Annotated in this window: 53 protein-coding genes (1 of these 53 running past the window's edge); 25 read left to right on the top strand and 28 right to left on the bottom strand. The window is 63.2% G+C overall.

Features of this window, described 5'->3' with window-relative positions; all coding sequences use genetic code 11:
- The 16 genes from QMX96_RS06250 to QMX96_RS06175 all read left to right on the top strand — a co-directional run.
- Nucleotides 1–85: the end of a hypothetical protein gene (locus QMX96_RS06250; RefSeq protein WP_282361420.1), read on the top strand. It extends 179 nt beyond the left edge of the window; the window shows 85 of its 264 coding nt (coding positions 180–264); its start codon lies beyond the left edge, outside the window; its stop codon occupies nt 83–85.
- Nucleotides 86–87: 2 nt separating this feature from the next.
- On the top strand, nt 88–1,782 hold the full coding sequence (locus QMX96_RS06245; RefSeq protein WP_282361419.1) for a portal protein: 1,695 nt from the start codon (nt 88–90) through the stop codon (nt 1,780–1,782).
- Nucleotides 1,783–2,082, top strand: a complete 300-nt coding sequence (locus QMX96_RS06240; RefSeq protein WP_282361418.1) for a hypothetical protein — start codon at nt 1,783–1,785, stop codon at nt 2,080–2,082.
- Nucleotides 2,083–2,084: 2 nt separating this feature from the next.
- Nucleotides 2,085–2,696, top strand: coding sequence for a Gp49 family protein (locus tag QMX96_RS26950; protein ID WP_349016780.1), 612 nt, complete (start codon nt 2,085–2,087; stop codon nt 2,694–2,696).
- Nucleotides 2,693–3,406: a hypothetical protein gene (locus QMX96_RS06230; RefSeq protein ID WP_282361417.1), complete on the top strand. Its 714-nt coding sequence runs from the start codon at nt 2,693–2,695 to the stop codon at nt 3,404–3,406. Before QMX96_RS26950 ends, QMX96_RS06230 begins: the two co-directional genes overlap by 4 nt.
- Before the next feature lie 23 nt (nt 3,407–3,429).
- Complete coding sequence (locus tag QMX96_RS06225) at nt 3,430–4,422, top strand: major capsid protein (RefSeq protein WP_282361416.1); 993 nt, start codon at nt 3,430–3,432, stop codon at nt 4,420–4,422.
- Nucleotides 4,423–4,462: 40 nt separating this feature from the next.
- The gene (locus QMX96_RS06220) at nt 4,463–4,909 is read left to right on the top strand and encodes a Bbp16 family capsid cement protein (protein WP_282361415.1); all 447 of its coding nucleotides are present in this window, start codon (nt 4,463–4,465) and stop codon (nt 4,907–4,909) included.
- Between the two features lie 9 nt (nt 4,910–4,918).
- On the top strand, nt 4,919–5,338 hold the full coding sequence (locus QMX96_RS06215; RefSeq protein ID WP_282361414.1) for a hypothetical protein: 420 nt from the start codon (nt 4,919–4,921) through the stop codon (nt 5,336–5,338).
- Nucleotides 5,339–5,392: 54 nt separating this feature from the next.
- Nucleotides 5,393–6,028 (top strand): hypothetical protein, encoded by a 636-nt coding sequence (locus QMX96_RS06210; protein WP_282361413.1) that lies wholly within the window; start codon nt 5,393–5,395, stop codon nt 6,026–6,028.
- Complete coding sequence (locus QMX96_RS06205; RefSeq protein WP_282361412.1) at nt 6,025–8,349, top strand: hypothetical protein; 2,325 nt, start codon at nt 6,025–6,027, stop codon at nt 8,347–8,349. The genes QMX96_RS06210 and QMX96_RS06205 overlap by 4 nt, the downstream gene beginning before the upstream one ends.
- The gene (locus QMX96_RS06200) at nt 8,330–8,794 is read left to right on the top strand and encodes a hypothetical protein (RefSeq protein ID WP_282361411.1); all 465 of its coding nucleotides are present in this window, start codon (nt 8,330–8,332) and stop codon (nt 8,792–8,794) included. Before QMX96_RS06205 ends, QMX96_RS06200 begins: the two co-directional genes overlap by 20 nt.
- Complete coding sequence (locus QMX96_RS06195; protein ID WP_253086350.1) at nt 8,794–9,255, top strand: hypothetical protein; 462 nt, start codon at nt 8,794–8,796, stop codon at nt 9,253–9,255. The genes QMX96_RS06200 and QMX96_RS06195 overlap by 1 nt, the downstream gene beginning before the upstream one ends.
- Nucleotides 9,256–9,257: 2 nt before the next feature.
- Nucleotides 9,258–11,681: a hypothetical protein gene (locus QMX96_RS06190; RefSeq protein WP_282361410.1), complete on the top strand. Its 2,424-nt coding sequence runs from the start codon at nt 9,258–9,260 to the stop codon at nt 11,679–11,681.
- Nucleotides 11,678–13,432, top strand: a complete 1,755-nt coding sequence (locus tag QMX96_RS06185) for a hypothetical protein (RefSeq protein ID WP_282361409.1) — start codon at nt 11,678–11,680, stop codon at nt 13,430–13,432. Before QMX96_RS06190 ends, QMX96_RS06185 begins: the two co-directional genes overlap by 4 nt.
- Entirely contained in the window at nt 13,432–15,999 is a 2,568-nt protein-coding gene (locus QMX96_RS06180) for a hypothetical protein (protein WP_282361408.1), read from the top strand. The genes QMX96_RS06185 and QMX96_RS06180 overlap by 1 nt, the downstream gene beginning before the upstream one ends.
- Before the next feature lie 65 nt (nt 16,000–16,064).
- On the top strand, nt 16,065–18,509 hold the full coding sequence (locus QMX96_RS06175; protein ID WP_282361407.1) for a hypothetical protein: 2,445 nt from the start codon (nt 16,065–16,067) through the stop codon (nt 18,507–18,509).
- A gap of 28 nt (nt 18,510–18,537) precedes the next feature.
- Here QMX96_RS06175 and QMX96_RS06170 read toward each other — a convergent pair whose 3' ends face one another.
- The gene (locus QMX96_RS06170; protein WP_282361406.1) at nt 18,538–19,614 is read right to left on the bottom strand and encodes a kelch repeat-containing protein; all 1,077 of its coding nucleotides are present in this window, start codon (nt 19,612–19,614) and stop codon (nt 18,538–18,540) included.
- Between the two features lie 1,144 nt (nt 19,615–20,758).
- On the opposite strand from QMX96_RS06170, the gene QMX96_RS06165 reads away from it, so the two are divergent.
- The gene (locus QMX96_RS06165) at nt 20,759–20,998 is read left to right on the top strand and encodes a divalent metal cation transporter (protein WP_254998434.1); all 240 of its coding nucleotides are present in this window, start codon (nt 20,759–20,761) and stop codon (nt 20,996–20,998) included.
- Here the strand turns inward: QMX96_RS06165 and QMX96_RS06160 are convergent.
- Nucleotides 20,995–21,636: an HD domain-containing protein gene (locus tag QMX96_RS06160; RefSeq protein WP_043864536.1), complete on the bottom strand. Its 642-nt coding sequence runs from the start codon at nt 21,634–21,636 to the stop codon at nt 20,995–20,997. The genes QMX96_RS06165 and QMX96_RS06160 overlap by 4 nt on opposite strands.
- A gap of 127 nt (nt 21,637–21,763) precedes the next feature.
- Here QMX96_RS06160 and QMX96_RS06155 point away from each other — a divergent pair, with 127 nt between their 5' ends.
- Nucleotides 21,764–22,729, top strand: a complete 966-nt coding sequence (locus tag QMX96_RS06155) for a GlxA family transcriptional regulator (RefSeq protein ID WP_100633170.1) — start codon at nt 21,764–21,766, stop codon at nt 22,727–22,729.
- Between the two features lie 6 nt (nt 22,730–22,735).
- On the opposite strand, the gene QMX96_RS06150 is transcribed toward QMX96_RS06155, so the two are convergent.
- Nucleotides 22,736–23,083 (bottom strand): hypothetical protein, encoded by a 348-nt coding sequence (locus QMX96_RS06150; RefSeq protein ID WP_058541323.1) that lies wholly within the window; start codon nt 23,081–23,083, stop codon nt 22,736–22,738.
- A 203-nt stretch (nt 23,084–23,286) separates the two neighbouring features.
- Between QMX96_RS06150 and QMX96_RS06145 the strand changes: the two genes are divergently transcribed.
- Nucleotides 23,287–24,957: a BCCT family transporter gene (locus QMX96_RS06145; protein ID WP_054915306.1), complete on the top strand. Its 1,671-nt coding sequence runs from the start codon at nt 23,287–23,289 to the stop codon at nt 24,955–24,957.
- Between the two features lie 139 nt (nt 24,958–25,096).
- On the opposite strand, the gene QMX96_RS06140 is transcribed toward QMX96_RS06145, so the two are convergent.
- The 11 genes from QMX96_RS06140 to QMX96_RS06090 all read right to left on the bottom strand — a co-directional run bounded on the left by QMX96_RS06140 (nt 25,097) and on the right by QMX96_RS06090 (nt 36,962).
- Entirely contained in the window at nt 25,097–25,807 is a 711-nt protein-coding gene (locus QMX96_RS06140) for a 3'-5' exonuclease (protein ID WP_282361403.1), read from the bottom strand.
- Complete coding sequence (locus tag QMX96_RS06135) at nt 25,804–27,681, bottom strand: DUF294 nucleotidyltransferase-like domain-containing protein (RefSeq protein WP_282361402.1); 1,878 nt, start codon at nt 27,679–27,681, stop codon at nt 25,804–25,806. Before QMX96_RS06135 ends, QMX96_RS06140 begins: the two co-directional genes overlap by 4 nt.
- Nucleotides 27,682–27,719: 38 nt before the next feature.
- Nucleotides 27,720–28,424 carry a hypothetical protein gene (locus QMX96_RS06130; protein ID WP_282361400.1) on the bottom strand — a complete coding sequence of 235 codons (705 nt, stop codon included), beginning with the start codon at nt 28,422–28,424 and terminating at the stop codon, nt 27,720–27,722.
- 37 nt (nt 28,425–28,461) lie between these two features.
- Entirely contained in the window at nt 28,462–28,851 is a 390-nt protein-coding gene (locus tag QMX96_RS06125; RefSeq protein ID WP_116055022.1) for a transcriptional regulator, read from the bottom strand.
- Nucleotides 28,852–28,855: 4 nt separating this feature from the next.
- A complete protein-coding gene (locus QMX96_RS06120) occupies nt 28,856–29,158 on the bottom strand; it encodes a type II toxin-antitoxin system HigB family toxin (protein ID WP_123752350.1) in 303 nt (100 codons plus the stop codon).
- Nucleotides 29,159–29,292: 134 nt separating this feature from the next.
- The gene (locus tag QMX96_RS06115; RefSeq protein WP_054915302.1) at nt 29,293–30,561 is read right to left on the bottom strand and encodes an OprD family porin; all 1,269 of its coding nucleotides are present in this window, start codon (nt 30,559–30,561) and stop codon (nt 29,293–29,295) included.
- Nucleotides 30,562–30,645: 84 nt separating this feature from the next.
- Nucleotides 30,646–32,304: a cation acetate symporter gene (locus QMX96_RS06110; RefSeq protein WP_054915301.1), complete on the bottom strand. Its 1,659-nt coding sequence runs from the start codon at nt 32,302–32,304 to the stop codon at nt 30,646–30,648.
- Nucleotides 32,301–32,627, bottom strand: coding sequence for a DUF485 domain-containing protein (locus QMX96_RS06105; protein WP_043864525.1), 327 nt, complete (start codon nt 32,625–32,627; stop codon nt 32,301–32,303). Before QMX96_RS06105 ends, QMX96_RS06110 begins: the two co-directional genes overlap by 4 nt.
- 478 nt (nt 32,628–33,105) lie before the next feature.
- Entirely contained in the window at nt 33,106–33,891 is a 786-nt protein-coding gene (locus tag QMX96_RS06100) for a sulfite exporter TauE/SafE family protein (RefSeq protein WP_043864524.1), read from the bottom strand.
- 155 nt (nt 33,892–34,046) lie between these two features.
- Nucleotides 34,047–35,927, bottom strand: coding sequence for a methyl-accepting chemotaxis protein (locus tag QMX96_RS06095; protein WP_116055018.1), 1,881 nt, complete (start codon nt 35,925–35,927; stop codon nt 34,047–34,049).
- Nucleotides 35,928–36,071: 144 nt separating this feature from the next.
- Entirely contained in the window at nt 36,072–36,962 is an 891-nt protein-coding gene (locus QMX96_RS06090; protein ID WP_043864522.1) for a LysR family transcriptional regulator, read from the bottom strand.
- Between the two features lie 99 nt (nt 36,963–37,061).
- On the opposite strand from QMX96_RS06090, the gene QMX96_RS06085 reads away from it, so the two are divergent.
- The 4 genes from QMX96_RS06085 to QMX96_RS06070 all read left to right on the top strand — a co-directional run bounded on the left by QMX96_RS06085 (nt 37,062) and on the right by QMX96_RS06070 (nt 41,620).
- Nucleotides 37,062–37,502 carry a PACE efflux transporter gene (locus QMX96_RS06085; RefSeq protein ID WP_282361391.1) on the top strand — a complete coding sequence of 147 codons (441 nt, stop codon included), beginning with the start codon at nt 37,062–37,064 and terminating at the stop codon, nt 37,500–37,502.
- Between the two features lie 83 nt (nt 37,503–37,585).
- Nucleotides 37,586–38,116, top strand: coding sequence for a sigma-70 family RNA polymerase sigma factor (locus QMX96_RS06080; protein ID WP_043864521.1), 531 nt, complete (start codon nt 37,586–37,588; stop codon nt 38,114–38,116).
- Nucleotides 38,117–38,120: 4 nt separating this feature from the next.
- Nucleotides 38,121–39,095 (top strand): FecR domain-containing protein, encoded by a 975-nt coding sequence (locus tag QMX96_RS06075; RefSeq protein WP_282361390.1) that lies wholly within the window; start codon nt 38,121–38,123, stop codon nt 39,093–39,095.
- A 173-nt stretch (nt 39,096–39,268) separates the two neighbouring features.
- Nucleotides 39,269–41,620, top strand: coding sequence for a TonB-dependent siderophore receptor (locus QMX96_RS06070; protein WP_100633413.1), 2,352 nt, complete (start codon nt 39,269–39,271; stop codon nt 41,618–41,620).
- An 18-nt stretch (nt 41,621–41,638) separates the two neighbouring features.
- Here QMX96_RS06070 and QMX96_RS06065 read toward each other — a convergent pair whose 3' ends face one another.
- The 5 genes from QMX96_RS06065 to QMX96_RS06045 all read right to left on the bottom strand — a co-directional run bounded on the left by QMX96_RS06065 (nt 41,639) and on the right by QMX96_RS06045 (nt 45,472).
- A complete protein-coding gene (locus QMX96_RS06065) occupies nt 41,639–42,004 on the bottom strand; it encodes a hypothetical protein (RefSeq protein WP_063612014.1) in 366 nt (121 codons plus the stop codon).
- A gap of 146 nt (nt 42,005–42,150) precedes the next feature.
- Nucleotides 42,151–42,837, bottom strand: coding sequence for a GntR family transcriptional regulator (locus tag QMX96_RS06060; RefSeq protein ID WP_043864518.1), 687 nt, complete (start codon nt 42,835–42,837; stop codon nt 42,151–42,153).
- Nucleotides 42,838–42,851: 14 nt separating this feature from the next.
- On the bottom strand, nt 42,852–43,556 hold the full coding sequence (locus QMX96_RS06055; protein WP_054915296.1) for a FadR/GntR family transcriptional regulator: 705 nt from the start codon (nt 43,554–43,556) through the stop codon (nt 42,852–42,854).
- Between the two features lie 36 nt (nt 43,557–43,592).
- Nucleotides 43,593–44,906 (bottom strand): C4-dicarboxylate transporter DctA, encoded by a 1,314-nt coding sequence (locus QMX96_RS06050; RefSeq protein ID WP_043864516.1) that lies wholly within the window; start codon nt 44,904–44,906, stop codon nt 43,593–43,595.
- Between the two features lie 251 nt (nt 44,907–45,157).
- Nucleotides 45,158–45,472 carry a helix-turn-helix transcriptional regulator gene (locus QMX96_RS06045; RefSeq protein ID WP_043864657.1) on the bottom strand — a complete coding sequence of 105 codons (315 nt, stop codon included), beginning with the start codon at nt 45,470–45,472 and terminating at the stop codon, nt 45,158–45,160.
- A gap of 186 nt (nt 45,473–45,658) precedes the next feature.
- On the opposite strand from QMX96_RS06045, the gene QMX96_RS06040 reads away from it, so the two are divergent.
- Entirely contained in the window at nt 45,659–47,224 is a 1,566-nt protein-coding gene (locus tag QMX96_RS06040) for a PAS domain-containing methyl-accepting chemotaxis protein (RefSeq protein ID WP_043864515.1), read from the top strand.
- Nucleotides 47,225–47,245: 21 nt separating this feature from the next.
- Nucleotides 47,246–48,943, top strand: a complete 1,698-nt coding sequence (locus QMX96_RS06035) for a GGDEF domain-containing phosphodiesterase (RefSeq protein ID WP_043864514.1) — start codon at nt 47,246–47,248, stop codon at nt 48,941–48,943.
- A gap of 49 nt (nt 48,944–48,992) precedes the next feature.
- On the opposite strand, the gene QMX96_RS06030 is transcribed toward QMX96_RS06035, so the two are convergent.
- The 9 genes from QMX96_RS06030 to QMX96_RS05990 form a co-directional block, all read right to left on the bottom strand.
- Nucleotides 48,993–49,487 carry an Lrp/AsnC family transcriptional regulator gene (locus tag QMX96_RS06030; protein WP_100633178.1) on the bottom strand — a complete coding sequence of 165 codons (495 nt, stop codon included), beginning with the start codon at nt 49,485–49,487 and terminating at the stop codon, nt 48,993–48,995.
- A gap of 12 nt (nt 49,488–49,499) precedes the next feature.
- Complete coding sequence (locus QMX96_RS06025; RefSeq protein WP_240619887.1) at nt 49,500–50,342, bottom strand: ATP-binding cassette domain-containing protein; 843 nt, start codon at nt 50,340–50,342, stop codon at nt 49,500–49,502.
- A 3-nt stretch (nt 50,343–50,345) separates the two neighbouring features.
- A complete protein-coding gene (locus tag QMX96_RS06020) occupies nt 50,346–51,059 on the bottom strand; it encodes an ABC transporter permease (protein ID WP_043864512.1) in 714 nt (237 codons plus the stop codon).
- A complete protein-coding gene (locus QMX96_RS06015; protein ID WP_282361382.1) occupies nt 51,056–51,781 on the bottom strand; it encodes an ABC transporter permease in 726 nt (241 codons plus the stop codon). Before QMX96_RS06015 ends, QMX96_RS06020 begins: the two co-directional genes overlap by 4 nt.
- 74 nt (nt 51,782–51,855) lie before the next feature.
- The gene (locus QMX96_RS06010) at nt 51,856–52,635 is read right to left on the bottom strand and encodes an ABC transporter substrate-binding protein (protein ID WP_088515235.1); all 780 of its coding nucleotides are present in this window, start codon (nt 52,633–52,635) and stop codon (nt 51,856–51,858) included.
- A 275-nt stretch (nt 52,636–52,910) separates the two neighbouring features.
- Complete coding sequence (locus tag QMX96_RS06005; protein ID WP_043864509.1) at nt 52,911–53,957, bottom strand: ornithine cyclodeaminase; 1,047 nt, start codon at nt 53,955–53,957, stop codon at nt 52,911–52,913.
- 23 nt (nt 53,958–53,980) lie between these two features.
- Entirely contained in the window at nt 53,981–54,898 is a 918-nt protein-coding gene (locus QMX96_RS06000) for an arginine deiminase-related protein (RefSeq protein WP_043864655.1), read from the bottom strand.
- 133 nt (nt 54,899–55,031) lie between these two features.
- Nucleotides 55,032–55,958, bottom strand: coding sequence for an ABC transporter substrate-binding protein (locus QMX96_RS05995; protein WP_054915294.1), 927 nt, complete (start codon nt 55,956–55,958; stop codon nt 55,032–55,034).
- Nucleotides 55,955–56,296: a (2Fe-2S) ferredoxin domain-containing protein gene (locus QMX96_RS05990; RefSeq protein ID WP_043864507.1), complete on the bottom strand. Its 342-nt coding sequence runs from the start codon at nt 56,294–56,296 to the stop codon at nt 55,955–55,957. The genes QMX96_RS05995 and QMX96_RS05990 overlap by 4 nt, the downstream gene beginning before the upstream one ends.
- Between the last annotated feature and the right edge of the window lie 88 nt (nt 56,297–56,384).

Below are 56,384 nucleotides of genomic sequence, written 5' to 3'. Positions count from 1 at the left end.
GGCTGCTGGCATCTCGTCCACCATCTTGGGCGGTGCAAGCGCGGCAGCAGCGCCGAGCACCACCAAGACCTTGCTGGGGCAATAACCATGGCCACCGACAGCCCACGCAAGCTGGCCGAGAAGCGGCTGTTGGCGCTGAAGAATGAGCGGTCGTCCTGGGATGTGAACGCCAAGGAAATCTCCGACTTCATCCTGCCCATGCGCTCCCGGGTGATGTCCGACGACACCAACCGCGGCGACCGGCGCAACAACAAGATCATCAACAACCGGGCGACCATGGCCAGCCGCACCACGGCGTCGGGGATGATGAGCGGTATCACGTCTCCGGCCCGCCCCTGGTTCAACCTTGCGCCCGTGGCGCGAACCATCATGGAGTTTGGCCCAGTCAAGTCGTGGTTCTACGAGTGCACCCAGCGCATGCGCGACGTGTTTCTGCGCTCGAACCTGTACCAGGTGCTTCCGACCTGCTACCAGGAAGGCGCCACATTCGGCACCGGCTGCATCTGGGTTGATGAAAGTCCGGACACCGTGATTCGTTGCGAGGCGTTCACCTGGGGCGAGTACTACCTGGCGAACGGCGCAGACGGCCGCTGCAACGCGATCTACCGCGAATTCAAGTGGACCGTGAACCAGCTTGCCGAGAAGTTCGGCAGTGCGTCGCTGAGCCCCACAGCACAGTCAATGCTGGATGCAGGCAGCGGCGACCAGTTCATCAGCTGCGCCCAGCGGGTTGAGCTCAACATGAACGCGAACCCAGACCGCGCAGACGGCCGCAGCTTGCCGTTCAGCGCGCTCACCTGGGAAGTTGGTGCGCCCGGTGACCAGGTGCTCGAGCACCGCGGCTATCACGAATTCCCGGCCATGGCGTTTCGCTGGGACTTGCTGCCTGGTGATGCCTACGGTACCGGCCCTGGCCGCATTTGCTTGGGCGACGTGAAGGCCCTGCAGCTGTACGAGCGCCAGGCCGCACGCATGACCGAGACTGGGGCGAACCCACCCCTACAGGCTCCCGCAGAGCTCAAGGGCCAGCCCAGCAGCACCATCCCAGGCGGCGTGACGTACGTGCCAATGGTTGGCGGCCACAACCAGATGGCACCGATCTACCAGCCGAATGCGGCCTGGCTGGCACCGATCCAGAGCAAGATCAAGGAGCATGAGGCGCGCATCAACGAGGCTTTCTTCGTCGATCTGTTCCTGATGGTCAGCCAGCTAGACACCGTGCGCACCGCTACCGAGATCGCGGCGCGCAAGGAAGAGAAGATGCTGATGCTCGGCCCGGTGTTGGAGCGCATCAACGATGACCTACTTGACCCGCTGATCGACCGGACCTTCAACATCATGCTGCGTCAGTCGGTCCCGATCTGGGCCGGCATCATCGATGGCGACCCATTGCTGCCGCCACCGCCCGAAGAGCTGATCAACGCGAACAGCGAGATTCAGGCGGTGTACGTATCGATTCTGGCCCAAGCCCAGAAGTCGCAGAACGTGCTGGGGCTGGAGCGCTTTGCGACCCTGGCCGGCAACCTCTCGGGTGCATTTCCCGAGGTCCTGGACAAGGTCGACTCGGACCAGCTCGTCGAGGAATACGCCGACGCCATCGGCGTGGTGCCGACCGTTGTCCGTGGCGCCGATCAGGTCGCGGCCATCCGCGAGCAGCGTGCGCGCCAGCAGCAGGCCGAGCAGGTGCAGCAGGCCATGGGCCAAGCCATCCAGGGCGCCAAGCTCCTATCCGAAACCGAAGTCACCCCGGACAACGTCCTGGGGCAGATGCTGGGGGCCTAAATGCTCGAAGACGCCGAGATCCTGCAGCAGCGGGAGGACGAGCAGCACCTGAAGGATTTCCAGAACGCGCAGGACTTCAAGTGGCTGATGGCTGATTCGCGAGGCCGCCGGATGGTTTGGCGCCAGCTTGAGACGGCGCGCCTGTTTCACCAGATCTACGACCCGCACCCCCAGAACCTGGCCTTCAACGAAGGAAAGCGCCAGCACGGCCTGTGGCTGCTGGACCGCATCAACACCCTGTGCCCGCACCTGTACCTGGTGATGGTGCAGGAGAACACCACGGTCAATAGCGAGGAATGACCATGAACGACAAAGCAATTGAGCAACAGATCCAGGCCAAGGGCCTCAATGCTCCGCGTATCAAGCCTGATGACATCAAGGCCAACATCTTGAGCGAGCTGTATTTCACGGCATTCGACGGCATCACTGGCTACTACGTAAACGATGGGCGAGAGATTCACCCGACAGCCCGTGATGAGCTGCCGAAGACGCTGGGCCTGTTGACCTTCTGCGTGCTGACGCTGCGCAACGGCTTCACCGTCACCGGTGAGAGCGCCTGTGCCAGCCCCGAGAACTTCGACCCAGAGATCGGCCGCCGAATTGCCCGCGAGAACGCGATCGCCAAAGTCTGGCCGCTGATGGGCTACGAGCTGCGCAGCAAACTGGCTGCGGCTGCGGCGCCACATCCACTGGCGGGCGATCTATCCCACTACCCACCGCATCAACAGCGTGTCCTGGTTGAGTACGTCGATCTGGGGGACAAGCTGACCAAGTTGAATGGCTTCCTTGAAACCGACCTGTTCAAGTCGCTCCCGGCTGCCGAGCAAGAGCGTATGACCGTGCAGCGCGGGGCCATGAGTGAGTACCACGGCGTGCTTGCCGACCGTATCGCGGCTTTCGGGGGTGAAGCATGAACCTCTTCATCCACGGCCGTCTCGGCCACTTCCTCATGAACGAAGCCGGCGCCGATGGTGCTGATGCTGGCGGCGCAGCTACCACCCAGGCCACTGGCGAGCCACAGAGCAACATCCTCGGCGGTGCTCCTGCTGCACAGCAGGGCCAGCAGCAACAGCAGGCCGAGCAGGGCCAGAAGGCGCCGGAAGGCCAGCAGCAGGGCCAGAAGACTGAAGGCGAGGGCGATCAGGCGCAAAAGCCTGTTGTGCCTGAGGCCTACACCTTCGCCGAGCTGCCCGAAGGCTACGAACTCAGCGCCGAGCAGTTGGCCGAGGTAACCCCGCTGCTGAAGGAACTGAACCTGACCCAGGAACAGGCCAACAAGCTGGTTGCCTTCGACGCGCAGCGCGCACTGGCTGCCGGGCAGGCCGGCCTGCAACAGCGCCAGGGTCTGGTCACCGGCTGGGAGAAGTCCCTGCGTGATGACGCGGACTTCGGCGGTGCCAACTTCGACGCAAACGTCGGTGTGGCCCAGAAGGCCCTGGCCCAGTTCGGCACGCCCGAGCTGAGCACCATGCTCAAGGAGTCCGGCCTGGGCTCCCACCCCGAAGTTGTAAGGCTCTTCCACCGGATCGGCCAGCAGTTGGCCGAGGGCCAGCTGCATAGCGGTTCCGGCAACTCGTCCCGCAAATCAAATGCCGAAGTCTTCTACGGCCCAGGCAAACCCTGATCACCCCAAGGAGTACGTAAACCATGGCCGTTATCGCCAACAATGCGCTGACGCTGGCCGACTGGGCCAAGCGCCAGGATCCGGACAGCAAGCCGGCGCGCATCATCGAGATGCTGAACCAGACCAACGAAATCCTCACCGACATGCTGTGGCTTGAGGGCAACCTGGCGACCGGCCACCGCACCACCATGCGTACAGGTCTGCCATCCGGCACCTGGCGCGCGCTGAACGCCGGTATCGCCCGTGGCAAATCCACCACCGTGCAGGTCGATGAAACCTGTGCGCTGCTGGAAAACCTCGGCGTTGTCGACGAAAAGCTGGCAGCGCTCAATGGCAACACCGCAGCCTTCCGGCTGTCAGAGAACGCCGCGTTCATCGAGGGCATGAACCAGGACATGGTAACCGCCCTGTTCTACTCCAACAGTGCACTGGAGCCGGCCAAGCCCCTGGGCCTGGCGCCGCGGTACAGTGACAGCACTGCGAAGAACGGGCAGAACATCATCAAGATGGGCGGCTCGGGCTCCGACAACACCTCGGTGTGGCTCGTGGTCTGGGGCGATCAGACCGTGCATGGGATCTTCCCGAAGGGTTCGCAGGCCGGTCTCGACCACAACGACATGGGCGTGGAGCTCGTCGACGATGGCACCGGCAAGTTCTTCCGCGCCTACCGCGATCACTACAAGTGGGAAACCGGTGCTGCCCTGCGCGACTGGCGCTACGCCGTCCGCATTTGCAACATCGACATCAGCGACTTGGTGGCAGACACCAACGGCAGCACCGTGAAGCTGATCGAGGCGATGGTGCGCGCGGTGCACCGCATCCCGAACCTGCGCATGGGTCGCGCCGCGTTCTACATGAACCGCACCATTGCCGAGTGCCTCGACATCCAGGCGATGAACAAAAACAACGTGCGGCTCAAGATCCAGGAGTACGACGGCGAGTGGATCACCAGCCTGCGTGGCGTGCCGTTCCGTACTTGCGACGCGCTGCTCAACACCGAGGCGCCGGTCATCTGACCGGCGTTTTTCTACCCAAATCCAAGATTGGAGAAACCCCATGATCACCGACAAGCTGAACATGTTCAGCGGGCTGGCTGGCCAGGCAGTCACCGCGACGGCGGCATCGACCGACGTGCTGGACCTGGGACCGCTGACCCACGGCAACACCCGCCGCGATATCGGCGCCGGCGAGCCGCTGTATCTGGTCATCGCTGTTCTGGTTGCGGCCGCCGCTGCTGGCGCTGCCACCGTGAACTTCCAGCTGCAGACCAGCGACGACAATTCCAGTTGGGTCACGCTGTTTGACTCTGGCTCTACCGCTCTGGCTGACCTTGCTGCCGGCAAGCGCCCTGTGGCTGTGGCTGTGCCGCGCGGTGTCCGCCGCTACCTCCGTGTCAACTACACCGTTGGTACTGGACCACTCACTGCTGGCACGTTCTGGGCTGGCCTGGTCAAGGATGTCCAGGACACTGCCACCTACGCCAGCGGCTTCACCATCGCGTAAGGAGCGACCATGAAAGTTATCGCAATCGAACGCGGCTACTACGGCGGAAAGATCCAAGACCCGCCAGAGGCCGGCGGCGAGCCGTTCCACCTCACCAGCGAGAAGCACCTGGGTAAGTGGATGGAACCGCAGGGCTGGAAGCCATCCAGCGTGACCAAGCCCGATTCCACCACCAGCAACGGCGGCGCACCACAGCCTGCCTTCACCACCAAGCACAACGGTGGCGGCCGCCACATCGTCATCGATGCCGACGGCAAGAAGGTGGGGGACTTCGTCGGGGCCAGCAAGGAAGAAGCCCAGGCAGAAGCTGATCGCCTGACTGCTGGTGGTGAGCCGTATGTGAAGCCCGATTCCACCACCAGCAACGGCGGGGCTGCTGTCGACGATGGCGGCAACCCAGACGATGACGACGACGGCCCGGACGCCTGATTCGACATCCCCCACCAAGGGCCCTTCGGGGCCCTTTTTCATGGAGCCAGATTCATGTCCTCGGTAATCGACATCTGCAACATGGCGATCTTCCGCATCGGCAACAGCATCCGCATCGATGACCTGGAGGAAAACAGCACGCCCGCCCGCATCTGCAAGCAGTTCTACGAGAGCAGTCGCGACTACGTGCTGCGCGCCGACTGCGACTGGGGGTTTGCCACAGCCTTTGTTCAATTGGCCGAAGTCGTCGACAACCCGAGCCCCGAATACAGCCATGCGTATGCCGTTCCTACCGACTGCATGCGCGTTCGCCGAATTGTGAACCCAGGCTGGCCGCATGGCGCATGGCCCGCCGGCCTGGACTGTAATGCACCGCAGGTCCAGCGCATCCCGTTCCGTATCATCAACGGCGCCAGTCAGCGCCTGATCAGCACCAGCGTGTCGCCGGCAACCCTCGAGTACACCCTGAAGGTTGAGTCGCCGGAAATGTTCGACCCGATCTTCGTTTCGGCCCTGGCCTGGTACCTGGCCAGCCAGATCGCAGGGCCTCTCGCAAAAGAGGCATCGATCGTCCAGGCGTGCAAAGCCGAATACCTGGACGAGGTCCGCATGGCTGCTGCCGCCGCGCTCAATGAGGGCGTGACGCAGTATCAGGGTGAATCCTCATTCATCACGGGGCGCGGAGCATGACCGAAGTCATTCAGCCCTCATTCGCCGCCGGCGAGATTTCCCCGGCCACCTATGCCCGGGTCGACCTGGGTCGGTATTACACGGCGCTCAAGACCTGCAGGAACTTCGTTGTGCTGCCAGAAGGCGGCGCGCAGAACCGCGCTGGCACCCGCTACATCACTGAAGTGAAATCCAGCAACGCCCGCACGCGGCTGATCCCCTTCCAGTTTTCGACCGAGCAGACCTATATCCTTGAGTTCGGCAACCTGTACATACGCTTCATCAGCAATGGTGGCCAGGTTGTGAACGGGGCAGTTCCATACGAAATTGCCACCCCGTACACCACCGCCCAGTTGCCGGGATTGAAGTTCACACAGTCGGCTGACGTGCTGACGATCGTTCACCCGGACCACGCGCCACGCGAGCTGGCGCGCCTGGCACCCACGTCCTGGACTTTGACCACGATCAAGTTCGAGCCAGCAATTGCTGCACCAACAGGCCTCACCGCAGCGCCCCGTGCTGGCGGAACTGAGGACACCACGTCCTACCAGTACAAGGTGACGGCAGTCAGCGGTATCGCGGCAGGCTCGGTTGAGTCCTGGGCGAGCAACACGGCCACTGTAAACAGCTGGGACAACAAACCTGGCGCCACCCTTTCGTGGGCGGCAGTAGCTGGCGCCGATCACTACAACGTCTACAAGAACAAGTCGTCTGGGGTGTTCGGGTTCGTTGGCCAATCGGCCGGCACAACCTTCAACGACATCAACATCACGCCAGCCACCGACAACACGGTGCCCATTGGCTACAACCCATTCGCCGGCGGCAATAATCCATCTGTCGTCGGCTACTACCAGCAGCGGATGACCTTTGCCGCGAGCCGGGCCAACCCGCAGACGGTCTGGATGTCCCGCACTGGTGACTTCCACAACTTCGGCTACTCCGACCCGAACAAGGATGATGACGGCATCGAGTTCGTCATTGCCAGCCGGCAGGTCAACCAGATCCGTCACCTGGTGTCGCTACGCGAGCTGCTGGCATTGACCTCTGGTGCAGAGATCACGATCACCGGTTCCAGCGATTCAGGGGTCACGCCGGCGAATGTCTCCGCCGTCGAGCAGAGCTACTTCGGCTGCAGCGAGGTTCTGCCAGCCATCTACGCAAATACCGCGCTGTACATCCAGGCCCGTGGCGGGAAGCTGTCGACCCTGGCCTACAACTACGTGTCGGATGGTTTCCAGCCCCAGGACGTGAGTGTGCTGTCGTCGCACCTGCTGCGCGGCTTCACCATCCAAGACCAAGCCTTTGCTCTGGCGCCCAACGGCGTGCTGTGGATGGCGAGGAACGACGGCATGCTGGTGGGCTTTACCTTCCTGCCTGATCAGGAGGTTTATGGCTGGAGCTGGCACGACACCGATGGCCAGGTCGAGTCTGTCGCCAGCGTCCCGGAAGGTGACGAAGATGCGCTCTACCTGGTAGTTAGGCGCACGATCAACGGCGTGACGAAGCGCTACATCGAGCGGATGGCCACCCGGCAGCTGACCAAGTGGGGGAGTGGCGACTACTGGTTTGATCGTGCTTTCTTCGTCGATTGCGGCCTGACGTACGACGGGCGTCGCACCGGCACCGCGGTGCTTACCGGTGGCACCGACTGGAAATACCCGAGCCCACTGACCCTCACTGTGGGCGGGTCGACGTTCGAGGCCGGCATGGTTGGACGTAGTGTGATCATGTACGGCGCGGGTACCGAAACGTCAATCGGCGACCTGCTGACAGTCAAGATCATCGGCTACACATCACCCACGGTCGTTACTGTCGAGCCGCAGACTGTGGTACCTCAGTCGCTGCGTGGCAAGTCCGCAACCCGCTGGGGTCTGGCCGTGACGACCGTGTCGGGGTTGGATCACCTGGAGGGCAAGAAGGTGAGCGCCCTGGGTGATGGCAACGTGATTCCGCAGGCGGTCGTAACCGGTGGTTCGATTTCGCTCGATGGTCCAACGCTGGTCGTCCACGTAGGCCTTCCGATCACCGCCGACTTCGAAACCCTGGACATCACCCTGCAGAACAACCAGGCATTCCTCGGGGCGAAGAAGAAAATCAACCAGGTTGTGGTCCTGTGCCAGGAAAGCCGGGGCATCTTTGCCGGCCCTGACGCCGACCACTTGGACGAGTTCAAGCAACGCGCAGGCGAGAACTACGGCGAGCCCATCGAACTGCTGACCGGTCGGGCCGAAATGGATGTGCAGTGTCAGTGGGACTCATACGGGCGCCTGTTGATTCGCCAATCCGACCCGCTGCCGCTGACCATCCTGGGGGTCATTCCGAATGTCCAGTCCGGCGGCTGAAATGTTGCCGGTTGATGACCGGCTGATCGCCGAAGTACTTGCGGCCGTTCGGCCGGAAGACCGGCTTGAGTTCGAAAGCCTGCGCGGGCTGAGCGTCGAGGCCGAGCTTCGCGATTCTGTGGCCAGCAGCATCACCCCCCGGGCTTATGTCGTCGACGGCAGGGTCGTGGCGATGTTCGGCGACATCAAGTACGACGAACGCATCGGTGTGCCGTGGCTCATCAGCACCAGCGCAATTGACCAGCACCGCCGGGCATTCCTCATCGAGTGCGACCGCGAGGTTGCCGCCATGCGCCAGCGCCACCAGGTGCTGATCAACTACACCGATGCTCGCTACACCAAGGCCTTGCGCTGGCTGCGCTGGCTCGGTTTCCACATGCATGAGGCCGTGCCCTATGGGGTCAACGGCGAGTTGTTCCATCCAATGACATTGAGGGGGTTCTGATGGGCGCAGCAGCAGGTGCTGGCGCAGCAGCAGGTGGTGGCCTGCTGAGCGCGTATTCCCAGATCCAGGCCGGCAAGGACTCGGTGAAGGCCGCCAAGCGCCAGCAGCGGTACCTGAACGAGCAGGCCGGCGACGTGATCAACCAAGGTGACTTCGCCGCGGACCTGACGAACGAGCAGGGCCGGCAGACAGCGGCAAGCCAGCGGGCCGGCTTCGCAGGCAATGGCGTTGTGGTGGGCGAGGGCTCTGCCGGCCGGGTAGAGCAGAGCACGCTCGACATGTCGAGACAAGATGCGGACCAGTTGCGCCGCAACGCCTTCAACCAGGCCATGGGTCTGGTAACCCAGGGGAACGAAGAGATGCGCCAGGCCAAGGCCAATCAACGCACGTCACGCCTCAACGCCTTCGGCTCGCTGCTCACCGGCGGCGGCCAGGCCTACAGCATGTACAGCAGGGGCTGACCATGGCGAGAATTCCAGATTACCAGCGCCGCGTCGGGCCGGAGGCAGTTGCCGCCCCGCGCGTTGCGCAGGCATCGACCGATGCGTCTGGCCTTGGTCGAGGGCTATCGAGTTTGGCCGGCGACCTGGATCAGGTCTACCAGCGCGAGGTCCAGGACGCGAACCAAACGGCGCTGCTCAACGCCGACAATCAGCTCGGCACCTGGCAGAACAAGGCCCTGTACGATCCTGAGAATGGAGCGTTTACCCGCAAAGGCAGTGCTGCCTTGAACATCAGCCAGTCTGTGCTGGGCGAGTTCGACAAGCAGCAGCAGGCGATCTATGACGGCCTGGCCAGCGAACAGCAGCGCCAGATGTTCCGCCAAGCTTCGCTGCAGCGTCGAACCAGCCTTGAAGGCAAGCTCGGCACCTACGAGTTTCGCGAGCAGCAGGCCTACAAGGATGATGTCGACAAGTCATCGATTCAGCTCTCGCTGGACAGTGCAGCGCTGAACTACAACGACCCGCAGGCCATCGAGCAGAACCGGGCCAAAATGGACGCGGTCATCCAGGCACGCGGAGCTCGCAACGGCTGGTCTCCAGAGGAGCTGCAGGCGCAGCGCCAGCGCATGAACAGCACCCTTTCCCAGTCGGTGATACAGCGCATGCTGGTGGACTCACCACAGAAAGCGAAGGGGCTGTACGAGCAATTCAAAGGCGGCATGACGGCCGAGGATCAGATTCGGGCCAGCAACGGCATTGACCAAGGCTTCAGGCGTCAGGAAGCAGAAGCCCGGCAGCGCCAAGTTGAGGCGCGCCAGCTTCAGGCCATCGCCCGGGTAGAGCTGCAGTCGCGTGTTCAGGATGCCCAGTCCGCATACCTTCAGGGGTTCGAATTCGACAACCCGCCGAGCCGTGCCGACTTCAACGCGGCATACGGCGATAAGGGCGGCCAGGCCTATGAGTCGTTCGCAAAGGTTCAGGCAGTTGCGCCTGCCATCCGCGAATTCGCCACCGCAACGCCGCAAGAGCGCCAGCAGATCCTTGCTCGTTTTAATCCAGCACCTGCGCAGCAGGCGGGGCCAACCTATGGGCCGAAAGCGGAAGGACTGCTGGAGCAGGGCAATATCGATCTGAACAGTAGGCCAAAGGTGAAGAACCCCGATGGCTCGATCAGTACGGTCCGCTCGATGTCGGTCAACTTTGACGGCCAAGAGGTACTGTTGCCCACCGTGAGCGAAGATGGCCGCATCATGAGCGACCAGGAGGCGATCGACACCTACCTGAAGACGGGTCGAAACCTGGGCAAGTTCGACACTCCGGAGAACGCCACGGCTTATGCAGAGGCCTTGCATGAGGACCAGGCAAAGCAATATGCCAACGACAGACCAGTGGTTGGCAGGGGATTTGCCGAAGACGACCAGCTCTACCGGCGGCTGGCGACCGTTGCCACCGGCCTCATGAAACAGCAGCAGGCGGATCCCGCTGCATACGCTGCGACCTACAGCAGTCCTGTCCGCGAAGCCTTTGCAGCAGCCCAGCAGGCCGGAACGCCAGAGGCCTACAAGGCATATGCCGACGCCACCATTGCAGAGCAGCGCCGCTTAGGCGTCCAGACTCCAAGGCTTCTCCCGGATGCAGCGGCGGACCAAATAGCTGCTGGCTTCAATAGCCAGGTGGCCGGCGGCGAGAACGCCGCCACGCTGATCGAGCAGCAGCAGGCGCAGTGGGGGGCAAACTTTCCGCTGATCGCGCAGCAGCTCGGCAAGAAACTACCGCCCGAAGCACAGGTAATCGCCACCGGCCTGCCGAAAGATGTTGCTGAGCGCATGGCGTCGGTTGCCTCGCTCAGTGAGGCTGAGCTGAAAAAGGGCCTGGATAAGGGGGTGGCGACCAACGTCGAGGCCGCAGTCCAGTCCAGCATGGCGCCCTTCGCGCAGTCGCTGCAGGGGCAGGTCGGTGGTATCGAGACGTTCAACACCATGTACCAGGCAGCCAACAAGGCGGCCCTGTCCTACGTTCGCCAAGGCATGGCGCCGGACAAGGCCGCCCAGCGGGTGGTGAACGGCATGGTGAACGACAAGTATGAATTCTTCGGCACCTACCGGGTGCCCAAATCACTTGATACCGCCGCAGTGAAGCGTGGCGCCAGCCAGGCGCTGGAAAGCATCAGCGCTGACGACCTGATGCTGCTGCCTGGGATCCGTGGCGTTCCAGACGACGTGAACCTTGAGCAACTGCGCGAAGCTGTGATCGATGGCGGCCAGTGGGTGCCGAACAACGACGAGTCGGGTCTATCGCTAACGCTCAACGGGTATCGCCTGCTCGGCAAGGATGGCAAGCCGATCACCAGAACCTGGGATGAACTGACAGAGCAGGGGCTGCAAGAGCGGGATAGCAGTGCATCGCAGATCGGTCGCGTGCGCGGCCTGGGGATCAACAATTGACTATTTATGCAGGCGATGCCCCGGCGCTTGACCAGCGCACGCTACTGGACGTGCCGGCGAACAGCGGGGATGTGTTCGGCGCGGCATTCGACGAGGCGTTCTCCACCAACCCCAGCACGTCGGCGTTTCGCCTGGAAGAGCTGAACCAGCAAGAGCAAGGTCGCGCCGTCGTCATGGGCCCGGAATCATACTTCGCGCCAAATGCCGGCCGGCTTGAGCCTGAGACGCCCTTGCTGGGCGCCGAGCAGGCGCGCGAGCAGGTTGCTGGGGCAGGGCTCGACATCAAGATCCCCGACCAGGGCATTCGCCAAGGAGCGCTGGAGGTCTTGATCGAGCGGCATCGCGAGCAGTTGGCGCGCCAGCAGATCATGGCCAGGGCGGGCGGTGGCAACATGCCAACCCAGATTACAGCCAGCCTTGCTGCATCCCTGCTCGATCCGCTCAACATTGCTTCGGCCTTTGTGCCTGTTGTTGGCGAGGCACGGTACGCCCGCTTGCTGGCAGGCGCCGCTACACCAATGGGGCGGGCAGCAGTGCGTGGTGGTGTTGGCGCTGTGGAGGGTTCGGTCGGCGCTGCCATAGTTGAGCCGCTACCGCTGCTGGCTGCCCAGGCTGATCAGACCGAGTATGGACTTTCCGACTCTCTGGCCAACATCGCACTTGGTGGGGTACTTGGTGGTGGCCTGCACTCCATTGGCGGCGCGGTGAGTGATGCACTTCGCCGCCGGCTTGCCACCGAAGCTACGCCGGTCGATACCGCCCTGAGTGCTGGTGCACCCGCTCGGTCGGGTGATTCAGGTAGGGGCATGGATCTCGCCCGCCTGTTCGATGAAGACCCTGAAGCTGCGCTGCGCTCTGGCCTCGCCAGGCAACTCGATACCGACCGAGCCGTGCTGTATCGGTCGGCCGAGCAGCAGGCGCTGGACGAAATCAGGCCTGCACTTACCGGCGAGCGCGTTGGCAATGTTGCTGACCTCAAGGCCGAGCGGGTAGGTCTTGTGGCTCAGGATATGGCCCTTGACGCAACCTATCGCGACCGGGCGAAGGCGTTGCAGGGCGAACGCCTGACCCGCAAGCAGGCAGAGCGAGCAGCCCGCGACGCCATAGCGGTAGAGCGCGAACAAATTCGCGCGCGCACCAGCGAGATCGACACCCTGCTGGAGCGTAACCGGGCCGGCGAGCTGGATCGCCGCGACGCAGGAATGATTGAGCGGGGGCAAGTTCCAGAGCGTTTACAGCCGCAGGTACAGGCCAGGGCCAGGCAGATCATGCAGGGCTACCAGCAGCGCCCGCTGGGCGCAGCCATCCGCACTGCTCGTGAAACCGCCGAGGGAGCAGATTGGACCATTCGCGAGAATGCCCTTCGCACCGCCGTGGCCCAGGCTATGAGCGGGCGGGAGATCGATGTAGCCAAGCTGTTCGAGCTGGAGGATACCGCCAAGGCAGCCAGTGCTCTGGAGTACTTGAAGCGTCCGCAGGGCCGCCGCATTGACCCAGAAGGGCAAGTCGAGAGCCGGCGCATCGATGTGCAGCCGAAGTCGGTCGATGATCTTGAAGACGCGCGGGCGGCCTTAGCCGAGGACGAAGCGCTGGCGCGAGAGATGCTTGAGCAGTTGCCAGCCGATCAACGCGCCCAGGTTGAGGCGCTGGGTCGAGACGAAATGGCAGCGGCAGATGCAGAAGTCGCGAAGGCCCAACAATACGCCAAGGCCTATCGTGCCGCGGCCATATGCGAACTGGGGAGAGGTTGATGGCACTTCCATCGGGAATCAGCCCATGCGCCGACGCGGTCAGGGCCGCAGCCGGCGACATGGAGCCGAACGAGATTCAAGAAATATTCCAGCTGCTGCGCGGGCGAACCCAGGAGATTCTGGCTCGCGAAGGCGCCCTGGGCAGCGAGCAGGCCGCGCTGCGTGCAGCCGATGAGTTGGCCAGGCAGGCTGAACACGCAGCCATAATCGAGAGGCGTAACGCGTTGATCAACGTGCGCGCCCGGGCCCGCCTTGTGGCCTTTGTCCGTGACCAGTTCGCCGATCGTCCTGACCTTGGCGTGGAGTCGTTCCTTGTAGGCACCAACCTCGCGCGCCAGGGCTCCCGGCTGTCGGTCGCTGCTGAGCAGAAGGCGCTGGGTGACGCCTACATTGGCGGAATGCTGGCCGATCTGGACCGCGCCGACCTGACTGCAGTGCTTGCCCGGGGAGACTCCGACCAAGACATCGCCGATGCGCTCTGGCGGGTTGGCCGTGACCTCGAGACCAAGGACCTGAACCCGCAGGTGGTCGAGATTGCCCGAATCATCCAACGCTATCAGGAGGGGGCCCGCATCGATGCCAACCGTGCCGGCGCCAGCATCGGAAAGATGCCTGGCTACATCGCCCGCCAGAGCCACGACAGCGAGAAGATTGGAGTAGCTGGCTTCGAGCGCTGGGCTGAAGAGATTCTGCCGCGCTTGGACCAGGCTACCTTCCGCGAAGGTGGCGACCCCATGGCATTCCTCAAGGGGGTCTACGACGGCCTGGTCTCCGGCGATCACCTCAAGTCACCAACAGGCCAGCAGCCGAACGGGTTCAAAGGGCCGGCCAATCTGGCCAAGAAGATCAGCCAGGAGCGCGTCCTGCACTTCAAGGATGGCGTAGCCTGGCATGAGTACAACCAGCTCTTCGGCACAGGCAACCTGCGCGAGGCTGTGCTACGCGGGCTGGATCTATCGGGGCAGAACACGGCGATGATGCGCCGCCTCGGCACCAATCCAGAGGCCAACTTGAACATGGCCATGGACCTGATCAAGGAGGATGTGCGGAAGACTGGCGACCCTGCGGCTCTTGCCAATTTCAACACCGCCCGGCGCGGTGTAATCGAGAACCGATTCAAGGAAGTCAGTGGCCAAACGCGCATCCCAGGTAATGCGACACAGGCCCGGGTGGCGGCCAACGTCCGGGCATGGCAGTCCCTGTCGAAGCTCGGCGGTGCGCTTCTGTCCAGCTTCACTGACCTGCCGGTGGCCGCCAGCGAGATGAAGTATCAGGGGCGGAGTTTTCTTGGCAGTCTGGCAGAGATGGGTGCCGGCCTACTGAAGGGCAGGGGCAGCGCTGAGCAGCGCCAGATACTGTCCTCCTACGGTGTTTTCGCCGACTCGATGCGCGGGGAGATCATGCGCCGGTTCTCCGCCGACGACTCGGTGGGCGGCAAGATGTCCCGCGGCATGAGTCACTTTTTCCGACTGAACGGTCTGTCCTGGTGGACTGACGCCAACAAGGCCAGCGCCGGCCTGATGATGGCGCACAACTTGGCTCAGAACAAAGGCAAGGGTTGGGGCTCCTTGAATTCTGACTTCAAACGCGCTCTGGGCCTGTACGACCTGGACGCTGGCAAGTGGGACCTGCTGCGCGAAATGGATATGCGTATGGCTGATGGCCGCGACTACATGACCCCAGACGGGGTTGCGGCGATCAGCGACGAGCGCATAGGCCAGTACCTTGCAGAGCGCAATCGCCCAGTGTCGGAAGGCGCTATTCGCGAAGCCCGCCAAGACCTTGAGCGCAGTCTGCGCGCCTACGTCAACGATCGGGTGACCTATGCAGTGCTGGAGCCGGACGCCCGCACACGCTCGATCATGAACCAGGGCACCCAGCCCGGTACCGTCCCGGGTGACCTGCTGCGCTTCATCACCCAGTTCAAGAGCTTCCCGGCCGCCTACATGCAGAAGACACTCGGTCGCGAGCTGTATGGCCGCGGGTATACCCCGACTGCCCTGGGCAATGATTTCCGTGGCGGGCGAGACCTGGTGCAGGCGCTGCGCAACGGCAACGGCGAGCGACTGGCGTTGGCACAACTGATCTTGTGGACCACGGCTTTCGGCTACCTGTCGACCGCATCGAAGGACGTCACAAAAGGGCGTGAGCCTCGTCCGGCCGATGACCCCAAGACCTGGCTGGCGGCGATGGTGCAGGGCGGCGGACTGGGCATCTTCGGCGACTACCTGTTCGGTGAGGCCAACCGCTTCGGCAACACGGCGCTCGAGTCAGCCGCAGGGCCTGCCCTGGGCACCGCCGCCGACCTGATCAACCTCTGGGCCAGGGCCAAGGAGGGTGACGACACTGCAGCGTCAGCCCTCCGCCTGGCTCAAAACAATACACCGTTCATGAACCTCTTCTACGCGAGAATCGCGATGGATCATCTGTTCATGTTCTCAGTGCAGGAAGCACTGAACCCGGGGTCGCTGCGAAGGACCGAGGATCGAATCCGTCAGGAGAACGGACAAGAGTTCCTGGTCAGGCCATCACAGAGCTATCAAGACCCGCTGGGTATCGCCAAGTAACAACCAAAAATCCCCACAGAGAGCCCCGCACCTGCGGGGCTTTCGCATTTCTGGAGCATAGAAAATTGACCGTATCGACGACCGATAGCATCGTTGACTTCAGCAGCGGCGGGCCTGACTTTCCCATCCCGTACCGGTTCTTGCAGAACTCCGACATCGAAGCCGTTCTGACCAAACAGGACGGCACCACCGAAACGCTGACGTGGGCTCAGTACACGCTGACGGGCGCGGGGGCACAGAGCGGCGGTACGCTCACCTCCACCTACGCCGCTGGCGTGCTTGCTGTACCGGGCGCCACCCTGACGATCTCCAGGGTGATGGCTGCTGTCCAGCCAACGGATTTGCGCAACCAAGGCAAGTTCCTGGCTGAGACACATGAGAACGTCTTTGACCGGCTGACAATGTTGATTCAACAAGGTTTGGCGGGCTTGTCACGTGCGCTCATGCGGCCCATTGGCAAAAACTATTACGATGCCGAGGGGCGCCAGATCAAGAACTTGGGTGATCCGAACGACAACCAGGACGCGGTCAATAAGCTGTGGACCCAGCAGTACGTCGGCGGTGTTGTCGGCGGGATCCAGGGGCCGATCAACAACTCCGCCAACGTGCTCTATATCTACCCGGACGGTACGCCACACGCTGTGCAGGACCTTTCCAAACCTGACGGAGCAAGCGGGATCGGGTGGAAGCAGCGCACGGTCGCTGACCGGCTTAACGATACTGCCAATGTCAAGGATTATGGAGCCATCGCAGATGGAACTTTGCACCCTCTGTCCGAGCGGTTCGCCACCCTTGCGACCGCTCAGGCGGTCTACCCGCACGCCGTAGCCCTGACGGACTCTATCGACTGGGCCGCTTACCAGGCGGCGATCGACTCGGGCTGCCCTCGGGTACATGCGCCTGGCGGACACTACGTAATGAACAAGGGTACGCTTGCCACTCGTGACATCGCGTATACAGGGGATGGTTATTCGACCCGGGTCGACTTCAGCTTGGCTTCTGGACCTGGCAGTTGCATGTTGACGCAAGGTGAACTGACTCGAATCGGTAACCTGGGAGCCAGCGTAGTAAAGGGGGCCAGAGCAATTACGTTTTCTGCCGCTCCCGACCTCGTGCCGGGGGATGTGATTGTGGTGTACAACCCAACCAATGGCTCTTGGTTGATTGACCGTGATCCTTACCGAGCAGGCGAGATGTGGAAGGTGCACTCGATCAACGGAAACGTTGTCACGATCTATGGCAACAGTTCGTCTGTCTATCTTTCAAGTGAGGTCCAGGTCTACCGTTTGCGCGGCGTGAGAGTTTCGGTCAACGAGATGCACTTCTCGCCATCGGACACCTACTCAATCGCGCCATTTAAGGTGTTGTTTGGTGACGGCGTGAAGGTGACCAATTATTGGGCAAGTGACGTAACGCTTTATACTGGGCTAGAAGTTGAGCGCTGCTTCGATGTGATGATCAACATGGCATCAACGCCAAATCGATCGCCAGCGGTAAACGATGAGTACGGCCTAACTATCTCCAACTGTCATAATTTTGCGGTGTATGGTGGTAATGCTGCAGCCACCCGTCATGCTGTCGCCATTGGCGGTATGGACGACATCTGCTGCGTTCCTAATCGCCATGGCCTGATCTACGGAATGATACTGGACAATATCGACCTAGCTTCTGATATTGGCGCTGGCGACATGCATGGAAACGCCGACAAGATCACTTATGACAACTGCGTATTCCGAAATGGAGTGATCATGTCTGGCCGAGATGCAACAGTTCGGAACAGCCTGGTTTATGGTGTCTCGAGCACAGACGGCGAGTGCATCTATGGAACAGAAATCTATGGTGGAACATTCACCATCGAAAATAACAAATTCATCAGCTACGGTGTTGGTGCTTCTGTTGGTTATATCCATCTTTCGCCTGGAGTTAGTTTGGCTGAAGCTATGTTGATAGTTGTAAGGGACAATACCTTAGAGCTGCCGAACGCCGGAGCTACTTCAAAGGCAGTGTTCTTGAGAGCACGAAACAGTCAACGTCCGTGCAGTGTGAATATCAACGGTATGCATATCCACATGGCAGCCGTAGCCTTACAGGGCTTCCTGGCGGCAGACGACCAAATCAAAGCCACGTTTGATAGCAACTACCTGATAATTGATAACGTTTATGGGCCATCTGGCACTCCGCTGTTGGTGGCCACGGCAAAAAATGCAAACGTTCCAACAAGGCAGATGCGCCAGGCCGGCGCGATTAATGTGACGACTACTGCTGCTGCAACTATTGCAGCTCCAGCTCAAACTATTCGTTACCCGTTCTCGAAGCTGCCGAACGTTTCAGTGGCAGTATCCAGCCAATCTGGTGGAGACCAAAGTACTGTTGGATCTATGGCTCCGATTCCGATTGCTTATAACGTAGGTACAGGAAGCATTCGTCCAGCGATGATTGCCCCGTCTGGTAGCTTCTCATCAGGCAATACGGCAAGACTTCATTGGGAGGCAAGCCTGGACGACATCTAAAAAATAGGGGCTTTATGCCCCTATTCATTTAGGGCACCAAAATCTCTGCTGACTTCGTTGCGCCGCTTTGGTTGGATCCGCCTGCTACCAGTACAGTACCGTCCTTAAACTTTGTGCAAGTAGGGAAGGCGCGCGCGGCGGCCATGGAAGGGCCTGCAGAGAACTTCCCGGTGGACGGATCAAACACCTCTGTGGTTGCCGTGAAGTCGATTCCAGTATGGCCGCCGGCAACCAGTACTCGTCCGTCATTCAAAAGCACCGAGCAATGCTCGCGACGTGGACTCACCATCTTGGCCGCCTGCTTGATTTTGCCGCTGCTGTAAATTTCTGCGCTATCAAGGGTACCGCTATCGTTCATTCCGCCAGTGAATAGAACGCGCCCATCGCGGAGAGTTGTAGCCTTGTGCTGTTTGCGCGCAGTGATCAGGTCCGGGCCGGCTTTTACCGTGTTGCTTTTCTCTTCGTAAATGACGGTCTCTTTCAAAAACACCTGCTTGAAGTCGACGATCTTCATGCCGCCGGCAAGAAGGGTCTTTCCCTTGCCGATGTCGCTGATGGTGTCCATGGCTCGGCCTGTTGGCAGTAACGGACCAGCGGTGAAGGTGTTGCCTTTCGGATCGAACAACTCGGTGGAAGCTATATAGCCAAGCTTCTCGTTGTCGCCGCCTTCAATGAAAACTTTACCGCTGCCCAGGTCGATCGTGCGCTGGTTGTCGCGATTCTCTACCAATTGCGGGCCCTTACGGAAGCTTTTGCCATCGTAGAGCTCAGAAGTTTGCAGGAACTGGCCAGCCTTGCTGAAGCCTGCGGTGATTAGCACCCGGCCATCAGACAGAACGTTCATCGCATGGACGAAGCGCGGCTCCGTCATCATGCCGGCATCGGTGAATTTTTTTGTTTTTGGATCGAAGACCTGTGCATTGGCAATGCCGCCTTCGCCGTTCTGGCCGCCGGTTATGAGTACGTTCCCGTTTTTTAGCAGCACGTCGCGGTGCTGGGATGCCGGTACGACCATGTCACCGACTGGTTGAAAATGCATCTCCGCATTCGCAGCATAAGCGACTGCTGATAGTGCTAAGGTGGTGGCCAGCCGTTTGATATCCATTGTTTATTCCTGTATATGCTTGCGGGTTACCATGCTGCTCGAGCATCAAGCCGACAATTCTACTGTTGCGATCTCATCGTTGACATAGTTTTGTTGCTTTGAATTGGTATAGGTATCTGGAGTCAGCATCGAAAAATGACTCAGGATTGGGCTGACCGTTTGGTTGGAACGGTTGCTGGTCAAGGGGAAGGAGCTTGCATCCAGCATGTGCTGGTAGATCGAAATAGTGATCTGAGGGGGGGATAATGGGTGAATTGTTGAAAAGCTATGCATTCCAGGTAGGTATGCTGTTTTGCTTGGCTGGAACTGGGTTTGCCATCAACTTCTGGCTTAGATCAAGACCGATAGAGATACCTGTGATTTTGGTTCTCGCCATCGGATTGCTGCTTATGTTTATTGGATGGCGATCCGCTCATCAAAAAAAGAAGTGAATGGCTTTCTCGGCCCGCGAACAGAGTCGCTCCTGGCGCTGAGTCACTATCCGGCCAGTCTAACCCCCCCCGTCTACATCGGCTTCCCCGCGCTGCTGCGGGCATTCCCTCCCATTGAGCCTGACCTGAGTTCGATGGAAGGAAGGCAAGCGACTGCACAAAGCGAAGTTGCTGTTCAGACTTGATGCGCGCTCACGCCTTCTATGGTTGCTCACCCACGAGCTGTCAGCCCATAAGGTCGCGCGTTGAGAGGGCACCTCTCCGGACGGCGTTAAGCCGAATGTCTTCACGCTTTGCTTGAATTTTGCTACAGCAAAATGTTCATACGCATCAACCTATTGAAAAATAAGGGGGTTTTGATTTAAGCGCCCCGATCCATCATGGGTGCAACGCTGAACCGGCGGGACGGCTCGGGCCGCGTATCTACAGGAGTTGTAACAGGTTCTGAGAGCATGTTCGTCTACGTGTGGTGCAGCCAATTCGGGGTGTTTCGGGCGATGGGCGTTCTGCGCTGACACCGCGTCACACCGGCCAGCCCCAAAAACACAAGTGCGCCAGTTTACCAAGAGTCTGCAACCTTCGCCTGCAAGCCCGTCATGCCGGCGCTCAAACGGCCGTGGGCGGGCTAGTCTGTTGCTGTCCCCTGCGCAATGTTCGGCCCACCCCCGCAGGTGAATCGAGGCGCGGCCATGAAGCCTGTCAGGAAAATCGGATTGCGCCGCAGCCTGCGACGGCTTGGGCCCGGGTTGATCACCGGCGCTGCCGACGACGATCCGAGCGGTATCGCCACCTATTCGCAAGCCGGCGCACAGTTTGGCTTCTCCATGCTGTGGACCGTGGTGCTGACCCTGCCCCTGATGATCGCGATTCAACTGGTGAGCGCACGCATCGGCTACATCACCCGTCGCGGCCTGGCCGCCACTATCAAGCACCACGGGCCAGCAGGTGCCTAGCTCGCCCACTTCGAGCCGCGAATCACCGCACAGAAATTCCCGGGCTTGAAGGCGGGGTCCTTGTCGGCCAGCACATCCGCCTTGACGTTGCCGAATGTGGTCTGTGGCTTGTGGCGGATGCCGTCGTAGAAGGCCTGGATGATGTCTTCCTTGAAATGCTCGCCCCGCGGGTGGGCGCTGACGATGGCTTCGCGCTCGGCAGCGCCGTACTGGCCGTGGGTCAGCCCCAGCACGTCCATCTCGACCCCTGCCGTCACCAGCGCCACCACCGGGTGCATGTGCTCGGGTATGCCTGGGGTGGTGTGCAGAGCGATGGCGGTCCATACCGTATCGATGTCCTGCTGGGCGATGCCGTGGCCGCACAGGAAGTCGCGTGCGGCATTGGCGCCATCCACTTCGAAACGCTCGCAGGCGCTGCTGTGCTGATGGGTCAGGCCCATGTCGTGGAACATGCAGCCGCAGTACAGCAGCTCGGCGTCGAACTTCAGGCCGCGCTTCTGGCCCGCCAGGGCGGCGAAGTAGAACACGCGGCTGGAATGGTGGAACAGCAGGGGCGAGGCCGTATCGCGTACCACCTCGGTGATTTCGCGGGCGAGCTGGCTGTCGGGGATCTTGATGCCGTGGATGTCGAGTGTCATGGGGCAGGCTCCGGGTTGCGGTTCGCCTCCATTGTCAGCCTCGACACTGCTGTCCTCAAATGGCGTGATACGCCATATACTGCCATTTCACGTGAAATCACGACGCCTTGAGGTTCGCCCCTTCGCCATGACCAGAACCATTGCCGTACTCGCGCTGCCCGGTGTTCAACTGCTCGATGTGTCGGGCCCGCTGGATGTGTTCGCCCAGGCCAATGTCGAGGCGGGTCGGCAGGTCTACACGTTGCAGGTGGTGGCGTGCGAGGCAGGGCCCATTCACAGCTCGTCCGGTGCGCGGCTGTTGCCCGACCTGGTGGCAGGTGAGCCCGGGCAGCGCTTCGACACCTTGCTGGTGGCCGGGGCGCCGGATGCGGCGCGGATGCAACTGAACAACACGCTGCTGGCCTGGATCCGCGATTGCGCGGGCCAGTCGCGCCGCTTCGGCTCGGTGTGCACCGGCGCCTTCGCGCTGGCGGCCAGCGGGTTGCTGGATGGGCGGCGGGTGACCACGCACTGGGCCGCGGCACAGGCCCTGGCACAGCGTTACCCGAGCCTGAGCGTGGAAGAGGATGCGCTGTATGTGCGCGACGGCAAGCTGCGCACAGCCGCCGGGGTCACTGCCGGGCTGGACCTGGCGCTGATGCTGGTGGAGGAAGACCTGGGCCGTGAAATCGCGCTGCGGGTAGCGGCGCAACTGGTGATGTTCTTCAAGCGCCCGGGCGGGCAGTTGCAGTTCAGCCGCAAGGGCGAGGCGCAGCCAGCCGGGCGTTCGGTGTTGCAGCAAGTGCAGCGCTGGGTGGCCGCCAACCCGCAGCTGGCGCTGACAGTCGAGGCACTGGCCGAACATGCCGGCCTCAGCCCCCGGCATTTTGCCCGGCTGTTTCATGCCGAGGTGGGCGTCACGCCCGCAGCCTGGGTGGAGTCGGCGCGGGTGGCCGCTGCACGCGCCCTGCTGGAGGCCGGTGGTGATGCGCCCAAGCAGGTCGCCGCCAAATGCGGCTTCGCCAACGCCGACACCTTGCGCCGAGCGTTCTTCAAGCACGTGGGGGTGACACCTGCCGAGTACCGCAAGCGTTACGGGCACGGCGGGGCGTAGCAACGCTCAGTCGTGCTCCTGGCCCAGGTAGAGCAGCTCGCTTTCGAACAGGTTCTCCAGCATCTCACGCGTCAGCGGCTCCACCAGCGTGCCCGCATGGTGGGTGATGCGCAGGCTGGCGCCGGCCTGCTCCAGCGCATCGATGATTGCCAGCAGCGTTTGCTGCTGCGTCACCGTGCCTTGCTCGCTGGGCACCTCCAGGGCGAAGTCCGTGGTATCGAACAGCACGACCGGCGTTTGCGTGCCCACCTTGCGCATCAGCTCGCCGATGCTGTCGGCAGACCACTGGCGCAGCAGCTTGACGATCCCTGGCTTGTGGTCGGCGGCGGTGACGGCGATGGCGTATCGGGACATGGGGGCTCGCTTGAGTCGTGCAATAAAGGGCCGGCAAGGTGAATGCAAATAATGGCAAAAAGCCTTGAACCGATGACGGGTGCGGCGGTCCGACCTCAGGCCTGCTACCCTGTGGCCTTCACATTTCTCGTTTTGCCATAGGAACAGCGGGGCTATCAGATCACTGCACGTCGAAGCGTGCCAGCAATTCAAGGAGCTATTTCGTGGGAAGAACCCCCTCCAACGACACACCCGGGCATTCTCAGCCGCCGACCGTCGACGGCATTCCAGCTCCCAGCGGTGAAGTAAACCTGATCGATACCGACTACGTCGTCGGCCAGGACAATTTCAAGGGCGAGTTTTCCTTCTCGCTGGACATCCACGGCAAGGTGTTCCTCATCTCTGCCGCCACCATCTTCCTGTTCGTCATCCTCACCCTGGCCTTGCAGAACGAAGTCGAGCCGGTGTTCAGCGCCATGCGCAGCTGGTTGACCGCCAACCTGGCGTGGTTCTTCATGAGCACCGCGAACATCTTCGTACTGCTGTGCCTGGGCCTGATCGTCTCGCCGTTGGGCAAGGTGCGCCTGGGCGGGCGCGAAGCGGTGCCGGACCATTCCTATGTGGGCTGGTTCTCGATGCTGTTCGCCGCCGGCATGGGTATCGGCCTGATGTTCTATGGCGTGGCCGAACCGATGTCGCACTTCTCGGCCGCCATGGGCGGGGTCACCCTCGACGCCAACGGCGTGCGTACCGACTGGGCGCCGCTGGGCGGTGCAGGCGGTGATGCCAAGGTGGCGGCCGACATGGCGATGGCGGCCACCATCTACCACTGGGGCCTGCACCCGTGGGCGATCTACGCGATCGTCGCGTTGTCGCTGGCGCTGTTCACCTACAACAAGGGCTTGCCGCTGTCGATCCGCTCGGTGTTCTACCCGTTGCTGGGTGAGCGCGTGTGGGGCTGGCCGGGGCATGTGATCGATATCCTGGCGGTGTTCGCCACGCTGTTCGGCCTGGCCACTTCCCTCGGGATCGGTGCCGAGCAGGCGGCAGCCGGGCTCGAATACCTGTTCGCGATCCCCTCGACCAATGTCAGCAAGGTGCTGCTGATCATCGGCATCAGCATCATCGCACTGGGCTCGGTGCTGGCCGGCATGGACAAGGGCGTGAAGATGCTGTCCCAGGTGAACATGGGCCTGGCGTTGCTGCTGCTGGTGTTCATCATCGTGGTCGGGCCGACCCTGGCGATCTTCACCGGCTTCTTCAGAAACCTCACGGCCTACATCGAGTACCTGCCGGCGTTGTCCAACCCGGTGGGGCGCGAGGATGCCGAGTTCACCCAGGGCTGGACTGCCTTCTACTGGGCCTGGTGGATCAGCTGGTCGCCGTTCGTGGGCATGTTCATCGCCCGTGTCAGCCGTGGCCGCACGGTGCGCGAGTTTCTCATCGCCGTGTTGCTGGTGCCCTCGCTGGTGTCGGTACTGTGGATGACCACTTTCGGCGGCACCGCCATCGATCAGACCGTGAACCAGCACTTTGCCGGCGTGACCGATGCGGTGCTGGAGCTCAAGCTGTTCGCGATGCTCAGCGGCCTGCCGCTCAAGGAGATCACCTCGTTCATCGGCATCGTGCTGGTGGCGGTGTTCTTCATCACCTCGTCCGACTCCGGCTCGCTGGTGATCGATACCATCACCGCCGGTGGCAAGGTGGATGCACCGGTGCCGCAGCGGGTGTTCTGGGCGGTGATGCAGGGCGTGATCGCGATTGCGCTTTTGCTCGGTGGCGGCTTGATTGCGCTGCAGGCGATGGCGGTGTCGACCGGCCTGCCGTTCGCCATCGTGTTGCTGCTCGGCTGTGTGTCGCTGGTCAAGGGACTGATGTCGGAGCCGCGCGGTTAAAGCCCGCCCGGCGCAGCAACTTTATTGTGGGGGCGTAGCAGCCGGCCTTGCCGGCGATGGCGTGCATGGCGCCCCTGGCCCGGCGTAGCCGGGCATCGCCAGCAAGGCTGGCTTCTGCACAAAGCCAGTTTGCTGGCGTTCAATCCCACAGCCGCCCGATTTCCATTCCCGCTTCGAACCGATGTGCCACCTGGGCCTGCAACAGCTCGGCCGTGGCCAACGCATCGGTCAGGGCATGGTGCGCGTGATACGGCGGCAGGTGATAGCGCGCGCGGCTGTCGGCCAGGCGTATCGAGGCTGGCGGCCGGCGCAGCAGGCGGTCCCGCCAACTGCGTTTGCCACGGTGCAGCAGTGCTTCCAGCTGCATGGTGTCGATCACCGGAAACTCCAACCCCTCACCCAGGTGCCGTCGCACCGCATTGTCGAGAAACCCGCGTTCCAGGTTGCGGTAATGCACCACCATCACATGCCCGGCCATGGCTCCCAGCAACGCGTTGAGCACATGGGGCAGGGTGGGCGCATGGCGGATGTCGCTGTGGGTGATGTGGTGGAAGGTCACCGACTCGTCGCTCAGTTCGGTGCGCGGTTTCACCACCCAGTAGCGCGCCTCGGCGCAGCGGATGCGCTGCAGGGTGAAGGGCATCAGGCCAATGCTGACAATGGCATCCTTCTGCGCATCCAGCCCGGTGGTTTCCACATCCAGCGCCAGCAACGGCACCTGCTCCAGGGGAGTGCCAGCCGGCACCACGCCGGCGGCATAGAAGTTCTTCAGCAGCGGGTTGCGCGCCTGGGCTGCCAATGCCTGAAAGCACGTTGCCCAGTCGATACGGTCGATACCACGCGGCTTCATCGCGAGTGCCGCACGATGCCAGGGTAGCGAAAGCGCAGGAACTTCTGCGCATGGCTCAGCACCTGGAACGCTTCCTTGAGGTTGTGTCGCTCGCTGCTGGAGAAGCGCTCGGGCTCGATGTAGTTGTCCGGCTGCTGGCCGTTTTCGAGGGCGTCCACTTGGTGCCGAATGCGCACCATCGACAGGAACTCCAGCGCATAACGCAGGTGCTCGATGGCCGCCGGCTGCATCAGCTTGGTGGCGCTGATGGCTTCCAGGCGCTCGACCGAGTTCTGCGCGGTGCTGGCGCAGGCCAGGGCATGCACGCGAATCAGGTCGGTGAGCGGTGCGGTGCCGCGGCCCTTGAGGTTGATGATCTGTTTCTGGCGGCCGTCGGTTTCCATCACGAAGGTGCGGAAGAACCCCAGCGGCGGCGTACGGTTCAGTGCATTGCGCGCCATGGCGGTAAGAAAGGCGGGGCTGGCGCTGGACTTCTGCGCGCACAGGGTCTTGAGGGTTTCCACCAGTTCCAGCTGGCCATACACCCCGTCGAGGTCGAAGAAGATGCTGCTGTTGAGCAGGGTGGCCGCGTTGGGTTTGTCGATCCACTGGGTGAAGTAGCCCTTCCATACCCGCAGCGGCTGGCGCCACTGGTCGTTGGTGGCCATGATCCCGCCCTTGCAGTAGCTGTAGCCGCACGCGGCCAGGCCGTCGCTGACGAAGGTGGCGAGTTTGAGGAAGTAGGCGTCGTGCTGCACCGGGTCGAAGCTGTCGTCCAGCACCAGGGCGTTGTCCTGGTCGGTGACCAGCAACTGTTCGTCCCGCGCCATCGAACCCAGCGCCATGAAGCAGTACGGCACCGGCGGCGGGCCCAGGTCGCGTTCGGCCAGTTCCAGCAGGCGCTGGGTGAAGGCGCGCCCGATGCCGGAAATCGCGCTGCCGATCATGTGCGCGGTGGCGCCATCGCGCACCATGCGCACATAGGTGCCGCGCAGGTCGCGCAGCAGCGAGCGCAGGCCGGCCACGCTGTTCTGGTTGGAGATGCTGTTGACCAGGTGCAGGCTGCTCTGGGACTCGTGGCGGATGATGTCCGACAGGTTGATCAGCCCCAGCGTGCGGCCCTTGTGCACCACCGGCAGGTGGTGGATGTTGCGCCGCAGCATGCACAGTATGGCTTCGAACACCGAGTCGTTGGCCTGGATCACCACCGGATCGCTCGACATCACCGTGCTGATGGGCAGGCTGCTGCTGAGGTCGGCGGCCAGCACGCGGGTGCGCAGGTCCCGGTCGGTGACCAGCCCCAGCAGTCTGTCGGGGGCATCCGGTACCGGTTCGACCACTGCCACGCACGACACGCTTTCGGCGGCCATCAGGCGCGCCGCGTCCAGAATCGAAGTGTCCTGGCTCACCCACACCAGGCTGCGCGAGAGCAGGGTGCGTGCCTTGAGCTGGATCAGCTCGCTGGCGCGGCCCTGGCCTTCGACAGCGGACTTGAGACGCGAATGCCCTTCGGCCTCGACGAACTCGGCAAAGCTGTCGTGCTGCTCGCACAGTTCGGCAAACAGGTCTGCCGGAATGAAGTAGATCAGGCTGTCTTCCAGCGCCTTGGCCGGAAAGCGCACCTTGTTGCTGCGCAGCAACCCGGCCTGGCCGAAGATGTCGCCTTCGCCCAGGCGGTTGTAGAGCTCGCCGTTGCGCCGGTAGATCTCCACCGCACCGCTGCGCACGTAGTGCAGGTCCTGGATGCTGGCGCCTGCTTCCAGGATGGTGCTACCGGCCTTGAAATAGCTCACCTGGATTCGTGGCGCAATGCCGTTGAGGGTTTCTTCGGGCAGGGCGTCGAAAGGGGCGAAACGGTGGAGGTGATCGCGAACCTCCAGAAGCTCGATCTGCATGCAACCTCGCTGAATGTGGGCGTGAAGTGGACCGGGGCTCAGGGCCGCATCAACGGCTCGACGCCGATCCAGGATTTTTTCGGGTGGTGGCACAGTTGCAGTGGCGCCACAGTAACCGACTGCCCGTCGATTTCCAACGTGCCCAGGTTGATCGTCCACTTGGCGTCGGCGTTGAAGTCCGGGGTGTTGAACGCGACGTAGACCGAGCCATAGCGGCTGTTGTTGGTGAGCTTGGGAATGCGCCGGTGCACCTCGTCACTGTTGATGTCGAACGGCGAGGGGCGCACGTAGTCCTTGCCCGAAAGCGGGAAGTCGTTGTTCAGCGCGCCCAGGTAAATGTCCGGGCGGGCCGCCAGGCGCTGGCCATTCTCGAAGGTCAGGTAGGCCTTGCGGCTGTCGTACAGCATGGGGATGGGCGCTTCGCCCGACCCTGGCTTGAGAGGCTGCTGGCGATTCTTGTTGAAGCCGATCACCTGCACGTAGAACTCGCGCTGTGGCGAGCCATGGGGCACGCTGAAGTAACCCTGCGTGTAGGGTCGATCTCTCCACATCAGCGCATGGTCGTAGAGGTAGGTGTACAGGTAGAAGGTCTTGACCCCGTGCGCGGTCGGCACCTCGAACACCTGGCGCGACTCGCACAGGTCGGCATAGGCCGGGCGCTCTCGCGGGTAGGGCACGCAGGCGACGAGCAGGGCGCTCAGGGCAAGGGCAAGAGGAAAGCGGTGGAACAGAACGTGAAACATGCCGGGCCTCCCTGGCTCGATAGCGCTGCGCAAGCAGTCAACGTGTAGTGTCGACGCCCTGTACTTGTCGAGGTTTTATCAGGCTTTGCGCCGGAATTCCGAACATTTCGTGCAACCGCCATATCATCGGCAGTGTCAGCGCTCTCGTTCCATTGAGTACTTCGTAGACCCGGTTCTTCCGGCCGATTGCCGGTACCAGGTCGGCGGCGCTCAGGCCGGACTGCTCCATTCTGAAGCGAATAGCCTCGATGGGGTCGGGCAGGTCGAGCGGAAACTGCTTGGTCTCATACGCCTCTATCAGCGTGACCATGACATCGAAGTAATCACCTTCGGGCGTGCCGGGTTCCGGCTCGTTGTCGAACAGCTCGGACACTGCGTTCAACGCGGCCTGGTAGTCCTGCTCGGTATGAATTGGGTGAATGTTCACAGGATCACTCCATCTCAACGGTGTCGGCGTCAATGCCATCGTATTGTTCGTGAGTACCGACAAACTTGATGTAGATGGCTTCGAAGCGATAGGCCACGGCAGCCACGATCCGATAGTCATTGCCTTTGATATTGAACACCACTCTGCGACTTTTGAGGATGCTGGCATTGCAGAACTGCGCGTTGATATCCGCAGGCGTGGACCATCTTGCCTGCCTGGCTTCGTCAATCCATGAGAGCAAGGGTTGCTTGGATGCAGGATGCTTCTCGGAAAATGCTTTCAGGTGACTGATTGCAATGATTCTCATAAGGCCCCATTCTGGTCCCAAGGTGGGACTTTTTCAAGCGCGACTTCCAGTTGTTCGTCGCTTGATGACGTCAGACGTTGCCCTCTGGACCACGAGCAACGCCTGAGTGTTATCGGCGAATGGCCAATGTTCAATTACCAGAGTGCAACGGTGTACGACAGGATCAGCCGGTTCTCGTCCAGGTCGTTGCCGAAATGCGTGGAGCGTACCGTGGCGTTGCGCCACTTCACGCCGACGTTTTTCAGCGGGCCGCTTTGCACCACGTAGCCGATATCGGTGTCGCGCTCCCACTCCTTGCCATCGGGCCGCCCCGCACCCAGGTCGATGCCGTCGCCGCGCAGGTAGCGGGTCATGAAGGTCAGCCCCGGCAGGCCCACGCTGGCGAAGTTGAAGTCGTAGCGGGCCTGCCACGAGGTTTCGTCCTTGTTGGCGAAGTCGCCGATCTGCACGAAGTTCACCAGGTAGGCATCGGCGCCGTTGAGGTAGGCAAAGCCGGTGTCGCCGCGCATGCGCTGGTAGCCCACACCGAAGGCGTGGCCCTGTATGCCATAGGTGAACATCGCCCCCAGCGCCTTGTTGTCGACGTTGCTGGCGCCGTCGTCGCTGGAGCGGGCGAACCGGATATCGCTTTTGAGCGACTGCCCCTCGCCGAGCGCCCAGGTGTGGTTCAGGCCCACGAAGTGCTGGCGGTAGAGGTTGTCGAGCGCACCGTAGCTGTAGCTGGTAGTCAGGCTGTCGGTCCACTTGTAGCTAAGGCTGGCGAAGTCGAAGCGATCGCTGTCGCTGCGCCGGGCCACGATGTTTTTTGCCGCGCCCGTGGTCACGCCCATGTCCTCGTAGTCGGTGGAGTCGCGCTGGTTGACCTGGCGCAGCCGGCCGATGTCGAGGTTCAGGTTCTCCAGCTCCTGCACGTTCAACTGCCCGCCGGAAAAGGTCTGCGGCAACAGGCGCGAGTCGTTGGGCATCAGCACCGGCAGCCTGGGTATCAGGGTGCCGACCTTCAACACGCTGTGACTGGCGCGCACCTTGGCGGTCAGGCCCAGCTCGCTGTACTCGCCCTGGGCACGGCGCGGTGCCTCGCGGTCACGCTGCAGCAGGCCGCTACCACTGCGTTCGGGGCTGGAATCGAGCTTGAGCCCGAGCAGGCCGATGGCGTCCACCCCAACGCCCAGGGTGCCCTCGGTAAAGCCGGACTCGTAGCGCAGCACAAAGCCCTGGGCCCATTCCTCGGCCTTGGACTGCGGGGCCTCGTGCTGGCGAAAGTCGCGGTTGAAGTAGAAGTTGCGCAGTTCCACGCTGGCCTTGCTGTCATCGACAAAGGCCGCGTTGGCCGTGCTGCAAACGCCGGCGAGTGTTGCCGTGGCCAGCAGGCCAAGGCTGAACGGTGGGAAAGTGCGGTGCATGGTAAATCCTCTTTTTTGTTTTTATGAGGTGCAGCGATGCCCGCACGGGCCGCCGTAGCGGCCCGTGACAGGGGTTGCAGTGGTTCAGTGGCTGACGGCGGTGGCGGCGCCCAGGCCAGTCTGTGCGCGCACGAACTGGTCGTCGAAGGCCGCACGTTCGCGGGCTGCGCGGGCGCTGCGGTCGAGCCTGGACACAATCACCGTGACCAGGAACGCCAGCGGCATGGAAAACAGTGCCGGATGGTCATAGGGGTAGATCGCCTGGGCGTTGCCCAGCACCGACACCCACACCGCCGGCGACAGGATCACCAGCCCCAGCGCGGTGATCAGCCCGGCAAAGCCGCCGGCCAGCGCGCCGCGGGTGGTCAGGCCTTTCCAGTACATGGCCATGATCAGCACCGGGAAGTTGGTGGAGGCGGCGATACCGAAGGTCAGGCCCACCAGGAAGGCCACGTTCTGCTTCTCGAACAGGATGCCCAGCAGGATCGCGATGATGCCCAGGCCGACGGTGGCGATACGGGTCACGCGCATCTCGTCCTTTTCGCTGGCGGTGCCCTTTTTCCACACGGTGGCGTAGAGGTCATGGGAGATGGCCGACGCACCGGCCAGTGCCAGGCCCGACACCACCGCGAGAATGGTGGCGAAGGCCACCGCCGACAGGAAGCCCAGGAACAGGTTGCCGCCCACTGCCTTTGCAAGGTGCATGGCGACCATGTTGCCGCCACCGATCAGCGCGCCCTTGAGGTCGCCGTCCACGTAGAACTGCGGGTCGGTGCCGACGATGACGATGGCCGCGTAGCCCAGCACCATCACCACCAGAAAGAAGAAACCGATGAAGCCGGTGGCGTAGAACACCGACTTGCGTGCTTCCTTGGCGTTGGGCACGGTGAAAAAGCGCATCAGGATATGCGGCAGCCCGGCGATGCCGAACACCAGCCCCAGCGACAGCGACGCGGCGTTGATCGGGTCGGCCAGCATCGAGCCGGGGCCCATGATGCTCCAGCCTGTGCTGTGCACGTTCACTGCGCGGCTGGCCAGGGTTTCCAGGCTGAAGCCGAACTCGGCCATGGCCAGCAGCGCCAGGGTGGTGCCACCGGCCAGCAACAGCACGGCCTTGATGATCTGCACCCAGGTGGTGGCGATCATGCCGCCGAAGATCACGTACACCAGCATCAGGGCGCCCACCACCATCACGGCGGTGCTGTAGTCCAGGCCGAACAGCAGCTTGATCAGTTGCCCGGCACCCACCATCTGCACCACCAGGTAGCAGCACACCACGGTCAGCGAGCCGAAGGCGGCGAAGGTGCGGATGCGGGTCTGGTCCAGGCGGTACGACACGATGTCGGCAAAGGTGTAGCGCCCCAGGTTGCGCAGGCGCTCGGCCATCAGGAAGGTGATGATCGGCCAGCCGACGAAGAACGCCACGGTGTAGATGAAGCCGTCGTAGCCCTTGGCGAACACCAGGCTCGACAGGCCCAGCAGGGTGGCCGCCGACATGTAGTCGCCGGCAATCGCCAGGCCGTTCTGAAAACCGCTGATGCCGCCGCCGGCGGTGTAGAAGTCGGAGGTGGAGCGGGTCTGGCGCGCGGCCCACCAGGTGATCGCCAGGGTGCCCAGCACGAACACGAAGAACATCGCGATGGCGTGCAGGTTGACCGGTTGTCTGTCGGCCACCAGCGGCGCCGCGAAAGCCGCCGGGGTCAGCAGCAGGCTGCTCAGCACTAGCAGTGCGGTGCGGTTCATTTCGACTCCTCCAGTACCTGTGCGCTGAGGCTGTCGAAGCGGGTATTGGCGCTGCGCACGTACCAGCCGGTCAGCAGCCACGACAGCACGATCAGTGCCGAGGCCACGGGAATGCCGAGGGTCAGTTGGCGACCGTCCCCCAGCGGTGTGTGCAGCACCTGCGGGTAGAACGCCACCACCAGCATGAACAGGTAGTAGGCACCCAGCACTGCGGCGCTGAGTGACCAGGCCAGGCGCGATCGGGTGCGCACCAGTTGCTGGAATTTGGGGTTGGCGCGGATGCGGTCGCAACTCTGCGCGTGATCGGTTGGGGCGTGCGTCATGGGTGGGGCTCCTTTGTTGTTTTTATTGCCTGGGGCGGGCCATCGACTTTGTTGCGGGTGTGGGGCGTCAGGGCGGCGGGCAGGGCTCGCAGCCAGACGGTAAATGCTGTGGGGCAGGCGCCGGCGCGCCGCGATCAGGTCGCGGGGCGAGGTAACGTGCGCGGGGGTGAGCCGAGGTTGAGCAGGCTCGTACAGGCAGGGGCGAGGCCCTGGTGAGAATTCGACATGTGTGGCACCCGTTGGCTGATTGTTAGCTCTTGATGTCAGCTGCCCCCTTGTCGGTGGCGGCAGCGCAGATGGCTCCGGGCATCTTATATAACAATGTCGTGTTGTTATGGAAGTACTACCTGCGACGTATGGTAATACTACTATACGTTGCGTCATAAAAAGCTTCGCCGGCAAGGCCGGCTCCTACATGATCACGGTAGGAGCCGGCCTTGCCGGCGAATGGCGTCGACGCGTTGTCGGAAAGATGCGCTCAGAACGCGAGCTTGTACCCGATCAGCAACAGCATCCCCGCCAGGCAAGGGCGCAGTACGTTGTCGGAAATGCGCCCGGTCAGGTGGCTGCCCAGGTAGATCCCCGGCAACGAGCCCAGCAGCAGGTAGCCCAGCAACGACCAGTCCATGTTGCCCATGCTCGCATGGCCCAGGCCGGCGACCAGGGTCAGAGGTACCGCGTGGGCGATCTCGGTGCCCACCAGGCGCCGGGTGACCAGGTACGGGTACAGCAGAAACAGCGCGACAGTGCCCAGGGCGCCCGCGCCAATCGAGGTCAGTGACACCATCACGCCCAGCACCACGCCAGTGACCACGGTCAGGGCGTTGAGGCTGCGTTCGCTGAGGTGGTAGCGGTCACCGGCGTGCTTGCTGGCAAACGCCTGCAACCGCGACTTGAACAGGATGGCCAGCGCCGTGAGGATCAGCACCACCGCCAGGCCCTGCTTGATCACGCCGTTGAGCGTCTGGGTGTCGGTATGCAGGGTGCTCAGAAACCACAGGGTCAAGGCCGCCGCTGGCACGCTGCCCATGGCCAGCAGCCCGGTGATCTTCCAGTCGATGTTCTTTTGCTTGCTGTGCACCCAGACGCCACTGGCCTTGGTGATGGCCGCATACAACAGGTCGGTGCCCACTGCAGTGGCCGGGTTGATGCCGAACCAGAGCAGGATCGGGGTCATCAACGAACCACCGCCAACGCCGGTCATGCCGACAATGAACCCAACAACCAGGCCTGCGATGGTGAAACCAAAAGAACCTACATCCATAAATACCTAAACACCCAGCGAGCCCGTGATCGGATGGCGCCAGCATAAAGGTTTTTTTATAGCCAAATAGACTTGTTCGTTATTAGTTTATAACCGTAACGCAGCAGGCGAGGGTGCCATCGACCGCCTGGGCGGCCGATGGGCGAGGGCGGGGGTCAGATCTTGAAGCTGTCTACCAGTTGCTTGAGGCGCCCGGCCTGACGCGCCAGGTCATCGCAGTGCTTGAGGGTGTCGTTGAGGTTGGCCACACCCTGCTGGTTGAGCACGTTGATCTGGGTGATGTCCAGGTTCAGGCTCTCGACCACGGCGGTCTGTTCCTCGGTGGCGGCTGCTACCGACTGGTTCATGCCGTCGATCTCGCCAATGCGCAGGGTCACGCTGGTCAGGCGTTCGCCGGCCTGGTTGGCGACCTGCACGCTCTGCTCGCTGGACACCTGGCTGGCGTTCATGTTGTGCACTGCCTCGCGCGACCCCACCTGCAGGGTGGTGATCATCTTGTGGATCTCTTCGGCCGATTCCTGGGTACGGTGCGCCAGGTTGCGCACTTCGTCGGCCACCACGGCAAAGCCGCGACCGGCTTCACCGGCCCGTGCTGCCTCGATGGCAGCGTTGAGTGCCAGCAGGTTGGTCTGCTGCGAGATGCCCTTGATCACGTCGAGGATCTGGCCGATGTCATCGGTGCTGGCGTTGAGGGTTTCGATCTGCTCGCACGACTCGCTGATCTTCTGCGACAGCGCCGTCATCGCGCTGATGGTCTCCTGCATCACCTGGCGACCATCGTTGGCCTGGTCGCTGGCACCGCTGGCATGTTGCGAGGCATCGGCGGCGTTGCGCGCGATTTCCTGGGTGGCGGCGCCCAGTTCGTTGATTGCAGCGGCCACGCTGTTAGTGCGCAGGCTCTGTTCCTCGGAGCCGATGATCGAGGCGTTGGAGGCGCTCATCACGCGTTCCGACAGGTCGTGCACCTGGCGGGTGGCCGAGGCCACTTCGGAAATGGATGCATGGATGCGCTCCACGAACTGGTTGAAGGCACCGGCCAGTTCGCCGAATTCATCCTTGTTTTCCACGGTCAGGCGCCGGGTCAGGTCGCCTTCGCCCTGGGCGATGTCCTGCATGGCGCGGCCCATGGTGGTGAGGGGGCGCATCAGCACCGGAATCAGCAGGCTCAGCAGGCCGGCGATGGCGGCCACGGCGATCAGCATGGCGATGATGGCCGAGGTGCGGAACTGGCTCAGCGGGGCATAGGCCTTTGCCTTGTCGATGGACAGGCCGATGTACCAGTCGGCCGACGGCAGGCCGCTGACCGGGGCGAACGAGATGATCCGCTGTTCGCCGTTGAGGGTCACGTCGTGCAGGCCGGCGGCGACCTGCAGGTTGCTGCCGGGGTAGATGTCCTTGAGGTTCTTCATGGCCTGGTCGCTGTCCGGGCTGACGATCATCTGCCCGTCGCGGTCGACCAGGAAGGCGTGGCCGATACCGCCGAAGTCCACGGCATTGATGATGTCCACCAGGGTGGCCAGGCTCAGGTCGCCGCCCACCACGCCGACCAGTTCGCCGTTGCTCTTGACCGGCATCGCAATGGTCACCACCAGCCCGCCGACAGCCGCCAGGTAGGGTGGGGTGAGCATGGGTTTGCCGGCGGCGACAGCGGCGGTGTACCAGGGACGTTGGCGCGGGTCGTAGCCGTCGGGCATTTTCGCGTCCGGGCGCTGGGTGAACACGCCGTTGGTCTGGCCCACATAGGTGAACTGGAAGTTCGATGTGAAGGCGGGCTGGTCGACCAGCCCGGGGAAGTCGGCATTGGCGCCCTGGTGGGCGATGTTCTGGGCCAGGTTTTCCAGCACCAGGATGCGCCCGCTCATCCAGTTCTGCACACTGCTGGCTGTCAGCGCGCCGGCCTGGTTGACCGACGATTCGATGTTCTGGCGGATGGTGTTGCGTTGCAGGTAATCGTTGTAGAGGGTGAACAGTGCAAAGGCCAGCACGACGACTGCGCTGGCGCTGAGCAGGATCTTGTGGCGAAATTTCAGGTTCATGTTTCGAGACCTTTAGCCAGATAGGGGAAGTGACGGCGTCACGGGTCGGAGCCTTGTGAGCACCGCCATCGTGAATTGCACGCGACTGACCTTTCAGGTATCGGCTGAAACCACGAAATATTTACGTACCATTTTGACGCGGGGTCAGTCGGCCAGGGCTGCGGTCTGTCTCAGCAACCTCACCAGCTCCTGGGCAGCGCGTTGCAGCGGCTGCTGCTTGAGCCAGAAGGCATGCACCGGCAGGCGCAGTTCATTGCGGGTGTTGCGAAAATCCAGTTGCACCAGTCGCCCGGCCTTGAGCAGCGGGGCAATGCGCGACAGCGGGAAGTCGCCCCAGCCAAGCCCGGCCTCGACCATCTCGATGGCCATGCTCAGGCTGTCGGTGCGCCAGTGCGAGGCACCGATCAGCACGCGGGGGTCGAGCATCGGCAAATCGCGGCTGGCCACCACGATCTGGCGCACGTTGACCAGGTCTTCGAGGTAGCGCACCTGCTCGCCCAGCGCGGGGTGATGGGGCGAGAGGGTGGCGGTCAGCGACTCCATGCCGACCTGTTCGAAGCGCTGGCGCGGGTCGACCGTCAGCCCGGCAAACGCCAGGCACAGTTGCACGCGACCCTCGTGCAGCAGGTGCAGCGCATCTTCCTGCGGGGCGCTGAGCACCTCCACCTGCAGCAGCGGGTGGCGCTGGCTGATCTGGCCGATGGCCTGGAGCAGCGGCTGGTGATCGATGTCGGGCACCACGCCGATGGCCAGGGTGCTTTCCAGGCCCTGGGAAAGCTCGATGGCGTGTACCTGAAGCTGCGTCAGCTGGTCGGCGATCAGCCGGGCATGGGGCTCCAGCGCCAGGGCCAGCGGGGTGGGGCGGGTTTCACGGTGGGTACGCTCGAACAGGGCAAAGCCTAGCTCCGCCTCCAGGTTGGCGATGGCCATGCTGACTGCCGAGGGTACCCGCCCCAATGCCCGGGCGGCAGCCGAGAACGAGCCGCGGTCGAGCACCGCAAGAAACAGTTCGATAGTGTCGCTGGAAAAATTCATCAGCCTCTCCTTTCAGTAGATCTGATAGCTGCTGACTTTTTCTGTCAAGAAGATTGACGCATCCTGCCGGCCGAATTTGATTTGCCGAGGGGTGAAAAGGTGCAAGGTCTGAAACGCAAGCTGGTGTATGTAACGGCCTATGAAGGTATCGGGCTGTGCCTGTCGACACTCGGGCTGGCGCTGCTGTCCGGCACCGCGCCCAGCAACACCGGGCCGCTGGCCGTGATGATCACCACCATCGCGATGGTGTGGAATTTCATCTACAACACCCTGTTCGAGTACTGGGAGAGCCGCCAGGCCACACGGGGGCGCAGCGTGGCCCGGCGCGTGGCGCACGCGATCGGGTTCCAGCTTACCCTGGTGGTGTACCTGATCCCGCTGATTGCCTGGTGGCTGGGGATTTCGCTGTGGGAGGCCTTCTTGGTGGACCTGGCGTTCATCATCCTGATCCCGTGCTACACGTACCTCTACAACTGGCTGTTCGATCGGGTGTTCGGGCTGCCGAGTTCGGCAGCGGCACAGGTATCGCCCGCCGTGTAGGGCGTGCAGGCCCGCGATGCTTTGCTTCTGAGCGTCGGCTAGGCATAGAATGATAGGAATTCTCATTCGTACCCCGGTCGCCCATGTCCACTCCCGATCCCGCGTTGCGCGAACAGGTCAGCCGTATCTATCAGGACCACCACCGCTGGTTACAGGGCTGGCTGCGTCCGCGGGTGGCCTGTCGGCACCTGGCGGCCGACCTGATGCAGGACGTGTTCGTGCGGGTGCTCAGCGCCCCGGACGCCAGCGACCGGCTAGGCGCGGTACGCGAACCACGCGGCTACCTGGCCACCATCGCGCGGCGTTTGATGATCGACTACTTTCGCCGTGCCCGCCTCGAGCGGGCCTGGTTGCAGGCACTGGCCGAGCAGCCCGAAGCGGTGGAGATATCCGAGCAGGAGCGGCTGATCCTGCTGCAGACCCTGTGCGAGCTGGATGCCATGCTGGCGGGGCTCGGCCCGCGCATACGCCGGGCCTTTCTGCTGTCGCAGCTCGATGGCATGACCTACAGGCTGATTGGCGAGGAGCTGGGGGTTTCCGAGGTGACGGTCACCCGCTATATCGCCAAGGCCTTTCACCACTGTACGCTGTACAGCCTGCAAGCCGACTCGTGACCCCATGGCTACTCTCGACCCTCTCCAGCGCGCCGCGCTGGAACAGGCTGCGCTTTGGCGCGCCCGCCTCAATGCTGATGCCGTGGATGATACCGACCGGCAAGCGTGGCAGACCTGGCTGGACGCCCACGACCAGCATCGCTGGGCCTGGCAACAGGTCGTCCAGGTTCAGCAGCGGCTTGGCCAGCTATCTGGCGGGCTGGCCGGGCGTACCCTGGACATCGCCGGGCAGCCTGCCGCGATCCCGCGGCGCGGCGTGCTCAAGGGCATACTGGTGCTGGCCGGCACCAGCGGCCTGGGCTGGGCCGGCTACCGAGAGCTGAGCAGCGGGCCGTGGACGGCGGACTACCATACCCGCGTCGGCAAGCGTCAGGCATTGACCCTGGCCGATGGCACCCGGCTCGAACTCAACACCGACACTGCCCTGGATGTGCGCTACGACAACCAGCAGCGCCTGCTGGTACTGCGCCAGGGCGAGGTGATGATCACCAGCGCCGCCGACAAGGCCGGGCGCCCGTTGCGGGTGCAGACCGTCAACGGCACCGTCGAGGCGCTGGGCACGCGTTTTCTGGTGCGCCGCGACAGCGACGCCAGCAGCACGCAACTGGCGGTGTACCAGGGCCAGGTGGGCGTGATGCCGCGCGATGGCATGGGGGGGGCCGTGGTCGATGCCGGGGATCAGGTGCGGTTTTCACACCCCAAGTTCGTGCTTGGCTCGCCGCTGGAGCCCGACCGCGATGCCTGGCGCAGGGGGCTGCTGATTGCCAACGACCAGATGCTGGGGGTATTCATCGCCGAGCTGCGGCGTTATCGCCCCGGTTGGCTCAAATGTGCCAACGAGGTTTCCAGCCTGCGTATCAGCGGTACCTTCAAGCTCGACGACACCGAGCAGATTCTGCGCGCCATCGGCAAGACCCTGCCGGTGCGGGTCGAGCGGCGCACAAAATACTGGGTAAGCATCGCACCCCTCACGACATGAAAAATATTTTTCGTAAATGATAGGTATTCGCTCCTTCGTTCGACTTCTAGGCATGCAGGCGTGATGGCCTGACTGCCAACCAGAAGAGAAAAGAACCGATGAATACCCGATCACCGGTCGCGGCAAGGCTGCGTACCACGCTGTTGTGCTCCACCCTGCTGTGGCCGCTGGCGATGCCGGGCATGGCGCACGCCGACAGCACCACACCGACCGAATACAACCTCGACCAGGGCGACCTGGGTCAGGTTCTGAACCGCTTCGCCGCCCAGGCCGGCGTGGTGCTGTCGTTCGCACCGAGCCTGACCGCGGGCAAGACCAGCGCCGGCCTGCACGGGCGTTACAGTGTCGATCAGGGCCTGCAGGCGTTGCTCGAGGGCAATGGCCTGATGGCCGTGCGTGAAGACGACGGGCGCTACAGCCTGGCCCCGCTGCCGCAAACTGCCGGGGCGCTGAACCTGGGCGTGACCGAAGTCACCAGCAACCAGTTGGGTACCATCACCGAAGACAGCGGCTCCTACACGCCAGGCACCATCGCCACCGCCACACGGCTGGTGCTGACACCGCGCGAAACGCCCCAGACCATCACCGTGGTCACCCGTCAGCACATGGACGATTTCGGGCTCAACAACATCGACGATGTGATGCGCCATACCCCGGGCATCACCGTGTCGGCCTTCGACAGCGACCGCACCAGCTACTATGCCCGCGGCTTCTCGATCAACAACTTCCAGTACGACGGCATCCCCTCGACGGCGCGCAACGTCGGCTATTCGGCCGGCAACACCTTGAGCGACATGGCCATCTATGACCGCGTGGAAGTGCTCAAGGGCGCTACCGGCCTGCTCACCGGCGCGGGGTCGCTGGGGGCCACGATCAACCTGGTGCGCAAGAAGCCGACTGCCGATTTCAAGGGGCATTTCACTCTGGGCGCCGGCAGCTGGGACAACTACCGCAGCGAACTCGACGTGGGCGGCCCGCTGACCGACAGCGGCAACGTGCGCGGCCGTGCGGTGGCGGCCTACCAGGACAAGCACTCGTTCATGGACCACTACCAGCGCAAGACCAACGTCTACTACGGCATCCTCGAATTCGACCTGAGCCCGGACACCCTGCTCACCGTGGGCGGTGACTACCAGGACAACAAGCCGGAAGGCTCGAGCTGGTCGGGCAGCATTCCGCTGTTCGATGCCCAGGGCAACCGCAACGACCTGCCACGCCACTTCAACAACGGCGCCAAGTGGAGCCACTGGAACCAGTACACCCGCACCGTGTTTGCCAGCCTGGAGCATCACCTGGCCAACGGCTGGGTTGCCAAGGCGCAGCTGGACCACAAGATCAACGGCTATGACGCGCCGCTGGGCTCGATCCAGGGTTACTACCCGCGCGCCGACGGCACCGCCAGCCTCTATTCGGCCAAATACACGGGCGAGACGGTGAGCAATTCGGCCGACCTCTACGCCAGCGGGCCGTTCGAGCTGCTGGGGCGTGAGCACGAACTGGTGATCGGTACCTCGTTTGCCCAGTCTCACTGGGAAGGCAAGGGCTGGTGGAGCGCCAGATACCCCAATGGCAACTCCGTCGACTACGGCAGCTGGAACGGCAACACCCCCGAACCGGACTGGGGGGAGCAGACCCAGACCGTGGATGACCGCGTGCGTCAGACCGGCACCTACGTGACCACCCGCCTGCACCCCACCGACGATCTGACGCTGCTGCTCGGTGCACGCCTGGCCAACTACCGCATCAACGGCGTGACCGCCAACGGCCGCGAGGACGATCGCCTGCTGCCCTACCTGGGGGCGGTGTACGACCTCAATGACTACCTGTCGCTGTATGCCAGCTACACCGATATCTTCATGCCGCAGGATGCCTGGTACCGCGACCGCAACAACCGCCTGCTCGACCCGGATGAAGGGCAGAACTACGAGGTGGGCCTGAAGGGTGAGTTCCTGGACGGGCGCCTGAATGCGAGCCTGGCGTACTTCGAGATTCACCAGAGCAGCCGGGGCGAAGAGGACCGGGCCTACAACGGCAACCCGACCAACCCGGCGGTCGAGTATGCCTACGAAGGCATCAAGGCCAAGACCAAGGGTTACGAGGCAGAGATCTCCGGCGAACTGGCCGAGGGCTGGCAACTGCAGGGTGGTTACACCCACAAGGTGATCCGCGATGACCAGGGCAAGAAGGTGTCGACCTGGGAGCCCGAGGATCAGGTCAGTTTCTACACCAGCTACAAGCTCAAGGGGGCGCTCGACCGCTTGACCATCGGCGGTGGTGCGCGTTGGCAGGGCAAGGGCTGGCAGGTGTTGTCGAACAACGTCAAGAAGCGCGACGAAGAGTTTGCCCAGGACCCTTACTGGCTGGTGGACCTGATGGCGCGTTACCAGATCAGCGAGCAGCTGTCGGCCACGCTGAACGTCAACAACGTGTTCGACAAGGCCTACTTCACCAATATCGGCTTCTACAACTCGGCCTCTTATGGCGACCCGCGAAACGTGATGGTGACCACTCGCTGGGACTTCTGAGGCCAGCGTGCCGAGGTATCAGGCCTGCCGTTGGGCGAGGCAGGCCTGGTGGATCGCGTCCCAGCATTCCTGGCTCCACAGGCGGATCCAGGTGGCGGCCCACAGGCGGTCCCAATGCCGGCGCAACGGGTTGCGTCGGCGCGCCTCCAGCAGCTCTTCGATTTCTTCGTTGAGCGATACCGGCTCGAAACCGGTCCATACCGGTGGTACCGGCGCCACGATGTTGTAGTAGCAGACCGGCGCGACTTCCTCGTAGAAGATGCGCTTGAGCTCGGCCAGGTCGAAGGGTTCGAGTTCGCGGGCGATCCAGGCGTAGTCCACCCAGCTGTCGACGAACGACTCGGAGAGCAGGGCGCGGACGTTGTGGCGTTGTTCTGGGGTCACGGGGCGGGCTCTTGTGGGAATGCCCGATGCTGCGCGGTTTGTCGCTGGCAGGTCAAGCGCAGCAAGACCCTTCGCCGGCAAGGTCGGCTCCTGCACAACACCTCCTGCAGGAGCCGGCCTTGCCGGCGAAAGGCGCACCGCCATTCTCAATCCAGGCTCAGCTTGGCCTCGATGCGGTCCAGGTGCTGGTGCATCAACTGCAGCGCCGCCTCGCTGTCGCCGTCCTCCAGTGCGTCCACCAGGGCTGCATGTTCCTGCCAGGCGCAGTGTTCGCAAGGCTGGGTCTCGTACTGGGCAATGATCAGCGACGTCATGGGCACCAGCCCGTTGAGAAACCGTGTCAACGGGGCATTGTCGGCCATCTCCGCCAGCTTCAGGTGAAACTCGCCCCCCAGACGAATCGCCGTGCACCGATGGCCCTGCTCGTGGTGCTTGCGCTCGCGGGCAATCAGCTCGCGCAACTGGCGGATGCGTGGGGCACTGGTGCGCCGCGCCGCCAGCCCGATCAGCGTGGTTTCAGCCAGGCGCCGGGCACTGAGCACCTGGCGCGCCTGCTGCGGGTCGGGTGCGGCCAGCCGGGCGGTGTGCGCCGGGCGTTGCACCACCACCTGCTGGTCGGACAGGCGCCCCAGCACGCGGCGGATCACCGTGCGGCTCACGCCGAAGGCCTGGCCCAGCGCCTGCTCGGTCAGCGCGGTCCCTGGCGCCAGGCGCTGTTCGAGGATCGCATCGAACAGGCGCGGGTAGATCTCGTCAGCGCTCAGGCGCTGCTCGCCGGCCGCCAGCAGCGCGGGCAGGGCGATCGCGGACGGGGTAGCAGGGCAGGCGTTCATGGTCGCTCTCCTGGTCAGTTGCCCGGGTGTTCATCCGGAATGGTCAATTCGATGCCCATGCGCAGGCCTTCCTGCAGAATATGCCGGCGCATCTGCGCACTGGCCTGGGCGCTGTCCTTGTTGCGGATGGCGCGCACCACCGCCTCGTTCTCTTCCAGGCGCGCGGCCAGGTGCTCGGGCGAGTTGTGCAGCACCTGGGCGCTCTGCTTGAGGGCATTGCTGGTCTGCTGCACCACACTCTGGAAAATCGGGTTGGCGGTCAGTGCGAACAGCTCTTCGTGAAATGCCAGGTAGGCGCGCACCCCGGCTTCGCTGTCGCTGGCCTCCAGGGCCTCGCGCATGTCCATCAGGGTCAGGCGCAACTGGCCGATTTCCTTGCTGCTGACCGACTGCGCCACCAGCCCGACAATGAACGGCTCCAGCGTGTAACGCAGCTGCAGCACGTCCTCCAGGCTGGCTCCGGCCACGGCCGCGGGGGCCTGTACCAGCTCCTGGGTGCCGGGGTCGAGCACCAGCACTCCCTTGCCTGGCATGGAACGCACCAGGCCGAGGGTCTCCAGCACCGTGACCGCCTCGCGCAGGCTTGGTCGGCTGATGCCCAGTTGCTCGGCCAGTTCTCGCTGACCCGGGAGCATCTCGCCCGAGCGCCACTGGCCACGGGCCAGTGCCTGGCGCAGTTTCTCCACTACCGCATTCACTACCGTCGATGAGGTAATCACTGTTTGCTCCCTGAAAACACATGCATACGTCGTTGCCTAGAATTCCTGTTGATGGGCAGGGGTGGGCAGCTTGCGCGTCTGGAAGCTGAAGCCCTGCTTGCCGTTGAGTACGTTGTTGGCGCGTTCCAGATCAATGTCCTTTTCCCAGCGGGCGATGGCCACAGTGGCCACGCAGTTGCCGATCAGGTTGGTCAGCGCGCGGCCGATGCCCATGAACCAGTCCACCGCCAGCACCAGCACCAGGCCCACTACCGGGATGGCCGGTACTGCCGTGAGGGTGGCTGCCAGAATCACCAGCGCCGACCCCGGAATGCCGTGGGCGCCCTTGGAGGTGATCAGCGACACCAGCAGGATGGTCAGCAGGTCGGTCATGGCCAGCGGCGTGCCGGTGGCGTTGGCGATGAACACGATGGCCAGGGTGAGGTAGATGGAGAAACCGTCCAGGTTGAAGGAGTAGCCCGTGGGGATCACCAGGCCGACGGTGGAGCTGCCGATGCCCAGGTGTTCGAGCTTGCGCATGATCTGCGGCAGGACCGCATCGGACGAAGCAGTACCCAGCACGATGCCCAGTTCTTCGCGCATGTACTTGAGGAACGGGAACAGCTTCAGGCCCGAGACGCGCATCACTGTCCCCAGGATCACCAGCACGAAGCCTGCACAGGTCACGTAGAACAGCGCCACCAGGCCGCCCAGGTGTTGCAGCGAGTCCAGGCCGTACTGGCTGGTGGTGAAGGCGATGGCGCCGAACACGCCGATCGGCGCCAGGCGCACGATCATGCCCATGATGCGGAAGATCACATGGCTCAGTTCGTTTATCAGCCGGGTGATGCCCGACGCGGCCTCGCCCACCAGGTTCAGGGCGCTGCCGAACAGCACCGAGAACAGCAGCACCTGGAGGATGTTGTTGTCGGCGAAGGCGCCGAGCACCGAATTGGGTATCAGGCCCATGAGGAACGCTGCCGTGCCCTGGATATGCTGGCCACGCTCGGCCAGCGCACCGGCATCGGCGGTCGACAACTGGTCGAGGTGGATGTTGGCACCGGTACCGATGCCTGAGGTGAATGCCAGTACCAGCCCCAGCACCAGCGCAATGGTGGTCAGCACTTCGAAGTAGATCACCGACTTGAGGCCGATGCGGCCAACCTTCTTGAGGTCGCCGGCACCGGAAATGCCGCTGACCACCACGCAGAACACAATCAGCCCGATGAGCATCTTGATCAGCTTGATGAAGCCGTCACCGAGGGGTTTGAGTTGCAGGGAAACTTCAGGAAAGCTCAGGCCGCAGGCGATGCCGAGCATCAGGCCGAGCACCACTTGGAGGAAGATCGAACGCGAGCACCATTTGAGCATGGGGAGGGATCTCTGGTCGGTGTCCGTGCTTCTGGCAACAAGCGCCGAGCGACAGACTTAATTATTGTGGTCTTACCGGTATGTCCAGTGCAGGCGCAGTGTAGGCGGGGTTTTTGCGGGTTTGCAAGTATTTCGCGAATCCAGGGCATCAGATCGGTTTTACCGGTCTGACCAGTTACAGTACTTATCGACGACAAAAGCGCTTCAAGCAACAGTGGCAGGCGCCTGTCACGCTTTTGCGAGGGCAGTGATCAAGGCTTGGAAAGGGCCAGGTCTACCGCTGCAATCAGCTTTCCCAGGTCCTTGGGTGGAGCTTTGTGAATAACACCGAACAAGTAGGCACGTTGCTCGTCCGCATCTTCCAGGTCGGCGAAAAAGGCATTGAGCTTGACGCCCAGCACGTCGGCAAAGGTGAACAGCGCTTCGACACTGGGGGTGTAGGTGCCGGTTTCAAAGCGGCTTATGGTTTTGGGGTCAAAACCGGTTTTTTCGCCAAGTTCAGCCTGAGTAAGCCCGGCTACCTTGCGATAGCGTCTGATGGCTGGACCCAAACTAGATAATTCCATCGCTCGATTCCCATTTAGAATCAAGAACTTAACGATAAATATTGGCATTGCACAACGCCACGTTTCATCACCTTTCCTTGCAAAATGTGATGTATTTCGTAGAATCGTTCACTTGGACCGACATTTACGCTGCAGGTTTCAGCGCCGCTGGACAAGGCTTTAGCGTGCGCTTCAGGGAGTTTTAACGTGCGTCTCAATCTGCCGGTCACGGCTGTCGAACAGACCTTTCCGGACCATCAGCGGCTGATTTCCGCCACCGATACCGACAGTAACATCACCTATTGCAATGCCGAATTCGCCGCCATGAGTGGCTTCAGCCAGGCGGAACTGATCGGCAGCACGCACAACCTGGTGCGCCACCCGGACATGCCGCCTGCCGTATTTGCCCTGATGTGGCAGTACCTCAAGGCCGGCCAGAGCTGGATGGGCATCGTCAAGAACCGCTGCAAGAACGGCAACTTCTACTGGGTCAGCGCCTACGTCACACCGGTGCTCGAGGACGGCCGCCTGGTCGGCTACGAATCGGTACGGGTCAAGCCCACTCGCGATCAGGTGCAGCGCGCCGAAGCGCTGTATGCCCGTCTGCGTGAAGGCAAGCCCCCCGTGCCCTTCGGGCGTCGCCTGGCCCTGCAGGGCCGCGTGCTTGCGCTGCCGTTGCTGGCAGCCGCTTTGGCCATGGGCGCCAACCGGCTGTTGCCGGGCTGGGGCGGGCAGGGCATCACGCTGGCGCTGTTCGTGGCGGTGGGCCTGTGGGGGCACAATCGCCTGCGCCATGAAGTGCGCCAGATCGTGCGCAGCACCCCCAACACGTTCTCCGACCCGATCAGCGCGCTGGCCTACAGCGAAGCGCTGGGCCCGACCGCGCAACTGCAGATGGTGTTGATCAGTGAAGAGGCGCGCCTGAAAACCGCGCTGACGCGCCTGAGCGACCTGGCCAACCAGATGGCCGTGGCCGCCAGCGATTCCAGCCGGCTGTCCAATGCCACCGAGCTGGCGCTGCTCGACCAGCGCGCCGAAACCGACATGACCGCGGCGGCGATGACCGAGATGGCGGCATCCATCGCCGAAGTGGCGGTGCATGTACAGCAGACCGCCAGCGAGGCCGGCACCGCCAACCAGCTGGCCGAACAGGGCAGCCAGGTGGCCGGTACCTCGCGCGAGGCGATCCAGCTGCTGGCCAGCACCGTCACCCAGATCAACCAGGCGGTCGGCCACCTGGCCGGGCAGACCCAGGACATCATGCTGGCTGCCAGCGTGATCCAGGCGATTGCCGACCAGACCAACCTGCTGGCGCTCAACGCTGCCATCGAAGCGGCGCGTGCTGGCGAGCAGGGCCGCGGATTTGCCGTGGTGGCCGATGAGGTGCGCGCCCTGGCGGGCAAGACCCGCCAGTCGACCCAGCAGATCCAGGGCATCATCGAGACCCTGCGCAGCGGCGCCGATGACGCGGTGAGCATCGCCAACCTGGGCATCCAGGAGGCCGAGCAGGGCGTGGCGCAGGTGGTCGAGGCGCAGCGCGCACTGCAAGGCATTCGCGAGGCGGTGGCACGCATCACCGATATGACCCAGCAGATGGCGGCCGCCTCGCAGGAGCAGTCCTACGTGGCGGAGGACGTGTCGCAGCAGATCAATCGGGTAGCCGGCACGGTGCAGAAGACTGCCGACAACGCCAATGCCGCCGCCACCCGTGGTGGCGAGCTTGAGCATATTTCCAGCGGCCTGCGTGCCTTGGTTGAACGCTTCAACCGATAGCCGCCAGGCGAGTGAACGAGCATGGATGACAACTACCGCGCGGCCGTCGACGCGGCCGCGATCTTTTCCGAAACCGACCTCGCCGGACGCATCACCTACGTCAACCAGCAGTTCTGCAGTATCTCCGGCTACAGCCGTGAAGAGCTGCTGGGGGCCAACCACCGCATCCTCAATTCCGGCCTGCACGGCAGTGACTTCTTCGAGAGCATGTGGGCATCGCTGGTAGCCGGCAAGGTCTGGAAGGGCGAGATCTGCAACCGCGCCAAGAACGGCTCGCTATACTGGGTCGACAGCACCATGGTGCCACTGCTGGACCCGGCCACCGGCAAGGTCCGCAAGTATGTGTCGATCCGCTTCGACGTCAGCGAGAAACGCCAGCTGGTGCACACCCTGCAATGGCGCGTGGGGCATGACGTGCTCACCGGGCTGCCCAACCGCGCATTCCTTTCGGACCTGCTGAACCAGGCCCTGGAATTCTCGCGCACCGAGCAGTTCCCGCTGGCGGTGTGCATGCTCGATCTGGACGGCTTCAAGGCGGTCAACGACGGCTATGGGCATGCCTGCGGCGACCTGCTGCTGGTCGAGGTGGCGGCGCGGCTCAAGGGCATACTGCGTGGCGGCGATGCGGTTGCGCGGTTGTCTGGTGACGAGTTCGTGCTGATTCTGCGCCATGTCGAGGGCCAGGCGCAGTTGCGCACGGTGCTGGGGCGGGTGCTGTCGGCGGTGGCGGCGCCGTATTCGATTCGTGGCCAGCAGATCAGTGTCAGCGCCAGTATCGGCGTGACCCTGTACCCGGCCGACAACGATGATGCCGACACCCTGCTGCGCCATGCCGACCAGGCGATGTACGTGGCCAAGCAGAGCGGACGCAACCGCTTCCACCTGTTCGACGTATCGCTGGACCAGGAAGTGAAGGCCACGCACCAGACGGTTGAGCGGGTCCGCCGCGCCATGAAGAATGGCGAGCTGCGCCTGTTCTACCAGCCCAAGGTGAACATGCGCAGTGGCGAGGTGCTGGGCTTCGAGGCCTTGCTGCGCTGGCAGCACCCGGTCAAGGGGCTGGTGCCGCCAGCGGAGTTCCTGCCGTTGATCGAGCAGACCGACCTGATCGTGGACATCGGCGAGTGGGTGATCGACCGCGCGATGGCGCAGATGCAGCATTGGCAGGACGCCGGGTATCGCTGGTCGGTGAGCGTGAACATCGCGGCGCGCCACTTTCAACGGTCTGACTTCGTCGAGCGCCTGCGCCTGTTGCTTGCGCGTCATGACGGGGTTGCGCCGCGCATGCTCGACCTTGAGATCGTCGAGTCGGTGGCAATCGAGAACATCAAGCGGGTCAGCGAATGCCTGGAGGCGTGTCAGCAGTTGGGGGTGCAGTTTTCACTGGATGACTTTGGCACCGGCTATTCGTCGCTGAGCTATCTCAAGCGCCTGCCCACCCAGGCGATCAAGATCGACAAGTCGTTCGTGCGCGACATCCTGCATGACCAGGATGACCTGGCCCTGACCCGCGCGGTGATCGGCCTGGCACGGGCCTTCGGGCGCCAGGTGATCGCCGAGGGGGTAGAGACGGTGGAGCATGGCGAGGTGCTGATGGGGCTTGGCTGCGATGTGGCGCAGGGCTACGGCATCGCCCGGCCGATGCCGGCGGCGGAGGTGGTGGGATGGGTGCGCGAGTATGTGCAGCCGCATGAGTGGGTGGTGTTGCGCCAGGCGTAATGCCGCATCGGGCCCTTGGCCGGCAAGGCCGGCTGCTGCAGGGCCGGCGCTACAACTGCGGCGCCGTGTTCTTCACCACCGCCAGTTCCGGGTGCGCCACCAGCTTGTCGATGTGCAGCTCGTCGTTGTTCATCCAGGTTTCGCTCAGCACCCGGTAATGCTCCATGTCCCGGCAGCGCATGCGCAGGCTGTAGTCGAAATGCCCGCTGATGAGCTGGCACTCGAATACCTGCGGGCAGGCCTTCATGCAGGCCTCGAAGGCCCGCTGGGCCGAGCGCCCGCTCTGGTTGGACAACGCCACCAGCACCAGCAGCGACAACCCTGGCGACACCCGCTGCACATCGATGATCGCGCCATAACCACGTATCACCCCGCGTCGCTCCAGCTTGCGCACCCGCTCCAGGCAAGGCCTGGGCGTCAGGTGCACCAGCGAAGACAGCTTCTCGTAGGTGATGCGCCCGTTGTGGCGCAGTACGTCGATGATCGCCTCGTCGATCCGATCCAGAGGCGGCGTGTCATGCATGCGGTTGGCCTTGGTGTCCATGGTGGCGTCGGTTCACTTCAAACGGTTGGAAAGAAATTGCTGCAGGCGTTCGCTCTGCGGCTGGTCGAGCATCTGCGGGCCGCCCTGTTCCTCGACCCGGCCCTGGTGCAGGAACAGTACCTGGCTCGACACCTGGCGGGCAAAGCCCATCTCGTGGGTAACCATCAGCATGGTACGGCCTTCCTCGGCCAGCGTCTGTATCACCTTGAGCACTTCGCCAACCAGTTCCGGGTCCAGTGCCGAGGTTGGTTCGTCGAACAGGATGATCTCCGGTTCCATCGCCAGCGCCCGCGCAATGGCCACGCGCTGCTGTTGCCCGCCAGACAGGAATGCCGGGTACTGATCGGCCGCGCGCCCTGGCAAGCCGACCTTGTCCAGGTAGGCGCGGGCGCGGGCCTCGGCCTCGCGCGGGCTCACCCCAAGCACGCGGCGCGGCGCCAGGCAGATGTTCTCCAGCACGGTCATGTGGCTCCACAGGTTGAAGTGCTGGAACACCATGGCCAGGCGCGTGCGCAGGTTCTGCAACTGGGCCGGGTTCGGCGCCCGGGTGCCGGCGCGGCCCTGGTGCATCTCGATGCTCTGGTCGTCGAGGGTGATCACGCCCGAGTCCGGCTGTTCGAGAAAGTTGATGCACCGCAGCATGGTGCTCTTGCCCGAGCCGCTGGCACCGATCAGGCTGATCACGTCGCCCTTGCGCGCCTGCAGCGAGACGCCCTTGAGTACCTGGTGATCGCCATAGCTCTTGTGCAGGGCATCCACGCTCAGTTTGATGGCGGCGCTGCCGACGCGCGGGGCGGTGGGGGTTTCGTACAGGGCCTGGCCATGGGCCGGCAGGGGGTGTGCGCAAAGGGTCATGGGTCAGCCTCGGGCAGGAACAAGGAAACGCATCCAGCGGCGTTCGGCCAGGCGAAACAGCCCGACCAGCGCGAAGGACAGCAGCATGTACAGAATGGCCGCGATGCCGAAGGCCTGGAACGTCAGAAAGGTCGCGGCGTTGGCGTCGCGGGCCACTTTGAGGACGTCGGCGACGGTGGCGGTGAACGCCAGCGAGGTGGCATGCAGCATCAGGATCAGCTCGTTGCTGTACACCGGCAGCGCACGGCGCAGGGCTGCCGGCAGCACCACGAACAGGTTCAGGCGCCAGCCATGCAGGCCGTAGGCCTGGGCGGCCTCGATCTCGCCATGGGGAATGTTGCGAATGGCCCCGGCGAAGATCTCCACGGTGTAGGCGCAGGTGTTGAGCACAAAGGCCAGCAGCGTGCAGTTGAGCGCATTGCGCAAGAACTGGTCGAGCAGCGCGTTGTCACGCACCACCTCCAGCCCGTACAGCCCGGTGTAGCAGATCAACAACTGGATATACAGCGGGGTGCCGCGAAACACGAAGGTGTACAGCTCTACCGGCCAGCGCAGCCAGCGCTTGCGCGACACCCGCGCCAGCGCCAGTGGCAACGACAGCACCAGACCCAGCACCATGGTCACGATGAACAGCCACAGCGTCATCGCCAGCCCCGACATGCCCGCGCCATCGCTGTACAGGTAGGCCCGGCCGTATTCCTGAAGCAGTTCGATCATGATGCCAACCCCTTGATGCCGGTGTTGTAGCGCCGTTCCAGCACCTTGAACAGGCGATTGGAAAGGGTGGTGATAAGCAGGTAGACCAGCCCCGCGAACAGCAGAAAGTACAACGGCTCATTGGTGGTCTTGCCGGCGTTCTGCGCAGCCTTTACCAGGTCGGAGAGGCCGATGATCGACACCAACGCGGTGGACTTGAGCAGCACCAGCCAGTTGTTGCCCAGCCCCGGCAGCGCGAAGCGCATCAGTTGCGGGAACAGCACCAGCTGGAAGCGCTGCACGCGGCTCAGCCCGTAGGCGGTAGCCGCTTCCAGCTGGCCATGGGGCACGCTTAGGATCGCTGCGCGAAAGTTCTCGGTGAAGTAGGCGCCATAGATGAAGCCCAGGGTGATCACGCCGGCCATGAATGGGTTGATCTCGACGTAATCCCAGCCAAGCAGCTCGGTCAGGTCGTTGAGCCACAGCTGCAGGGTGTAGAAGATCAGCAGGATCAGCACCAGGTCGGGCACGCTGCGAATCAGCGTGGTGTAGAGGGTGGCGGGAATGCGCAGCAGGCGCAGCGAGGACAGCTTGGCGCTGGCGCCGATCAGGCCCAGCAGCAGGCTCAGGCCCAGTGACAGAAAGGCCAGTTGCAGGGTCATCCAGGTTCCTTGCAGCAACAGCGGGCCGAAGCCCTGCAGGCTCAGGGCCTGCAAGCCGGTGGAGATGAGGAAGTCGTTCACGGGAAAACTCTCGGTAGGACCAAAGGCGGGTGCGACAGCGCACCGGGCCGTGCAGGCCCGGGCTCTGCAGGCGATTACTCGTTGTAGATATCGAGGTCGCCGACGTACTTCTGCTGGATCCTGGCGAAGGTGCCATCGGCCAGCACCGCGGCGATGCCCTTGTCGATCAGCGCCTTGAGCTCGGCGTCGTTCTTGCGCAGGCCCATGGCGATGTCCAGGGGCAGGGTGGGGTCCTTGATTGCCGGGCCGCTCTTGAAGTCGGCGCCTTCGGGGGTGTTGAGGAAGTTCAGCTGCGCTTCGAGCTTGTCGGTGAGGGTGGCGTCCAGGCGCCCGTTCATGAGGTCGGCATAGTTCTGGTTCTGGGCCTGGTAGGCTTTGACCCGGGCGCCCAGCGGCGCCAGCTTGGCGCGGGCGTAGGCCTCTTGCAGCGAGCCTTGCAACACGCCAACGGTCTTGCCCTCGAGCGATTCGGGGGTGTCGCCGAAGTCGGCGCCCTTGCGCACGATCACCGAGGTGGGGCTGAGGAACAGGCGATCGGAAAACTCGATCTGCTTCTGACGGGCCGGCGTCACCGCCATGGACGACATGATTGCGTCGAACTTGCGTGCACGCAGGGCCGGGATCATGCCGTCGAATTCGTTGTGCACCCAGGTGCACTTGACCTGCAGCTTTTCACAGATGGCATTGCCCAGCTCGATGTCAAGACCTTGCAGGCTGCCATCGGCGGCGACGGATTCGAAGGGCGGGTATTCGGGGAACACGCCGAAACGGATTTCTTTCCATTCCTGGGCCTGGACTGTGCTCGCGCACATGGGCAGGAGCAGCACGCTGAGCAGCTTTCGCAGCGAGGTCATAAAGGTATCCCTGTGTCTTGTAGTTGATGTAGGGCAGTGAACGCTTCGTTGGCCTGAGCCTTGGTCTGTGTGTGACTCTTCGGTCTGGGCGTCAGAATGCGTGAAGGCAGCATTTTTTTTGTGTCGTTTGGGCCGGCGCTGGCTGCCGGATTCTGCTGTTGGCGATTCGGTGTCAGCCGAATCGGCTGCATGACCTCCTGTTTTGGCTTCGGGGCAGCTTGCTGTGTACGGCCGTGCAAGGTGCACGGCCGCCTGGATTGACGTGCAGGCCCGGTCTAGGCGCGTTTCTTGTGCACCGCCTGAACCTTGGGCAGCAGCCGTGCAAACAGGTCCTTGGGGTTTTCCAGAGCCGGCACCAGGTCGATTTCATGGCCGATATCCAGGGCCTTGGCCACATCCAGCACATAGCGCAGGGCCGAGTAGTCTTCGATGGCAAAGCCCACCGAGTCGAACAGGGTGACCTGGGTGTCGTTCTCGCGGCCGAGCACCTGGCCGTTGACCACTTGCCAGAACTCGGTGATCGGCGAGTCGGCTGGCATCTGCTGGATCTCGCCCTCGATGCGGCTCTGCGGTTCGTACTCGACGATCACCCGTGCGGCGTCGACGATGTCGCGGTGCAGCTCGGTCTTGCCCGGGCAGTCGCCACCCACCGCGTTCAGGTGCATGCCCGGCTCGATCATGTCGGCGGTCAGGATGGTGGCGTAGGCCTTGTCGGCGGTGACCGTGGTGACGATGTCGGCGCCGCGTACCGCATCGGCCACGGAGCTGGCCAGTACCACCTTGATCGCCGGGAAGGCGCGAAGGTTCGCGGCCAGTTTGGCCGTGGCTTGTGGGTCCAGGTCGTACAGGCGGATTTCCTCGATGCCCACCAGCGCGTGGAAGGCGATGGCCTGGAATTCGCTCTGCGAGCCGTTGCCGATCAGCGCCATGCTGCGGCTGTCGGGACGCGCCAGGTAGCGTGCGGCCAGGGCCGAGGTGGCGGCGGTGCGGATCGCGGTGGTCAGGGTCATTTCGCTGAGCAGCAATGGCGCGCCGGTGTCGACATCGCCCAGCGCACCGAACGCCATCACGGTGAGCATGCCGCGCTGGGTGTTCTTCGGGTGGCCGTTGACGTACTTGAAGGCGTAGAGGTTGGCGTCGGAGGCCGGCATCAGCTCGATCACCCCGTCTGGCGAGTGGTTGGCCAGGCGCGCGCACTTTTCGAAGTCGTGCCAGCGCAGGTAGTCCTGGCGGATGTACTCGGCCATTTCTTCCAGGCAGGTGGTGAGGCCCTTGCGGGCGACCAGTTGGCTGAGGTCGTTGACGTCGATGTAACGGGTCATGGGGAGCTCCTTCTTGTGGTCGGTCAATTGCGCACCGGCAGGTGCACTTCGGCGAGCATGCAGCGCGCGCTGCCGCCGCCGATGCGTTCGATGTTGTCGATGTTCACCACCACCGGGTGGGTGTGCCGCTCGACCTGGCGGCGCTGCTCGGGGTGCAGCGAGCGCCAGGCACTGCGCGACATCACCAGCAGCGGCTGGCCTTGCTTGTCGTGCACTTCGAGCATGTTGCCGGCGAAGCCTTCGAGCTGGTCGAAGTCCAGGGCCAGGATGTCCTTGCCGGTGGCGCGCAGGCTGTGTTCCAGGGTACGGCGCTCGTCGGCATCGGGCAGTGCCTTGAGGCACACCACCGACAGCCCGCGGCCCACGCTCATCATCACGTTGCAGTGGTAGATGGGCGCCCGGTGCCGGTCGACGGCGTGAAACAGGCACAGGCGGTAGTCGAGCCTGTCGGCGAACTGGCGCAGTGCTTCGGTGTGGGTGCGCCCGGAGTGGCAGGCGTAGCTGATGCGGTGTTCGCGGTCGAGCACCATGCTGCCGGTGCCTTCCAGGAACATGCTCTGTTGCTCCAGCGGGCTCAGGTCGATGGTGTTGTGAATGCTGAAACGGTCGGCGAGCACCTGCAGCACGCCCTTGTCGCGTTCCAGGCGGCGGTTGTGGCCCTCCATCGGGTAGAGCACCAGGCTGCCGTCGGCGTGGCTGCTCCACCAGTTGTTGGGGAAGATCGAGTCAGGCGTGTGCGGGGCCGGCGTGTCCTGCACCACCAGCACCTCGACGCCATGCTGGCGCAGGGTGTCCACATAGCCGTCGAACTCTTCCAGCGCTTTATGCTGTGCCTGGTCGGGGTCCAGTGCAGGCTGCTGGAAGCGGTTGTTGAGTGCGGTGTCCGGGTTGAAGGCGAACCGCGCGGGGCGGATCATCAAGACTGTATTGGTGGTTTGCATCGAGGCACGCATCCGGGGTTGGCAGTGCGTCTATTGTCGATGCAGTGGCGCTGCAATCCCGGCTGAAGCGCGCGGGGCGCTCAGCGGGGAAAGCTGAAAAGCGGGGTATTGCAGCGTAATCGGCTGTGCCGGTTCAGGGCAGGTGCTCGGCCATGTCACGCAACTGGTTGGCCAGCGCGACGGCAGCACGGGCGCTGTGTTCGCCTGCCACCAGGTGCGTGAAGGGCAGGTCGATCAGCCGGCCCTCGCGCACCGCACGCAACTTCGAGAGGGCCGGGTGGTTGTGCAGGTACTCGCGCTTGCGCCGGGCCGGCGACCAGACGGCGTCGGCCAGGATGATCACGTCCGGGTCGCGTTGCAGCAGGGTTTCGGGGTCGACGGTCACGCGGTGCAGGTCGACGTCGGCGAACAGGTTGCGCCCACCGGCAACCTGGATCAGTTGGGTGATGAAGCCGCGGCTGCCCTCGCTGTCGAGGCCCTGGTGCTCGCTGTCCAGGTAGAACACCGAAAGCGGGGAATGCTGCGCGGCGAGCTGGCGGGCGCGGTCCAGGTCTGCTCGTTGCTGCGCGATCAGCCGAGCGGCCTGGGGTTCGCGCTGCAGCAGCTTGCCCAGGCTGCGCAGGTCGTCTTCGATGGCCGCGAAGCCGGAGGCCGGGCGCGGGTCGCAGGCGTTCTCCAGCAGGTAGCTGCCGATGCCATTGCGGGTCAGGTGGGTACGGGCGCCCACGCCATCGCGAAAGGCGCTGGCGAAACCGCCGACCACCAGGTCGTAGCGCTGGGCATAGAACACCTCCGGCGAGGGATACAGCCGCGACAGCAGGGGCACGCCGCGGTAGCGCCGGGAGGCCAGCGCCTCGGGGTCGTCATCGATGTAGCTCACCGCAACCAGCGACGGGCCGACCTGCAGGGCCAGCAGCAGGTCGGCGGCATGCTGGTTGAGCGCCAGGATGCGCTGCGGCGGGGCGTGCGGCAGGGTCCAGTCCTGGCCGCAGTTACGGTAGGTCTGGGCGTGGGCCGTGGTGCCGAGCAGGCACAACAGCAGGCAGAGCAGGCGCGTCATGGGGTATCACCATTGAGCAGCAGTGCGCTGACCGGGGTACCTGCGACCAGGTGCTCGCGCACCAGGCGGCGGGCATCGTCGGCGCTGGCGATGCGGTACCAGCAGCGCTCTGGGTAGACGGTGGCGACCGGGCCCAGGTTGCACGGGAACTGGCAGTGGGTACGGGTCAGCAGCACGCCGTCGGCGGTTTCCATGCGCTGGGCGGCGAGCAGTTCGTTGCGCACCACTTTCCACACCTGCTGCGCGCCGCGCTGGGTGCAGCGCGGGCCGGTGCACAGCATCACGTGGCGGGCGTGGGCGGGAATGTGCGACCACTCGGGTTTGCTGGGGATGGGCATGGGCTTGTCCTTGAGTCCGTGGTGCGGCTTTCGCGGGTCAATCCCGCTCCCACAGGCTCATCTGTCACCTGTGGGAGCGGGATTGACC

The sequence above is a fragment of the Pseudomonas sp. PS01300 genome, from assembly GCF_029960155.1.
GTDB lineage: Bacteria > Pseudomonadota > Gammaproteobacteria > Pseudomonadales > Pseudomonadaceae > Aquipseudomonas > Aquipseudomonas palmensis.
The sequence above is the reverse complement of the archived record's forward strand: the minus strand, read 5'-3'. Positions and strand labels throughout refer to the sequence as shown.

What these genes read in the sequence shown, in the direction of transcription:
- QMX96_RS06230 (WP_282361417.1), top strand. Translation starts at nt 2,693, where the DNA reads ATGAACCTCTTCATCCACGGCCGTCTCGGCCACTTCCTCATGAACGAA.
- QMX96_RS06225 (WP_282361416.1), top strand. Translation starts at nt 3,430, where the DNA reads ATGGCCGTTATCGCCAACAATGCGCTGACGCTGGCCGACTGGGCCAAG.
- QMX96_RS06050 (WP_043864516.1), bottom strand. Translation starts at nt 44,906, where the DNA reads ATGCTCAAATGGTGCTCGCGTTCGATCTTCCTCCAAGTGGTGCTCGGC.
- QMX96_RS06070 (WP_100633413.1), top strand. Translation starts at nt 39,269, where the DNA reads ATGCCGGGCATGGCGCACGCCGACAGCACCACACCGACCGAATACAAC.
- QMX96_RS06090 (WP_043864522.1), bottom strand. Translation starts at nt 36,962, where the DNA reads ATGAATTTTTCCAGCGACACTATCGAACTGTTTCTTGCGGTGCTCGAC.
- QMX96_RS06075 (WP_282361390.1), top strand. Translation starts at nt 38,121, where the DNA reads ATGGCTACTCTCGACCCTCTCCAGCGCGCCGCGCTGGAACAGGCTGCG.
- QMX96_RS06110 (WP_054915301.1), bottom strand. Translation starts at nt 32,304, where the DNA reads ATGAACCGCACCGCACTGCTAGTGCTGAGCAGCCTGCTGCTGACCCCG.
- QMX96_RS06190 (WP_282361410.1), top strand. Translation starts at nt 9,258, where the DNA reads ATGGCGAGAATTCCAGATTACCAGCGCCGCGTCGGGCCGGAGGCAGTT.
- QMX96_RS06080 (WP_043864521.1), top strand. Translation starts at nt 37,586, where the DNA reads ATGTCCACTCCCGATCCCGCGTTGCGCGAACAGGTCAGCCGTATCTAT.
- QMX96_RS06140 (WP_282361403.1), bottom strand. Translation starts at nt 25,807, where the DNA reads ATGAAGCCGCGTGGTATCGACCGTATCGACTGGGCAACGTGCTTTCAG.
- QMX96_RS06000 (WP_043864655.1), bottom strand. Translation starts at nt 54,898, where the DNA reads ATGCAAACCACCAATACAGTCTTGATGATCCGCCCCGCGCGGTTCGCC.
- QMX96_RS06170 (WP_282361406.1), bottom strand. Translation starts at nt 19,614, where the DNA reads ATGGATATCAAACGGCTGGCCACCACCTTAGCACTATCAGCAGTCGCT.
- QMX96_RS06180 (WP_282361408.1), top strand. Translation starts at nt 13,432, where the DNA reads ATGGCACTTCCATCGGGAATCAGCCCATGCGCCGACGCGGTCAGGGCC.
- QMX96_RS06115 (WP_054915302.1), bottom strand. Translation starts at nt 30,561, where the DNA reads ATGCACCGCACTTTCCCACCGTTCAGCCTTGGCCTGCTGGCCACGGCA.
- QMX96_RS05995 (WP_054915294.1), bottom strand. Translation starts at nt 55,958, where the DNA reads ATGACGCGCCTGCTCTGCCTGCTGTTGTGCCTGCTCGGCACCACGGCC.
- QMX96_RS06200 (WP_282361411.1), top strand. Translation starts at nt 8,330, where the DNA reads ATGTCCAGTCCGGCGGCTGAAATGTTGCCGGTTGATGACCGGCTGATC.
- QMX96_RS06025 (WP_240619887.1), bottom strand. Translation starts at nt 50,342, where the DNA reads ATGACCCTTTGCGCACACCCCCTGCCGGCCCATGGCCAGGCCCTGTAC.
- QMX96_RS05990 (WP_043864507.1), bottom strand. Translation starts at nt 56,296, where the DNA reads ATGCCCATCCCCAGCAAACCCGAGTGGTCGCACATTCCCGCCCACGCC.
- QMX96_RS06130 (WP_282361400.1), bottom strand. Translation starts at nt 28,424, where the DNA reads ATGTTTCACGTTCTGTTCCACCGCTTTCCTCTTGCCCTTGCCCTGAGC.
- QMX96_RS06060 (WP_043864518.1), bottom strand. Translation starts at nt 42,837, where the DNA reads ATGAACGCCTGCCCTGCTACCCCGTCCGCGATCGCCCTGCCCGCGCTG.
- QMX96_RS06120 (WP_123752350.1), bottom strand. Translation starts at nt 29,158, where the DNA reads ATGAGAATCATTGCAATCAGTCACCTGAAAGCATTTTCCGAGAAGCAT.
- QMX96_RS06045 (WP_043864657.1), bottom strand. Translation starts at nt 45,472, where the DNA reads ATGGAATTATCTAGTTTGGGTCCAGCCATCAGACGCTATCGCAAGGTA.
- QMX96_RS06035 (WP_043864514.1), top strand. Translation starts at nt 47,246, where the DNA reads ATGGATGACAACTACCGCGCGGCCGTCGACGCGGCCGCGATCTTTTCC.
- QMX96_RS06020 (WP_043864512.1), bottom strand. Translation starts at nt 51,059, where the DNA reads ATGATCGAACTGCTTCAGGAATACGGCCGGGCCTACCTGTACAGCGAT.
- QMX96_RS06100 (WP_043864524.1), bottom strand. Translation starts at nt 33,891, where the DNA reads ATGGATGTAGGTTCTTTTGGTTTCACCATCGCAGGCCTGGTTGTTGGG.
- QMX96_RS06210 (WP_282361413.1), top strand. Translation starts at nt 5,393, where the DNA reads ATGTCCTCGGTAATCGACATCTGCAACATGGCGATCTTCCGCATCGGC.
- QMX96_RS06150 (WP_058541323.1), bottom strand. Translation starts at nt 23,083, where the DNA reads ATGTCCCGATACGCCATCGCCGTCACCGCCGCCGACCACAAGCCAGGG.
- QMX96_RS06195 (WP_253086350.1), top strand. Translation starts at nt 8,794, where the DNA reads ATGGGCGCAGCAGCAGGTGCTGGCGCAGCAGCAGGTGGTGGCCTGCTG.
- QMX96_RS06105 (WP_043864525.1), bottom strand. Translation starts at nt 32,627, where the DNA reads ATGACGCACGCCCCAACCGATCACGCGCAGAGTTGCGACCGCATCCGC.
- QMX96_RS06010 (WP_088515235.1), bottom strand. Translation starts at nt 52,635, where the DNA reads ATGACCTCGCTGCGAAAGCTGCTCAGCGTGCTGCTCCTGCCCATGTGC.
- QMX96_RS06220 (WP_282361415.1), top strand. Translation starts at nt 4,463, where the DNA reads ATGATCACCGACAAGCTGAACATGTTCAGCGGGCTGGCTGGCCAGGCA.
- QMX96_RS26950 (WP_349016780.1), top strand. Translation starts at nt 2,085, where the DNA reads ATGAACGACAAAGCAATTGAGCAACAGATCCAGGCCAAGGGCCTCAAT.
- QMX96_RS06135 (WP_282361402.1), bottom strand. Translation starts at nt 27,681, where the DNA reads ATGCAGATCGAGCTTCTGGAGGTTCGCGATCACCTCCACCGTTTCGCC.
- QMX96_RS06215 (WP_282361414.1), top strand. Translation starts at nt 4,919, where the DNA reads ATGAAAGTTATCGCAATCGAACGCGGCTACTACGGCGGAAAGATCCAA.
- QMX96_RS06005 (WP_043864509.1), bottom strand. Translation starts at nt 53,957, where the DNA reads ATGACCCGTTACATCGACGTCAACGACCTCAGCCAACTGGTCGCCCGC.
- QMX96_RS06160 (WP_043864536.1), bottom strand. Translation starts at nt 21,636, where the DNA reads ATGACACTCGACATCCACGGCATCAAGATCCCCGACAGCCAGCTCGCC.
- QMX96_RS06155 (WP_100633170.1), top strand. Translation starts at nt 21,764, where the DNA reads ATGACCAGAACCATTGCCGTACTCGCGCTGCCCGGTGTTCAACTGCTC.
- QMX96_RS06205 (WP_282361412.1), top strand. Translation starts at nt 6,025, where the DNA reads ATGACCGAAGTCATTCAGCCCTCATTCGCCGCCGGCGAGATTTCCCCG.
- QMX96_RS06245 (WP_282361419.1), top strand. Translation starts at nt 88, where the DNA reads ATGGCCACCGACAGCCCACGCAAGCTGGCCGAGAAGCGGCTGTTGGCG.
- QMX96_RS06240 (WP_282361418.1), top strand. Translation starts at nt 1,783, where the DNA reads ATGCTCGAAGACGCCGAGATCCTGCAGCAGCGGGAGGACGAGCAGCAC.
- QMX96_RS06030 (WP_100633178.1), bottom strand. Translation starts at nt 49,487, where the DNA reads ATGGACACCAAGGCCAACCGCATGCATGACACGCCGCCTCTGGATCGG.
- QMX96_RS06095 (WP_116055018.1), bottom strand. Translation starts at nt 35,927, where the DNA reads ATGAACCTGAAATTTCGCCACAAGATCCTGCTCAGCGCCAGCGCAGTC.